We start from the raw sequence: 57,671 nt of genomic DNA, 5'->3' as shown, positions 1-57,671 counted from the left end.
GCCTCGTCGGCACTGTTGACGTCGACAGCGGCCAGCGCGCTGCCGGCCAGCGCCATCGACATGCCAAGACAGCACGCCAGCGCCAGCAAGGTTTGCTTGATCATGAACAGGCTCCTTCTCCGGTAACCGGAGTTCGGCTTCGTTGGCGATGCCCGGACGGGCATGCCGCCCCGCCGTCGCGACGGGGTAGGCCGAGAATAAGAGCGAGGGGAACAGTCGGCGCGCCGCGCAACAAATGTTGACGCGATTTGGCCGGAAAGCGCGGCGCCGGTTTGCGGCGATACGACAGGGAGGAAGCGGCCGCGGGGAGATCGGCGGCCGCGCGGGCTTCAGCGTGCGGGCTTCACTTGCCCAACTTCAGCCGCCGCGCTCGAGCAGCCAGCGGCAATAACGCGCCACGCCTTCCTCGACCGTATAGAACGGCGCGGTATAGCCGGCGCCGCGCAGGCGCGACACATCCGACTGCGTGAAGCACTGGTACTTGCCGCGCAGCGCGTCGGGGAACTTGATGTATTCGATCAGCCCTTCCTGCTCCATCTCCTCCAGCGTCAGTGGCGGCTTGCCTTCGGCGCCGCGCAGCGTGTTGACCACGGTGGTCGCGATGTCGTTGAACGGCTGCGCGCGTCCGGTGCCGAGATTGAAGATGCCGGACTTCTCGGGATGGTCCAGGAAGAACAGGTTGACCTTGACCACGTCCTCGACCGAGACGAAGTCGCGGCTGTGCCCGCCGGGGCCATAGCCGCCGTATTCGCCGAACAGCTTGACGGTGCCGTCCGCGCGGAACTGGTTGAAGTTGTGGAAGGCCACCGACGCCATGCGGCCCTTGTGGCCCTCGCGCGGACCGTAGACGTTGAAGTAGCGGAAGCCCACGATCTGCGAGTGCGCATTTGGCAGCGTGCGCCGCACCAGCTGGTCGAACAGGAACTTCGAGTAGCCGTAGACGTTCAGCGGCTTCTCGTATTCGCGGTCTTCCTTGAAGGTTTGCGAGGCGCCGTAGGTGGCCGCCGACGAGGCATAGAGAAACTGCACGCCCTGCTCCAGGCACGCTTCCATCAGCGCCTTGGAGTAGCGGTAGTTGTTCTCCATCATGTAGCGGCCGTCGGTCTCCATCGTGTCCGAACAGGCGCCCTCATGGAAGATCGCGCGGACCTTGCCGAATTCGCCGCGCGCGAAGCGGTCCAGGAAGTCGGTCTTGTCCAGGTAGTCGGCGATCTCGCAATCGACCAGGTTGTGGAACTTGTCGGCGCGGGTCAGGTTGTCGACCGCGATGACGTTGTTCTCGCCGCGCTCGTTCAGCCCCTTGACGAGGTTGCTGCCGACGAAACCGGCGGCGCCGGTGACGATGATGGTCATGGTGAATCCAGCAGTGATAGGAGGCGCGTCAGCCTTGCGCCGCGCCGAACAATTCGGGATAGCTGACCACGGCCGTGCCCAGCTTGCCGACCACGATGCCGCCGGCGCGATTGGCATGCTGCACCGCTTCCTTCAGCGGAATGCCGGCGCCCAGCATGGTGGCCAGCGTCGCGATCACGGTATCGCCGGCGCCCGACACGTCGTAGACCTCGCGCGCCTGCGCGGAGACGTGCAGCACTTCGGCCTCGGTGTACAGCGTCATGCCTTCCTCGGAGCGCGTCAGCAGCAGCGCTTCCAGTTGCAGCGCGCGGCGCAGGTTCTGCGCGCGGATGGTCAGGTCGGCCTCGGTCTTCCAGGCGCCGACCACATGGCGCATCTCCGCGCGGTTCGGCGTGATCAGCGTGGCGCCGCGATAGCGCGAGTAGTCGTCGCCCTTGGGGTCGACCAGCACCATCTTGCCGGCGGCGCGGCCGCCTTCGACCATGCGCGACACATGGGTCAGGCCGCCCTTGCCGTAGTCGGACAGCACCAGCACCTGGTAGTCGCCGATCAGTGCCTGGAAACGGTCCTGCACCGACAGCAGCACCTCGTGCGCCGGCGGATTCTCGAAGTCCACGCGCAGCAGCTGCTGCTGGTGCGCGACCACGCGCAGCTTGATGGTGGTATTGACGCTGCGGTCTCGGTAGAGAAACGGCTGGACGTGTTCCGCGGTCAGCAGGTTCTCCAGCATGCTGCCGGGTTCGTCGTCGCCGACCACGCCGAGCATGCCGACCGACGCGCCCAGCGCGGCGGCGTTGCGCGCCACGTTGGCGGCGCCGCCCAGGCGTTCCTCGCTGCGCTTGACCTGCACCACCGGGACCGGGGCCTCCGGCGAAATCCGTTCGACATCGCCGAACCAGTAGCGGTCCAGCATCATGTCGCCCACCACCAGGATGCGCGATTGCTGGATCTGTTCGCGAGAGATCGGGTTCCTGTTCATGAGCTTCCTTTTGGCCGGCGCGCCGCTCGGCGGCCGCACCGGCATGTTGCGTCAGGCCGCCGCCGCGGGCCGGCCGATCGCGTGATATTCGATACCGGCCTCCTGCATCGCGGCCGGTTCATACAGATTGCGCCCGTCGAACACGACCGGCGTCTTCAGCCGCCGCCGGATCTGCGCGAAGTCCGGGCTGCGGAACACCTTCCATTCGGTGACGATCGCCAGCGCGTCGGCGCCGTCCAGCGTCTCCATCTGCGCGTCGCAGAAGGTCACGCGGTCGAAGCCGCCCTCGATCCCGGCCAGGTCCTGCGCCAGCGCGCGCCGCGCCTCCTGCATCGCGACCGGATCGTGCACCCGCAGCGACGCGCCGCGCGAGACCAGATCGCGCGCCAGCACTCGCGACGGCGCCTCGCGCATGTCGTCGGTATTCGGCTTGAACGCCAGGCCCCAGATCGCGAAGGTGCGCCCGCTCAGGTCCTCGCCGAAGCGCCGCACGACCTTGTCGCCGAGCACGCGCTTCTGCGCGTCGTTGACCGCCTCGACCGCCTCCAGCACGCGCATCGGCTTGCCGCTCGCGGCCGCCGTGCGCATCAGCGCCTGCACGTCCTTCGGAAAGCACGAACCGCCGTAGCCGGCACCGGCATAGAGGAAACTGTAGCCGATCCGCGGATCGGAGCCGATGCCGAGCCGCACCAGCTCGATATCCGCGCCGACCTCGTCGGCCAGGTTGGCCAGCTCGTTCATGAACGAGATCCGCGTCGCCAGCATCGAGTTGGCCGCGTACTTGGTGAACTCGGCCGAGCGCACGTCCATGTAGAAGGTGCGCTCGTGATTGCGGTTGAACGGCGCGTACAGCGCCCGCATGATCGCCTTGGCATGGCGGCCGGCGGCGTCGTTGTTGCAGCCGAGCACGATGCGATCGGGGCGCATGAAGTCCTCGACCGCGGCGCCCTCCTTCAGGAATTCGGGATTGGAGACCACCGAGAACTGCAGGTCCTCGAGCCCGCGCTTGGCCAGTTCCTCGCGGATCGCCGCCGCCACGCGGTCGCCGGTGCCGACCGGCACGGTCGACTTGTCGACCACGATCTTGAAGCCCGTCATGTGCCGGCCGATATTGCGCGCGGCCGCCAGCACGTATTGCAGGTCGGCCGAGCCGTCCTCGTCGGGCGGCGTGCCGACCGCGATGAACTGCACGTCGGCATGGTCGACCGCGGCGGCGACGTCGGTGGAGAACACCAGCCGTCCGGCTTCGCGGTTGCGCTGGATCAGGTCCTTCAGGCCGGGCTCGTAGATCGGCACGCCGCCATCGTTGAGCAGCGCGATCTTCTCTTCATCGACGTCGAGGCAGAACACATCGTTACCCAGCTCGGCGAGACAGGCGCCGGTGACCAGGCCGACATAACCGCTGCCGATGATGGTGACTTTCATGAGGACGACTCCGTGAGACGGGGCGGATCAGGCTGGACGCGGACTCAGCCGAGCGCTTCGGTGCGCCGCGGCGCGTAGGATTCCCAGCGGTTGCAGCCGGGGCACTGCCAGTAGAACAGGCGGGCGCGGAAGCCGCACTCGCGGCAGGTGTAGCGCGCCAGGTTGCGGGTGCGCAGCTGCAGCAGGTCGCGGATCGCGGCGTCTTCCTGCGTGGTGGCATCGGCGGTGGTCGCATCGGCGTTGGCGTTGGTCGCGTCCGCGGCGGGCGCGCCATTGCCTTCGGCGACGTCCGCTGTCGCGGGCGCCGGCGCGGCCAGCGCGGCACGCGCGTCGAAATAGCGGGTCAGCGCCTGCAGCGACGGCTGGCGGCGCAGCTGCTCGCGCATCAGCGCGGCGGCGGCCGCCGGGCCGGCCAGTTCCAGTTCGGTGCGATAGGCGGTATCGAGCAGTTCGGGGGCAAGACCCGTCTTCAGCAGCCCGCGCAGCCATTCGAGTGCCTTGCCCTGTTCGCCCAGGTCGCGATACGCCTTGACCACGCGATCGGCCACCAGCGGCAGGTAGCTGGCGTCCTGGCGCTCGATGCCGAGCCAGTGACCCAGCGCCGCGCCGAGATCGCCCGACGCCATGGCGACGTCGCCCAGCAGGATCGGTGCGCGCACATTCTTCGGATTCTCGCGCAGCGCCTGCTCGAGCCAGCCGATCGCCTCGTCGGCTTGCTTGCGCTGCAGCGCGTCCTGCGCCAGCTCGCAGCAGAACTGCGCGATCTGCACGCTGTAGTCCTGCTGGGTCGCACTCTGCAGCTCGCGCGCGGCGTCGATCGCCTTGCGCCATTCCTTCTCGACCTCGTACAGCTCCAGCAGCACGCGCTTGGCCGATGCGGCATAGGGACCCGACATCAGCGCGCGCAGCGCGTCCTCGGCGCGGTCCAGCAGGCCGGCGCGCAGATAGTCCTGGCCCAGTTCGTACAGCGCATGCTCGCGCTCGGTGTCGGGCAGATCGGGACGCGTGGCCAGGTTCTGGTGCACGCGGATCGCGCGCTCGGTCTCGCCGCGGCGGCGGAACAGCGCGCCCAGCGCGAAATGCAGTTCGGTGGTTTCGGGATCGAGCCGCGCGACCTCGATGAAGGCATCGATGGCCTTGTCCGGCTGCTCGTTGAGCAGGAAGTTCAGGCCCTTGAAATATGAGCGCGGCAAGGCGCCCTGCTCGCTGATCGCCTGCCGCAGGTCGAGGCGGGCCGCCATCCAGCCGAGCCCGAATACGAGCGGAAGGGCGAGCAGCCACCAGGTTTCAAAATTCATTGCTTAGACTTTCGGGCCGATTACGTTGTAAGGCGCCACGGCCTTGGAAGTCGACGCGCCGGCGCCATCGTCGACCGGCGTGCGTGCATTGCCGACCGCACGGCGCAGCCGGGCGATCTCCAGCCGCTGGCGCATCAGGCTGGGCGCCACCGAGATCAGTGCGGCCAGCGCGCCGAGCACGAAGGCGGCGAGCAGGATCAGAATCAGGGGCGCGCGCCAGACCGCATCGAAGAACAGCTGCAGCGACACATCGGCGGTATTGCGCAGGGCGAGCACGAACAGCAGCGCGAACAGGACGATACGGATAATCCAGGCGACAAGTTTCATGCGATTGACGAGGTGTCTGCGGCGGCGTGGCGGCGAAATGGCGAAGAAGGCGAAGAAGCGTCCGTGCGCGCGCCGGCTGTCGATATCCGAATGGCCAGCCGGCCGCGGGCGGCGGTTCCCCGGCATTGTAGCGGAATCGATTGGCGCACACGGCGCGATCAGGCCTGGCGATGCGGGCAATTTTCGGCGTCTCGTCGCGATACGGAAAGGTCACTCAGACCAGCCCGCCAGTGCCGCGGTTCCGTGCCTCGCCATGCGACGGGCATAAAAAAAGCGCTCCTTGCGGAGCGCTTTTCGATTTCCTCGCCGCTTCGTTGCCGAAGCCGCTGGAATTCAGGACTGCGCCAGATTCAGGCCGGAGCCTTCCTGCTGGACGCCGGTCATCGCGGTGCCTTGCGTCAACGAACCGGTCAACGAACCGGACAACGAACCGCGTTCGCCGCCCAGCGGGGCATGCCCATTGGCGGCGCCGCCGCCATTGCCGTTCAGCCCCAGCGCGGTGCCGTCGACACCGTTGCCATTGGCACCGTTGCCGCCGTTGCCGTTGACACCGTGATCGCCGTTACCGCTGCCGTTGCCGGCCGCCGGATTGCGATCGACCCGCTCACGCAACTCCTTGCCCGCCTTGAAGTGCGGTACCCGTTTCTCGGGCACCAGCACCCGCTCGCCGGACTTGGGATTGCGCCCCACGCGCGGCGGCCGGCGATTCAGGCCGAAGCTGCCGAACCCGCGGATTTCGATGCGATGGCCATCGGCCAGCGCATCGGACATCGCGTCGAGGATCGTTTTCACCGAGATGTCCGCGTCCCGCAGCAGCAACTGCGGAAAGCGGGCAGCCAGCTTTTCGACGAGCTCGGACTTGGTCATGGCATCCGCGCGTGAGTTGGACGGTCGCGATGGACGCGATTACTGGTTGTCCTGGCCCAGCTTGGCCTTCAGCAGCGCGCCCAGGTTGGTCGTGCCAGCCGTGCCGGTGTCGGCCTGGAACTTCTGCAGGGCTTCCTGCTGCTCCGCCGAGTCCTTGGCCTTGATCGACACGTTGATGTTGCGCGACTTGCGATCGATGTTGACGATCACCGCCGTCACCTGCTCGCCTTCCTTCAGCACGTTGCGGGCATCCTCGACACGGTCGGCCGAGATTTCCGAGGCGCGCAGATAGCCTTCGACGTCGTCGGCCAGCTGGACCACGGCACCCTTCGGGTCGACGGTCTTGATCGTCGCGGTGACGATCGAGCCCTTGTCATTGGCCGAGATGAAGTTGTTGAACGGATCGCCCGACAGCTGCTTGATGCCCAGCGAGATGCGTTCCTTGTCGACATCGATGCCCAGCACCACGGCCTCGACTTCGTCGCCCTTCTTGTACTTGCGCACGGCCTCTTCGCCCGACTCTTGCCAGGACAGGTCCGACAGGTGCACCAGGCCGTCGATGCCGCCCGGCAGACCGATGAACACGCCGAAGTCGGTGATCGACTTGATCTGGCCGGTCAGCTTGTCGCCCTTCTTGTGGTTGCGGCTGAAGTCGTCCCACGGATTGGCCTTGCACTGCTTCATGCCCAGGCTGATACGACGCTTGTCTTCGTCGATATCCAGCACCATGACTTCGACTTCGTCGCCCAGCTGGACAACCTTGGACGGGGCCACGTTCTTGTTGGTCCAGTCCATTTCCGACACGTGCACCAGGCCTTCGATGCCGGCTTCGATCTCGACGAACGCGCCGTAGTCGGTCAGGTTGGTGACCTTGCCGAACAGGCGGGTGCCTTGCGGGTAGCGGCGCGAGATGCCGACCCACGGATCTTCGCCCAGCTGCTTGACGCCCAGCGAGACGCGGTTCTTCTCCTGGTCGAACTTGAGGATCTTGGCGGTGATTTCCTGGCCAACCGACAGCACTTCGCTCGGATGGCGAACACGGCGCCATGCCAGGTCGGTGATGTGCAGCAGACCGTCGATGCCGCCCAGGTCGACGAACGCACCGTAGTCGGTGATGTTCTTGACGATGCCGTTGACGATGGCGCCTTCCTTCAGGGTTTCCATCAGCTTCTGGCGCTCTTCGCCCAGGGTCGCTTCCACCACGGCGCGGCGCGACAGCACCACGTTGTTGCGCTTGCGATCCAGCTTGATGACCTTGAATTCCAGGGTCTTGCCTTCGTACGGCGTGGTGTCCTTGATCGGACGGACATCGACCAGCGAACCCGGCAGGAACGCGCGGATGCCGTTGACCATCACGGTCAGGCCGCCCTTGACCTTGCCGGTCACGGTACCCGAGATGATTTCGCCGTCTTCCAGCGCCTTCTCGAGGTTCAGCCACGATGCCAGGCGCTTGGCCTTGTCGCGGGACAGGATGGTGTCGCCATAGCCGTTCTCGAGCGCGTCGATGGCCACGGAAACGTAGTCGCCGGCCTGCACTTCGAGTTCGCCCTGGTCGTTCAGGAACTCCTCCACCGGGACGAAGGCTTCAGACTTCAGGCCGGCGTTGACGACCACGAAATTGTGGTCGATGCGCACGACTTCGGCCGAAATCACCTCGCCAGCCTTCATATTGGAGCGGGCGACGGATTCCTCGAACAGTGCGGCAAAGGATTCGTTGTTTTGCAGGTCGGACATAAACGTAAGTTAGCAATCCGCAATACCGTGGCCGGCGCGACGATCACGCTCAGTCTGCCAGGGCAGCGGGGTCAGGTTGAACCATGCCGGCGGCCCGTTCCGCCTGCGGACGCGTTCGTTGTCGCGTTCGCTGCGGCCGGCTGCCGGCGCCCGATGGCGCGGCGCGGTCACCCCTGGGTCAGCGGACCCAGTTCGGCGTGCCACGCCAGCACCTGCGCCACCGCCTGATCCACCGTCATGTCGGAGGTATCGAGCAGTCGCGCATCTTCCGCGGGACGAAGCGGGGCGGCGGCACGGGAACGGTCCCGCGCGTCGCGTGCTTCCAAATCACGCAAAAGGTTTTCGATACTAGCAGAAATTCCCTTATCAATCAATTGTTTATAGCGCCTGCGGGCGCGTGCCTCGACGCTTGCGGTCAGGAACACCTTCAGGCGCGCGTCCGGGAAGATCACGGTGCCCATGTCGCGGCCGTCGGCCACCAGGCCGGGCAGCTTGCGGAAGCCCCGCTGCAGTGCCGTCAACGCATCGCGGACCGGCTGATGGACCGCCAGCGCCGAAGCCCGGTTGCCGATCGCCTCGGCGCGGATGGCCAGGCTCACCTCTTCGCCCGACAGCCAGACCCGATCCGGACCAAACTTGACATCGAGGCGACCCGCCAGGTTTGCAAGGGCCGGCACGTCGGACGCGTCGATGCCGGCGCGTTCGCTGGCCAGCGCCACCAGACGGTACAGCGCCCCGCTGTCGAGCAGATGGAAGCCCAGCGCGTCGGCGACCTTGTGCGCCACGGTTCCCTTGCCGGAGGCCGTTGGCCCGTCGATGGTGACGACTTCAGCGATAGTCATTTCTTATCAAGACAAAAGCAACGATCAATTTCTCGATCTAATTGAGAACCATTATCATTCTTCCATCGGTAGGGAGCGTCGATCGGCGGCTCCCGCAGACCAACGAGGCAATCTACCATGGCAAAAACCCTGTCGTTCGGCATCATGCACCTCGGCATCGCGTTCAGCGTGACCTATGCGCTGACCGGCAGCATTGCCATCAGCGGTGCCGTCACCTTCATCGAACCGGCCGTCAACACGGTGGCCCACTACTTCTTCGACCGTTACTGGGAGCAGCGCGAACGGCGCAAGGCAGCACAGGCGGACGCGCCGGCCGATGCCGGGCGTGACAGCGGGATGGCGATGGCGCCGGCGCAATAGGCCCGCCTGGGCCGCGCCAGCCGGCCCGGCGGCCCGGCCGCCCTGACCAGGATTCAGCGGACCACCTGGCCAAACACGTCGAAATAGTCGGGAAACGTCTTCGCCACGCAGCGCGGATCGTTGATGCGGATCGGCAAGGGCCCGAGGGTCGCCAGCGAGAAGCACATCGCCATCCGGTGGTCGTCATAGGTGTCGATGCCGTCGGCGGGCGTGCGCCACTGCGCCGGCGGCGCGATGCGCAGATAGTCCTGGCCGGCCTCGATGTCGGCGCCGAGCTTGCGCAGCTCGGCCGCCATCGCGTCGATGCGATCGGTCTCCTTGACGCGCCAGCTGCCGATATTGGTCAGCGTGGTGGAACCGTCGGCGAACAGCGCCGCCACCGCCAGCGTCATCGCCGCATCGGGAATATGGTTGCAGTCCAGCGCGATGCCCGTCAGCCGGCCGTCGTCGCGGTCCACGCCGCGCACCTCGATCCAGTTGGCGCCGGCCATCACGTTGGCGCCCATCCGGTTCAGCGCATCGGCGAACTGCACGTCGCCCTGGATGCTTGCCAGCCCCACCCCTTCGACCCGCACCGGACCGCCGCCGATGGCGCCGGCGGCCAGGAAGTACGAGGCCGACGACGCGTCGCCCTCGACGAAGATTTCACCGGGAGAGCGGTAACGCGCCCGCGCCGGCAGCACGAAGCGCGACCAGCCGTCGCGCTTGACCTCGATGCCGAAGCGCGCCAGCAGATTCAGCGTGATCTCGATATAGGGCTTCGAGATCAGCTCGCCCACCACCTCGATTTCGATGCGGCCGCCCGGCGCGTCGGCCAGCGGCAACGCCATCAGCAGCGCGGTCAGGAACTGGCTGGACACATCGCCGCGCACGCGGATCGGCCCGTCGATACGGATCTGGGACGGCTGCAGGTGCAACGGCGGATAGCCCTCGTTGCCGAGGTAGTCGATGCGCGCGCCGACCTGGCGCAGGCCGTCGACCAGATCGCCGATCGGCCGCTCGTGCATGCGCGGCACGCCCGACAACCGATAGTCGCCGCCCTGCAGCGCCAGCGCCGCGGTCAGCGGACGGATCGCGGTGCCGGCATTGCCCATGAACAGCTCGGCCGCCTTGACCGGAAACTTGCCGCCGACGCCGGTGACCAGATGATCGTCGCCGTCCTTGCGCCATGCCACGCCCAGCGTCTTCAGCGCGCCGAGCATTACGCGCGTGTCGTCGGAATCGAGCAGGTCGCGCACCCGGGTCTCGCCCTCGCTGAGCGCGGCCAGCAGCAGCACGCGGTTGGAGATGCTCTTCGAGCCGGGAAGGCGAACCGTGCCGGCGGCACGGGTGAAGGGGCCAAGCGTCAGATGTTCCATGGTCGGGCTACGGTCGGGACGGCATACGAAGGGCAACAAGGCAGCGCGGGTTGGCGGCAGGATCGGCCGACATCACGGCTCGACGTCCGCCGCGGCGGCGCGCTCGGCGCCCCACTGCAGCCGGGCCTGGCTGGCGCGGGCGAACACGCGTTCGAGCGCGTCGCCATTGCCGGCCTCGATCTGCGCCTTCAGATGGGCCAGCACCGACTGATAGGTATTGAGTTCGCGCAGCAGCGCCTCGCGATTGGCCAGGCAGATGTCGCGCCACATCTCGGGCGACGACGCGGCGATCCGCGTGAAGTCGCGAAAGCCGCCGCCCGCGCAGGCCAGCTTGAGCGCCGCGTCCTCGGCATTGGCGACCTGCGCGACCAGCGCATAGGACAGCAGATGCGGCAGGTGGCTGACCGCCGCGAACACCGCGTCGTGCTGCACGGCGGACATGATCTCGCAGACACCGCCGGCGGTCTCCCACATCGCGCGCACCGCCGCGACATCGGCCCGGCTGTTCTCCTGCAGCGGGCACAGCACGACCTTCTTGCCGTCGTAGAGATCGTCGAGAGCGGCCTCGACGCCGTTGAGCTCGCGTCCCGCGATCGGATGGGCCGGCACGAACTGCGCGACCTTGTCGCCGAGCGCGGTCTTGGCCGCCATGATCACGTCGGACTTGGTGCTGCCCGCGTCGGTGACGATGGTGCCGGGCTGCAGATGGGGCTCGAGCGCATGCAGCAGCGCGAAGGTCTGCGCCACAGGCGCGCACAGCACGATCATGCTGGCGCCCTGCGCGGCATCTTCGAGCGAGGCGGCGCGGTCGATCACGCCAAGCGCCAGCGCGCGTTCCAGCGAGGCGGGAGAACGGCCGACGCCGACCACTTCGCCGACGACACCGGCACGTTTCAGGGCTCGGGCCAGGGAACCGCCGATCAGGCCGACGCCGACGATCACGACACGGGAAAAATGCAGGGCACTCACGACAGTACGCCGAGATCGGCGGCGGAAAGGAGGAAAACCGGCATTGTAGCCGGTCGCTGCGCGCAGGCGGGCGCCGGTGGTGCCGATATGGCAGACAGGGCGCCAGCGGCGCCCTGTCGGGAGTTGGACCGCGGCGCCCCTACTGCAGCGCGCGCTCCAGCGCTGCGATAAAGGCCGCGTTCTCCTGCGGCAGCCCGATCGTCACGCGCAACCACTGCGGCAGCCCATAGCTGCCGACCGGCCGCACGATCACGCCCTGCTTGAGCAGCGCCAGATTGACACGCGCGCCCGCCTCATTGTCGTCGCCGACACGGACCAGCACGAAGTTGCCGTACGAAGGCACATATTCGAGGCCGAGCCGATCGAATGCCGCCACCAGCTGCGCCTTGCCCTCGCGATTGAGCGTCGCACTCTTGCGCAGGAAGGCCTCGTCGCCGAGCGCGGCCACCGCGGCCGCCTGCGCCAGGCTGTTGACGTTGAACGGCTGGCGGATGCGGTTCAGCAGATCGGTCAGCGCAGGCTGCGCGACCGCATAGCCGACCCGCAGCCCGGCCAGGCCATAGGCCTTCGAGAACGTGCGCGAGACCATCAGGTTCGGATACCTGCGCACCCACTGCACCGACTCGTACTGGTCCTCGGGGTCCAGGTACTCGTTGTAGGCCTCGTCGAGCACCACCACCACGTCGGCCGGCACCTTCGCCAGGAAGGCTTCGATCTGCGGGGCCGGCAGGAAGGTCCCGGTCGGATTATTCGGGTTGGCGATGAAGACCAGCCGGGTATCGGGCGCGATCGCCGCCGCCATCGCGTCGAGATCGTGGCCATAGTCGCGCGCCGGCACCTCGATCGCACGGGCGCCGATTTCCTGCGTCGCCAGCGCGTAGACCGCGAACGAGTACTGCGCGTAGACGATCGATTCGCCCGGCTTGACCAGCGCATGCGCGGCCAGCTCGAGGATGTCGTTGCTGCCGTTGCCCAGGGTCAGCCAGTCGGCCGGCACGTCGTAGCGGGCCGACAGCGCGGCCTTCAGCTCGAAGCCGTTGGAATCGGGATAGCGGCCCAGCTCGGCCACCGCGGCCGCCATCGCGGCCTTGGCCGACTCCGGCATGCCGAGCGGGTTCTCGTTGGAGGCCAGCTTGACGATGGTTGCCTCGTCGAGGCCGAATTCGCGCGCGACCTCGGCGATCGGCCGGCCCGCGACGTAAGGGGAAATCGCCCGCACATATTCCGGACCGAACTGCCTGCCCTGCTCTGCCATATCGACTCCTGATTGCCTTGCCTCGGCCCGCCGCGGGCCCGGTGTTCCACCTTGGGTTGTTCTGTCCGCAGTGCGCTGCCTGCCTGCGTGCGTGCTACTTGCTGGACGGATACGAGCCCAGCACCTTGAAGTACGCCGCGTTGGCGCGCAGCTGCTGCAGCGCGCGCTCGACCGCGGCATCGCGCTGGTGGCCCTCGATATCGACGTAGAAGTAGTACTCCCAGGCCCCGCTGCGCGCCGGCCGCGATTCGAAGCGGCACATCGACACGCCGTTGTCGGCCAGCGGCGCCAGCAGCTGGTAGACCGCGCCGGCCTTGTTCGGCACCGACAGGATCAGCGAGGTCTGGTCGCTGCCCGACGGCTCGGTCTCGTAGCGGCCGATCACCGCGAAGCGCGTGCGATTGTGCGGATCGTCCTGGATATGCGAGCGGATGATGTGCAGGTGATAGCGATTGGCCGCGGTCTCGGCGGCGATCGCCGCCACCGTCGGGTCCTCGCTGGCCATGCGGGCCGCCTCGCCGTTGCTCGACACCGCCTGCCGCTCCAGGTGCGGATAGTTGGCCGTCAGCCAGTGCTGGCACTGCGCCAGCGCCTGCGGATGGGCGCGCACCACGGTCACGCCCTTCATGTCGGGCGACGACGCCATCAGGTTGTGATGGACCTTGAGCGCGATCTCGCCGCTGATCTTCAGCGAGGTCTGCAGGAACAGATCGAGCGTGCGCGACACCGCGCCCTCGGTCGAATTCTCGACCGGCACCACGCCGTACTCGACGGTGCCGGCCTCGACCGCCCGGAACACCTCGTCGATGCTCGGGCACGGCACGCCGGCGACCTCGTGGCCGAAGTGGGCGTACAGCGCCTGCTCGGAGAAGGTGCCGGCCGGGCCGAGGAACGCGACTTCCAGCGGCTTCTCCAGGCCGCGGCAGGCGGACATCACCTCGCGCCAGATCGCCGCGACGCTGTCGCCGCGCAGCGGCCCGGGGTTGTTGCCCTGGACCTTGCGAATGACCTGCAGCTCGCGCTCCGGCCGGAACACCGGCGCGCCGAATTTCTTCTTCACCTCGCCGACGTCCAGCGCCAGCTGCGCGCGGCGGTTCAGCATCGCCAGCAGCTCGCGATCGACGGCGTCGATCTGCTCGCGCAGCGGCGCCAGTTCCACGGACAGCGCGCGCTCCTGCTCCTCGGTCGGCATGGCAGGCTGCTGGCCCTGGGCAGCGGCCGCAGCGTTTTTATCTTGGTTCGTCATGATGGAAATCCCGATTCGCCATCGATCGGCAAGCCACGCCCACGCAGGACCGTCTCGCCGCCGATGGCGCAATGGCCGCCGCTCAGGCGGCGCTGCGCTCGAACTCGCGCATATAGTCGATCAGCGCGGTGACACCCTCCAGCGGCATCGCGTTATACAGGCTGGCGCGCATGCCGCCCACCGACTTGTGGCCCTTGAGCTGGACCAGCCCGTTGGCGCGCGCGCCGGCCAGGAAGGCCTCGTTGCGGGACTCGTCGGCCAGGAAGAACGGCACATTCATGCGCGAACGGCAGCTCGGATCGATCTCGTTGCGATAGAAGGCGCTCTGGTCGAGGAAGTCGTAGAGCGCGCGCGCCTTGGCGATATTGCGCTGCTCGATGCCGTCCACGCCGCCCTGCCGCTTCAGCCATTTGAACACCAGCCCGGCGATATAGATCGCGTAGGTCGGCGGCGTGTTGTACATCGAATTGTTGTCGTTGACGATGCGCCAATTGAACGCCGACGGGCACAGCGGATGCGCGTGGCCGAGCAGGTCCTCGCGCACGATCACGATGGTGACGCCGGCCGGGCCGATATTCTTCTGCGCGCCGCCATAGACCACCTGCACGCGCGACCAGTCGACCGGCCGCGACAGGATATGGCTCGACGCGTCGGCGACCACCACGCGGCCTTGGTTCTGGCCGATATCGGGCACTTCCTGGAATTCGACGCCGACGACGGTCTCGTTGGTGCACAGGTGCACGTAGGCGGCATCGTCGGACAGCTGCCAGCTCGCCGGATCGGGGATGCGCGCGAAGCGCTGGTCCACGCTGCTGGCGGCGATATGGCTGGCGCCGTAGCGGCGGGTTTCCTGCTCGGTCTTGACCGACCAGGTGCCCGTCACGACGAAATCGGCCTTGGGCCGCTCGGGGTTCAGGCGTCCGATCAGGTTCAGCGGGACGATGGCGTTCTCGCCGATGGCCCCGCCCTGCAGGAACAGGATGCGGAATTCCTTGGGAACGCGCAGCAGCTCGCGCAGATCGGCCAGCGCCTCGTTGTGGATCCCCTCGAACTCCTTGCTGCGGTGGCTCATCTCCATCACCGAGATGCCGGTGCCGTGCCAGGAGAGCATTTCTTCTGCTGCCTGCTGGAGCACCTCGGCCGGCAGCGTCGCGGGGCCCGGGGAGAAGTTGTAGACACGTTCGGCCATGGCGCGCTGCATCATGGCGGCAAGGGCGGGATTCTGGGGATCGTTCATGAACGGAAAGAAAAATGGCTGCTTGGGATAGCCCAAGCAGCCATTATTACCTAAAGACGCATTTCGTTGGCGCCCCGGCGTCGCCGAGGTGGCGCACCGGACGCCGGCGCCCGGCTTACTTCGACGCCGCGGTGACTTCCTTCTCGGCGGCGTCGCGCATCGACTTGCCAACCTGCGGGCCGTACTTCTGCATCATCGAGCCCCAGATTTCCTGGGTCGCCTTGCCCTGGTTGGCCATGAACTTCTGGCCGGTCGGCGACTTCAGGAAGGTGGTCAGGTCGCGGATTTCCTGGGCGGTGTAGTACTTGCCGAAGGCGTCATAGTGCGCCTTGATGGCGTCGTTCTTGAACGCTTCGGTGCCGAACTGCTTGCCGGCGCCATCGACCATGCGCTGCACCGCGCCGTTCTTCTTCAGCTTCTCGACGGCGGCCTGCTTCTGCGCGTCGCTCAGCGTCTTGTTCTCGACCAGCACCTGTTCGAGCACCAGCGGCGCTTCCTGCTTGGCGCCGGCCTGCCAGTTCTCGGCCTGGCCCTTGACGGCCTGGTCGGCCTGCATCACGGACAGCAGTTCCTTGATCGCCGCGGTCTTGTCCGCGTCCTGCGCGCGCGCATGCTGCGCGACCATCAAGGCCGGAACAAAAGCAGCCAGCACAGCAATACGTCGAGTGGTGTTGAGCATTATGACTCCCTGATGAATTCGTCCGGTTTAGTCCGGTAGCGACTGGCCTAGTTCCAGCGGCCGCGCCATTGTTGCATCTGATTACGATTGAGCGCCATTGTCACCATTTGCGACATCATCGGCGCCGTTGCTGGCACCATTGTCGTCGCCGTTGGTGCCGGCATTGGTTTCGGCACCGGCGCCCTCGCCTTCCGCGTCGATCTCGCCGTTGTCGCCGCCGTCGCCGTTGTCGCCATTATCGGCATCGCTTTCGACGATGCGCTGCAGGCCCGAGAGCTTGGTGCCCTCGTCGACGTTGATCAGCGTGACGCCCTGGGTGGCGCGGCCCATCTCGCGGATTTCGGCCACCCGGGTGCGGATCAGCACGCCGCCGGTGGTGATCAGCATGATCTCGTGCTCCGGCGCGACCAGCGCGGCGGCCACCACGCGGCCATTACGCTCGCTGGTCTGGATCGCGATCATGCCCTTGGTGCCGCGGCCATGCCGAGTGTATTCCGTGATCGGCGTGCGCTTGCCGTAGCCGTTCTCCGTCGCGGTCAACACGCTGCCGACCGAGCCGGCATCCTCGGCATTCTCGGCCGGCGCGACCAGCATCGCGATCACGGTCTGACCGTCGTCCAGGTTCATGCCGCGCACGCCGCGGGCCTGCCGGCCCATCGGACGCACGTCGTTCTCGTCGAAGCGCACCGCCTTGCCGGCGTCCGAGAACAACATCACGTCGTGCTGGCCGTCGGTGATCGCCGCGCCGATCAGGTAGTCGCCCTCGTCGAGGTCGACCGCGATGATGCCGGCCTTGCGCGGATTCGAGAATTCGGTCAGCGCGGTCTTCTTGACGGTGCCGCGGGCGGTCGCCATGAAGATGAAGTGCTCGGCGTCGAACTGGCGCACCGGCAGGATCACCGTGATCTTCTCGCCTTCCTGCAGCGGGAACATGTTGACGATCGGCCGGCCGCGCGAGGTGCGCGAGCCCTGCGGGACCTCATAGACCTTCAGCCAGTAGAGCCGGCCGCGGTTCGAGAAGCACAGGATGTAGTCGTGCGTGTTGGCGACGAACAGCGTATCGATCCAGTCGTCGTCCTTGGTCGCCATCGCCTGCTTGCCCCGGCCGCCACGCTTCTGCGCGCGGTATTCCGAGATCGGCTGGCTCTTCATATAGCCGCTGTGCGACAGCGTGACCACCATGTCCTGCGGGGTGATCAGGTCCTCGGTATCGAGCTCGGTCGCGTTCAGCTCGATCTGCGAACGGCGGTCGTCGCCGAATTCGGCGCGGATCGCGGTCAGTTCGTCGGTGATGATGGTGGTAATGCGCTCCGGACGGGCCAGGATGTCGAGCAGGTCGGTGATGGCGTCCATCACGTCGCGGTACTCCTGCACGATCTTGTCCTGCTCCAGGCCGGTCAGGCGCTGCAGGCGCATCTGCAGGATTTCCTGGGCCTGGGAGTCGGACAGGCGGTACAGGCCGTCGTCCTGCATGCCGAACACCGGCGGCAGGCCATCCGGACGGTAGGCCGCGCGGCCGCCCGGGGTGTCGGTCTCGGCGCGCGCCAGCATCTCGCGCACCAGCTGCGAATCCCACGATTTGGCCATCAGTTCCTGCTTGGCGATCGGCGGGGTCGGCGCGGCCTTGATGATCGCGATGAACTCGTCGATGTTGGCCAGCGCCACCGCCAGGCCCTCCAGCACATGGCCGCGCTCGCGGGCCTTGCGCAGTTCGAACACGGTGCGGCGGGTCACCACCTCGCGCCGGTGCGACAGGAAGCACTCCAGCATCTGGCGCAGGTTCAGCAGGCGCGGCTGGCCGTCCACCAGCGCCACCATGTTCATGCCGAAGGTGTCCTGCAGCTGGGTGTTCTTATATAGGTTGTTCAGAACAACCTCGGGCACCTCGTTGCGCTTGAGCTCGATCACCACGCGCATGCCGGACTTGTCCGATTCGTCGCGGATGTCCGAGATGCCTTCGATCTTCTTCTCGGTGACGAGCTCGGCGATGCGCTCCAGCAGCGTGCGCTTGTTCACCTGGTAGGGCAGCTCGTCGATGATGATTGCCTGGCGCTGGCCGCGGTCGATATCCTCGAAGTGGGTACGTGCTCGCATCACCACACGGCCGCGGCCGGTGCGGTAGCCTTCGCGCACGCCCTGGATGCCGTAGATGATGCCGGCGGTCGGGAAATCGGGCGCCGGAATCAGTTCGATCAGCTCGTCGACCGTCGCCTGCGGGTTGCGCAGCAGGTGCAGGCAGCCGTCGACCACTTCGTTCAGATTGTGCGGCGGGATATTGGTGGCCATGCCGACCGCAATACCCGACGAACCGTTGATCAGCAGATTCGGGATACGGGCCGGCAGGATTTGCGGCTCGTTTTCGGAGCCGTCGTAGTTGGGGACGAAATCGACGGTTTCCTTGTCGATGTCCAGCAGCATTTCATGCGCTATCTTGGACAACCGGATTTCCGTATAACGCATGGCCGCGGCATTGTCGCCGTCGACCGAACCGAAATTGCCCTGGCCGTCAACCAGCATATAACGCAGCGAAAAATCCTGCGCCATGCGGACGATGGTCTCGTAGACCGCGGTATCGCCGTGCGGGTGATATTTACCAATCACATCGCCGACGATACGCGCCGACTTCTTATAGGGGCGGTTCCAGTCGTTGTTCAGCTCGTGCATCGCAAACAGCACTCGCCGATGGACGGGCTTCAGGCCGTCCCGTACATCGGGAAGCGCGCGCCCGACGATCACGCTCATCGCGTAATCCAGGTACGAGCGACGCATTTCCTCTTCGAGGGAGACCGGAAGGGTTTCTTTGGCGAATTGATCCATTGCGGCGTGGCTTATGCGGTTGAAACGCCCGCAAGCGGAGGTCGGCACCGGATGATCCGGTGCTGCCGGCGCGGCGGGTAACATGGCATTCTAACATGCGCCGCACCGCCTCCCCGTGCCCCTCCCACCACCCTTCGCGCTGCCCCCGCCGATCCGCAACGATGCCTCGGAACCCAAGCGGCACAAGGGTTTGCGGGCATCGCAAGGGCCATGTTGCACAAACACCACAGGCCCCGAAGCCATGGATTGAATCGCATATATTTACTTCTTAGGAAACGAGCCTTGTGGCACAATTCCCCAGCGAAGAGCCAGACATTGTTCGAAGTGGAGCATTCGTCACCTCGAGCGAGAAGGTTATACTCCGAAGAATGTATGACTTGTTTTCGTCCATTTGCTCGCAGTAACCCTGCGGTGATCTCATCCTGAGAGGAGAAATATGAAAAAATTTGCCAAGCTCGCGCTCGTTGCAGCTACCGCAGTAATGGCCGCATCCGCTCAAGCCCAGACCGCGTCGGTCCCCTACGAAAAGAAGGCCGTCAACGACAACTGGGGTAACGGTACGAGCGAGTACGTGTGGAAGAATGGCACGAACGAGCTCTGCTGGCGCGATAGCTCCTGGACCCCGGCCACGGCCAATGCTCAGTGCGATGGCGCGCTGGCTCCGGCTGTTGCCCCGGCTCCGGCTCCGGCTCCGGTCGCTCCCCCGGTTGTCTCGAGCGAGAAGGTCACCTTCGCCGCTGACACGCTGTTCGACTTCGACAAGGCTGTCCTGAAGCCGGAAGGCCGCGCCAAGCTGGACGACCTGGTGTCGAAGCTGTCGGGCATCACTCTGGAAGTGATCATCGCCGTCGGCCACACCGACTCGTTCGGTACCGATCGCTACAACGATCGCCTGTCGATCCGCCGCGCCGAAGCCGTCAAGGCCTATCTGGTGAGCAAGGGCGTGGAAGCCAACCGCGTCTACACCGAAGGCAAGGGCGAGCGCCAGCTGAAGGTCGATCCGAAGTCGTGCAAGGGCAACCGCACCGCTCAGATCGCCTGCCAGCAGCCGAACCGCCGCGTGGAAGTCGAAGTGGTCGGTACCCGCAGCGCTCGCTGATCGGTCCCGCTCCACGGCGAAAAAGCCCAGCGCAAGCTGGGCTTTTTTTCGTCCTGCGTTTTCGTTCGGCGCCCGGTCCGTTCCTGCGGTCGCGCCGTGCTGCTCGCCCTCCTGGCTTGGCACCCTGCCTCGCCTCACTCGTTCACTGGGTCAGCAATTTCCTCCCGGCTCGCCTCAGGGGACGCATTTTGTTAGAGTTGCCCCAATTCCTAATGTCCCGCGCCGCCAGGCGCGCGCCAGATTCATGACGCCGACTTCCCCCGTGATTCACCCCACCGTCGAAACCCACCAGATTGCGCGCAATGCCGACCTGAAGGAGATCGACAAGTTCAGCGAAATGGCCCACCGCTGGTGGGATCCGAACAGCGAATTCAAGCCGCTGCACGAGATCAACCCGCTGCGGCTGGGCTGGATCGACAGCATCGCCGACCTGCGCGGCAAGCAGGTCGTGGATATCGGTTGCGGCGGGGGCATCCTGTCCGAGAGCATGGCGCGCGCCGGCGCGACCGTGCGTGGCATCGACCTGTCGACCAAGGCGCTGAAGGTCGCCGACCTGCACAGCCTGGAATCGGGCGTGGCCGTGACCTACGAGGAGATCGCGGCCGAAGCGCTCGCCGGGCGGATGCCGGCCAGCTTCGACGTGGTCACCTGCATGGAAATGCTCGAACACGTGCCGGACCCGGCCTCGATCGTCCGCGCCTGCGCCACGCTGGTCCGCCCCGGCGGCCACGTGTTCTTCTCGACCATCAACCGCAACCTGAAGGCGTACCTGCTGGCCGTGCTCGGCGCCGAATACGTGCTCAATATGCTGCCGCGCGGCACGCACGACTACGACAAGTTCATCAAACCCGCCGAACTTGCGCGCTTCGCCCGGCAGGCGGGCCTGGACCTGATCGAGCTGCGCGGCATGGTCTACCGGCCGCTGTCCCAGGTCTACGAGCTGAGCCGCGATACCGACGTCAATTACATGATGGCCCTGCGCCGCACCGCCTGAGCATGCCGACCTTCGACGCTGTTTTCTTCGACCTGGACGGCACGCTGGCCGACACCGCCCCCGACCTGGCCGCCGCCGCCAACCGGCTGGTGGTCGAGCATGGCCGCCCGCCGGTGGACTATGCGCTGCTGCGCCCGGTCGCGTCCCATGGGGCGCGCGGCCTGATCGGCGCCGCCTTCGGCAAGACGCCCGAAGACCCCGATTTCCCGGCACTGCGCGATGCCTTCCTGAACTACTACGAGGCCGATATCGCGGTGCAGACCCGGCTGTTCGACGGCATGGAAGAGGTTCTGGCCGCACTCGAAGCCGCCGGCATCCGCTGGGGCATCGTGACCAACAAGATCGCCCGCTTCACCACCCCGCTGGTCAATGCGATTGGCCTGGCGCCGCGCGCCGCCGCCGTGGTCAGCGGCGACACCACGCCCTATCCGAAGCCCCACCCCGCCCCGCTGCTGCACGCCGCGCAGGTCAGCGGCGTCGATCCGAGCCGATGCGCCTATGTCGGCGACGACCTGCGCGACATCCAGGCCGGCAAGGCGGCCGGCATGGCCACCATCACGGCGGCCTATGGCTACTGCGGCGAGGGCGAGCCACCGGAGCGCTGGGGCGGCGATCACCTGGTGCGCCATCCCAGCGAGTTGATTCCGCTGCTCACCGCGGCCGTTCCCGCCGCCTAGGGAACCGACGCGCACGCCCGGCGTCGAAAGCGGGTACAATCCGTTTTCCTTACTGGGGCCGACCTGGTTTCGACGTGGGTTGCAAAGCAGTAGAGGGCATACCGAGGACCCGTCACCTCGTAAATCAATGGGAACGCAATAACTGCTAACGACGAACGTTACGCACTGGCAGCCTAAGGGCCGCCGTCCTCGCACTGGCTCGCTGACGGGCTAGGGTCGCAAGACCACGCGAGGTCATTTACGTCAGATAAGCCCTGCGGGTGTCACGACCTCAGGGACGAAAACCAAGTGACTCGCCGTCGTAGAGCGTGTTCGTCCGCGATGCGGCGGTTAAATCAAATGACAGAACTAAGTATGTAGAACTCTCTGTGGAGGATCTGCGGACGCGGGTTCGATTCCCGCCGGCTCCACCAGTATTCCGTCCGACGACATCCGCAAATCGATGTCCTGAAACCCGCGACAGCGCAAGCTTCGCGGGTTTTTGTTTTTCGGCTTTGCGGACCCCAACCACCCCGATCGGCGGAGCGATGGCATTATCGCGGCAATCATTCTTCACATTTCATCGAAGCAGAGCGAAACCGATGACCGCGATGACCGCCTTCCAACCCGTCCCCCTCCAATACGCCAGCCGCCTGATCAACCATGGCCCGACCGTGCTGGTCACCAGCAGCGACGGCAGCCGCCGCAACGTGATGGCCGCCGCCTGGTCGATGCCGGTCGAATTCACACCGCCGCGCATTGCGATCGTGATCGACAAGCGAACCTTCACGCGCGAGCTGGTCGCGGCCAGCGGCAGCTTTGGCATCTGCATCCCCGGCGCGGCCGCCATCGATATGACCTACGCGGTGGGCAGCGCCACGGGCCGCGACGTCGACAAGTTCGCGCAGTTCGGCATCGCAAGCATCACCGGTCCCGAGCTCGGGCTGCCGCTGATCGAAGCGGGCTGCAGCGCGTGGATGGAGTGCCGGCTGATTCCGGAGGCGCATACCGAGGATGCCTACGACACCTGCTTCGGCGAGGTCGTGGCCGCGGCCGCGGATCCGCGCGTGTTCGCCAATGGCCGGTGGAAGTTCGATGCGGGCAACGAGGCCCTGCACACGATCCATCATCTCGGCGGCGGCAACTTTGTACGCTCGTCCTCGACGATCGTCGCCAATCCCATCGGCTGACCCAGACCCCTGAGCCGAACCCAAGCTCGGTCGTGATCGCCGCCAAGCCGATCGCCAGACCCAAACCCTGCGCCGAACGCCAGCTCGATCACGATCGTCGTCAAGCCGATCGCCTGACCCAACTCCTGAACCGAACGCGAGCGGGATCGTTCAGCGCTTCTTCCCCGCCCGCAACGGCCCCCGTGGCGGGTGCGCTCCCAGCGGCCGCAACGACGACGCCGCCGCCTGCCGCACCGCGCGCGTGACGGCGTCGAGCGCCGGCGAGCGCAGCCGCCATCGGTGCCAGTACAAGGGCACGTCCAGATGCCGGCGCGGCGCAAATTCGGCGAGCGTCCCGTGCGCCAGCGGCTCGCGCACGAAGGGCTCGGGCATCATGCCCCAGCCGAGCCCACGCTGGGCAAACGCGACGAAGCCGGCGGTCGAGGGCACGTAGTGAATCGGCGGCATCGGCTGCTCGGCATCGGGCCCGATCAGCAGCGCGATGAAGCGCGCCTGCAGCGCATCCTTGCGATTGAAGGCGAGCATCGGCGTGCGCGACAGGCTGGCGGCGTTGACGCCCTTGGCAAATGCCTGCGCGATCAACAGCGGCGAAGCCACGGCGAGATAACGCATGATGCCGAGCGGTTCGACCGTGCAGCCCTGCACCGGCTCGGCGCTGGCGCTGACCGCCGCCATCACCACGCCCTCGCGCAGCAGCGTTGCCGAATGGTCCTGATCTTCGACGCGTAGATCGAACACCATCGCGGGCTCGGCCGGCAAGGCGTCGAAGCTGGCGGGAAACCAGCTGTCGAGCGAATCGGCATTGACGGCAAGCGGCACGCGCAGCGGCATCCCGCTCGTGCCCCGCAAGCCATTGCCATCGGCGTCGCCCAGTTCAGCCAGCGTCTCCGCTTCGAGCAGCGCCAGTTGCTCGGTATAGCGTGCCAGCGTGCGGCCGGCCGCGGTCGGCTGGCAGGGGCTGCCTCGTTGCAGCAGCACCTGGCCGAGCCGCTCCTCGAGCTGGCGCATGCGCTGGCTGATGGCCGAGGGCGTGACATGCAGGCGCCGGGCCGCGGCCTCGAAACTCCCTTCCTGCAGCACGGCGGCGAAGGCGGCCAGCTGGCCGTTGTCGATTTTCATCATTAGTATTTCTAATCCAGGACAAGGAAGTTTAGTTTTTCTTTTGACGGTCGCAAAGCTACGCTTGGACCCTTCCAACTTCGAACTTCCGACCCCATCCCCCCGATGAAGATCGACATGCCCCTGATGGCCGGCTTCCTCTCCAGCCTGGCGCTGATCATCCCGATCGGCGCGCAGAACGCCTTCGTGCTGCGGCTCGGCATCCGGCGCCAGCATCGCCTGCCGGTGGCCCTGCTGTGCGCCACCTCCGATGCGCTGCTGATCGGCGTCGGCATCGCCGGCCTCGGCGCGCTGCTGCACGCGCATCCCGGCTGGCTGACGCTGACGCGCTATGGCGGCGCGGCCTTCCTCGCGGTCTACGGCCTGATGGCGGCACGCCGCGCCTTGGATGCCGGCAAGGTCGAGCTGCAGGCCGCGGCCCCATTGCCGCTGGCGACCGCGCTGGCCACCTGTCTTGCCTTCACCTTCCTGAATCCGCACGTCTATCTCGATACCGTGGTGCTGCTCGGCGCGCTGGCGAGCCAGCATGGCAGCGACGGCCGCTGGATCTTCGGCCTCGGCGCCGCGCTGGCGAGCCTGTCGTGGTTCCTCGCGCTGGCCTACGGCGCCGGACTGCTGGCGCCGCTGTTCCGCCGGCCGATGGCATGGCGCTGCCTCGACGGCGCCATCGCGGCGGTGATGATGGGCTTGGCGTTGACGCTGGTGCTGGGCTAGCGAGGGCGACCACAAGACCGGCAAAGGCGCTTCCCCGCTTTCAATGCGGCCGAATTCTGCGTTGCACAAATTTGTGCGATGTAACACGGAACTCACTTTCGCCGCGACTGGACGAAGAGTTGTTCCGCCGTACGGCACCGCGATCGCAATGCACTGATGCAGTGCACTACGACATCGACTCGCCCGCAGTTCACGCTGGCGCAGTGCACGAGGTCCCCGGCGGCCGTCACCATGCCAACCGTCCGCCAGCAGGGAGCCACCATGGAAGTCGCCAAACGCCTGATGCTAGAGAACCGCGCCTGGGCCACCGAAGTGTTGTCACGCGATCCCGACCGCTTCAAGCGTCTGGCGGTGCGCCAGGCGCCGGACGTGCTGTGGATCGGCTGCTCGGACAGCCGCGTGCCTGCGGAGCTGATCACCAATGCCGAGCCCGGCGATCTGTTCGTGCACCGGAACATCGCCAACCTGGTGTGCGAGGACGACCCCAATCTGATGAGCGTGCTGCAGTACGCCCTCGAGGTGCTGCGCGTGGGCAACGTCATCGTCTGCGGGCATCAGGGCTGCGGCGGCGTGCGTGCGTCGCTGGCGCGCGTGCCGGAGCTGCCCCACGTCGATGCGCGGCTGGACAAGATCCGGCAGGTCTATCGCGCGCATTGCGGCGAACTCGATCGCCTCGACAACGACGACGCGCGCACCGCGCGGCTGGTCGAACTCAATGCGATCGCGCAGGTGCGCAAGCTGGCCGGGATGCCGCTGGTGCGCAAGGTGTGGGACAGCGGCCGCGCGCTGCGCCTGCATGCGTGGATCTACTCGCTGGAAACGGGCCTGCTGGAAGAGCGGCTGTGCCTCGATGGCACCGACGCCGACGCGTCGCCGGAACCGCTGGCGGCCTGACACATTGGCGCGCTGACGCCGCCCCCAAATACAGAGCACACGGGGTCTACGAAACGCTGCAGCAACTCGCTGTTGCCGCGGCGGCATCGTCGTCCCACCGTCGTCGTCGCGAACGCCGGACCCGGCGGCTGACATCGAGCCGCTCGGCCCGCGTTCGCGGCGGCGATGAGCCACCCTTTCGTCCAACCCTCCATCGCATCGACCCCTATGAACACGGCGCCCCCTACCCCGACCGTCTCCATCCCGTCCTTGCGCGACGCCTATCTGCGCCACCTCGGCCGCGACATTCCCGCCGGCGTGGTGGTATTTCTCGTTGCCCTGCCGCTGTGCCTGGGCATCGCGCTGGCCTCCGGCGCTCCGTTGTTGTCCGGCCTGCTGGCCGGCGTGATCGGCGGCGTGGTGGTCGCCATGCTGAGCGGCTCGCAGTTGAGCGTCAGCGGCCCCGCGGCCGGCCTCGTCGTGATCGTCGTCGGCGCAATCTCGACGCTCGGCGGCTTCTCCGCCTTCCTGGTCGCGGTGATGCTGGCCGGCGCGCTGCAGATCGTCTTCGCGTGGCTGCGCGCCGGCGATATCGCGGCGCTGGTACCGTCGGCCGTGATCAAGGGCATGCTGGCCGCGATCGGCTTGCTGCTGATCATCAAGCAACTGCCGGTCGCGCTCGGCCTGCCCTCGTCGGCGCCGCTGGACAGCCGGCTGGTCGACGAGGCGGGCCTGGCGGAGGCCGCTCAGCAGGCGCTCGGCATGGTGTCGGGCAGCAACCTGACGGTGGCGGCAGTGGCGCTGGCGATCCTGGTGCTTTGGGATACCGATTTCATCCGGCAGCGTCGCACGCTGCGGGCTTTGCCGGCACCGCTGCTGGCGGTGCTGTGGGGTGTGCTGTACCAGCGCTTCGCCCTGCATGCGAGCCCCGATGCCGCGCTGGCTCCCGACCATCTGGTGCAGCTGCCGGCCATCGATGGTCCGGCGTCTCTGCTGGCCGAACTGGCGCGCCCCGACTTCTCGGCGCTGGCCAATCCCGATCTGTATGTGGTCGCGCTGACGCTGGCGATCGTCGCAAGCCTGGAGACGCTGTTGAGCCTGGAGGCGGTGGACAAGCTCGATCCGATGCGCCGCGTGGCGCCGCCCAACCGGGAGCTGTACGCGCAGGGCGTCGGCAATATGGTCGCCGGTCTGGTCGGCGCGCTGCCGCTGACCGCGGTGATCGTGCGCAGCTCGGCCAATATCAGCGCGGGCGGCCGCACCAAGGTGTCGGCGGTCGTGCATGGCGTGCTGCTGCTGGCCAGCGTGCTGTTCCTGTCCGACCTGCTGCGCTGGATTCCGCTGGCGGCGCTGTCCGCCATCCTGCTGCACGTGGGCTACAAGCTGGCCAAGCCCGCGCTGTTCGTCGAGGCCTGGCGCAAGGGCCCGGCGCAGGCGCTGCCCTTCGTCGTCACGATCGCGGCCATCCTGGCCACCGACCTGCTGTTCGGCATCGCCATCGGCATGGCGGTGGGGATCGCCTTCACGCTGCGCCATCACGCGCGGAGCGCGATCTCGCTGACGCGCTACGAGGACTGCTATCTGCTTCGCCTGCACAAGGACGTGTCGTTCTTCCACAAGGCGCAGCTGCGGCGCCATCTGGCGAAGGTGGAAGCCGGCGGGAAACTGATCATCGATGCAACCCGTTGCGAGCGCATCGACCACGATATCGAAGAGACACTGACCGACTTCCAGCGTGCGGCGCGGGTCGCCGGCATCGATGTCACGCTGCGCACGCCGGGGCCGGCGTCGCGCCTGCCGGCGGCATTGGCCGCCGCCGGCTCGTAGCGGCCGCCCGCGTCGCGACGCGGGCGGCGAGCGGGCGGGCGGCCGGTCAATCAACCACCGGCAAATCAACCGGCCATCAACCGGCGATTAACCGGCCATCAACCCGCCCGTCAAGCGGGCATCAATCGGCCTTGACCGGCTCGATCGACATCTCCTTGAGCTTTAGCTCGACCGCCTTGCCCTTGCGCGCGCGCTTGCCGACGTACGGCAGCAGGTTCGCGCCGGCCAGCTTCTGCGACGACGCCTTGCCGCCTCGGCCCTGCCCGGACACCATCAGTCCGGGGGCGCCCACCGCGGCGACCTGCTGCAGCGTTTCCTTGGGCTCCAGCTCCATCAGGATCACGCCGCGTCCGCCGCCGGACAGCACCTTGATCTCGTCCAGCGCGATCAGCAGCAGGCGGCCGTTGCCGGACAGGCAGGCCACGTGCGTCGCCTCGTCGCCGATCGGCGCGGGCGCCAGCGGCGCGTCGCCATCGTCGAGCGTCAGGAAGGACTTGCCGCCCTTCTGCCGGCTGATCATGTCGCCGATCTTGCTCTGGAAGCCGTTGCCGCCGCGCGTGGCAATCAGCATGCGCTGGTCGGCCGTGCCGGCGAACGTATGCGCGATCTGCGTGCCCGCCTGCAGCTCGACCAGCGTGGTCAGCGGCACGCCGTCGCCGCGGCCGCCGGGCAGGCCCGCGACCGGCACCGAGTAGACGCGGCCATTGGTACCGAACGCCAGCAGCACGTCGATGGTGCGGCATTCGAAGGTGCCGTACAGCGCGTCGCCCGCCTTGAAGGCGAACTGCTGCGGATCGTGGCCATGGCCCTGGCGCGTGCGCACCCAGCCCTTCTGCGAGACCACCACGGTGACCGGTTCGTCGATCACGCGCACCTCGGCGGCGGCGCGGCGCTCCTCCTGGATCAGCGTGCGGCGCGGGTCCTTGTCGGCCGGGCTGTATTGCCTGGCGTCGGCCTCGATCTCCTTGATGATGCGACGGCGCATCATCGTCTCCGACTTCAGCAGCACGTCCAGGTCGGCCTGCTCTTCGCGCAGGTCCTTCAGCTCCTGCTCGATGCGGATCGATTCGAGCCGCGCCAACTGGCGCAGCCGGATTTCGAGGATGTCCTCGGCCTGGCGCTCGGACAGGCCGAACGCCTGCATCAGCGCCGGCTTGGGCTCGTCGCCCTCGCGGATGATGCGGATCACCTCGTCGATATTGAGCAGCACCAGCATCCGGCCTTCGAGGATATGGATGCGGTCCTCGACCTTGGCGAGCCGATGCCGGCTGCGGCGGGTCACGGTCTCGAAGCGGAAGGCGATCCATTCGCGCAGGATCTCGATCAGGCCCTTCTGCCGCGGACGCCCGTCGGTACCGATCATCACCAGGTTGATCGGCGCGCCCGACTCCAGGCTGGTATGCGCGAGCAGCGTCTGCGCGAATTCCTGCTGGTCGATGTTCTTGCTCTTGGGCTCGAACACCAGCCGCACCGGTGCGTCCTTGCCGGATTCGTCGCGCACCGCGTCGAGCACGCCCAGCATGGTCTGCTTGAGCTGCAGCTGCTCCGGCGTCAGCGACTTCTTGCCGGCGCGCACCTTCGGATTGGTCAGCTCCTCGATTTCCTCGAGCACCTTCTGCGCCGAGGTGCCGGGCGGCAGCTCGTTGACCACCAGCTGCCACTGGCCGCGCGCCATGTCCTCGATGATCCAGCGCGCGCGCACCTTCAGGCTGCCGCGGCCGCTCTCGTAGATCTGCGCGATATCGGCCGGCGAAGAGATGATCTGGCCGCCGCCGGGATAGTCGGGGCCCGGCATCAGCGCCAGCAGCTCGGCCAGCGTGATGTTCGGATTGCGGATCATCGCCACCGTGGCCGCCGCGACCTCGCGCAGGTTGTGCGGCGGGATTTCGGTGGCCATGCCGACCGCGATGCCGGACGCGCCGTTGAGCAGCACGAACGGCAGCCGCGCGGGCAGCAGCCTGGGCTCTTCCATCGAGCCGTCGTAGTTCGGCGCGAAGTCGACGGTGCCCTGGTCGATCTCGTCGAGCAGCAGCCGCGCGATCGGCGTCAGCCGCGCCTCGGTGTAGCGCATCGCCGCCGCGCCGTCGCCGTCGCGCGAGCCGAAGTTGCCCTGGCCGTCGATCAGCGGATAGCGCAGAGAGAAGTCCTGCGCCAGCCGCACCAGCGCGTCGTAGGCCGACTGGTCGCCGTGCGGGTGGAATTTGCCGAGCACGTCGCCGACTACGCGCGCCGACTTGACCGGCTTGGCGTCGGCGCGCAGCCCCATCTCGTGCATCGCGAACAGGATGCGGCGCTGTACCGGCTTCTGGCCGTCGGCCACTTCAGGCAGCGCGCGGCCCTTGACCACGCTGATCGCGTAGTCGAGATAGGCCCGTTCGGCGTAATGGGCGAGCGTCAGCGAATCGGCCGGCTCGTCGGGTTGAAACGTAATGTCTTGTTGTTCCATGGATGCTCAATACCTGCCGTCGGCGGCCGTCAGATGTCGGCCACGACTTCGTTGCCGCGTTCCTCGAGCCAGTTGCGCCGCTGCGCGGCCTCGCCCTTGCCCATCAGCATGTTCATCACGCCGACCGTCTTCGGCAGGTCGTATTCGCCCAGCGCCACCGGCAGCAGCCGGCGCGTGTCGGGGTTCATCGTGGTCTCCCACAGCTGCTCGGCGCTCATCTCGCCCAGGCCCTTGAAGCGCGAGATCTGCCACGCGCCTTCCTTGACGCCGTCCTTGATCAGCTTGTCCTGGATCGCCTCGAGCTCGCCGTCGTCGAGCGCGTACAGCTTCTGCGCGGGCTTCTTGCCGCGCGCCGGCGCGTCGACGCGATACAGCGGCGGGCGCGCGACATAGACGTTGCCCTGCTCGATCAGCTTGGGGAAATGGCGGAAGAACAGCGTCAGCAGCAGCACCTGGATATGCGCGCCGTCGACGTCGGCATCGGACAGGATGCAGATCTTGCCGTAGCGCAGGTTCGACAGGTCGGGCTCGTCGTCGGGGCCGTGCGGGTCCACGCCGATCGCCACCGCGATGTCGTGCACCTCGTTGTTGGCGAACAGGCGGTCGCGCTCGGTCTCCCAGGTGTTCAGCACCTTGCCGCGCAGCGGCAGGATCGCCTGGAATTCCTTGTCGCGGCCCATCTTGGCCGAGCCGCCGGCGGAGTCGCCCTCGACCAGGAACAGCTCGTTGCGCGACACGTCGGTCGATTCGCAGTCGGTCAGCTTGCCGGGCAGCACGGCCACGCCGGAGCCCTTCTTCTTCTCGACCTTCTGCGCGGCGCGCGTACGCGCCTGGGCCTGGCGAATCACCAGCTCGGCCAGCTTCTTGCCGTAGTCGACATGGTGGTTCAGCCACAGCTCCAGCGCCGGGCGGCTGAAGGTCGAGACCAGCCGCACCGCGTCGCGGCTGTTCAGCCGTTCCTTGATCTGGCCCTGGAACTGCGGGTCCAGCACCTTGGCCGACAGCACGAACGAGGCGCGCGCGAACACGTCCTCGGACATCAGCTTGACGCCCTTGGGCAGCAGCGCGTGCATCTCGATAAAGCTCTTGACGGCCTGGAACAGGCCCTCGCGCAGGCCGGACTCGTGCGTACCGCCGGCCGGCGTGGGAATCAGGTTCACATAGGATTCGCGCACCGGCGCGCCTTCCTCGGTCCAGGCCACCACCCACGAGGCGCCCTCGCCCTCGGCGAAGCCTTCCTCGCCGGCATTGGCGTCGGGATCGGCGAAATGCTCGCCCTCGAACATCGGGATCACCAGCTCGGCGCCGCTGCCTTGCGCCAGCGCCTCGATCAGATAGCCCTTCAGGCCCTGGTCGTACTGCCAGGTCTGCACGGTCGGCTCCTGGCCGCCGCTCTTCTCGATGACCAGCGTGACCTTGACCCCGGGCAGCAGCACCGCCTTGCTGCGCAGCAGCCGCTGCAGCTCGGCCAGCGGAATCGTCGCCGAATCGAAGTACTTGGCGTCGGGCCACACCTGCACGCGCGTGCCGTTCTTCTTCTCGCCGCGCTCGATCTTGCGCGTGGTCAGCGGCGTGGTCACGTCGCCGCCGGAGAAGGTCAGCGTGGAGAAATTGCCGTCGCGCCAGACCGACACGTCCAGCCGCGTCGACAGCGCATTGGTCACCGACACGCCGACGCCGTGCAGGCCGCCCGAGAACGCGTAGGCGCCGCCCTTGCCCTTGTCGAACTTGCCGCCCGCGTGCAGCCGCGTGAAGACGATCTCGACGACCGGCACCTTTTCCTCGGGGTGGATGCCGACCGGAATGCCGCGGCCGTCGTCCTCGACGCTGACGCTGCCGTCGCGATGCAGGGTGACGACGATCTCGCTGCCGAAGCCGCCCAGCGCCTCGTCGGAGGCGTTGTCGATGACCTCCTGCACGATGTGCAGCGGGTTATCGGTGCGGGTGTACATGCCGGGTCGTTGCTTGACCGGCTCCAGTCCTTTCAGGACGCGGATGGAAGATTCGCTGTACTGACTGGGTTTGCTCGCCATGGAGTCGTTACGAAAGTGGGAATCGCGGCCGTCGGACATCCGCATCGGGAGGGCCGGCCAGGCCGGGCAGCCTGCATTGTAATGGAACGCCGGGGCCGCCAATCCCGTATCAAGCGGGGAATTCTGCCCGTTCCAGCGCGGCCGGCGTGCCTGCTTGCGGCCGCGGCGGACCCTCGCCCGCGCGTCCACCGCGTCACCCCGCCGGCATAAAACCCTGGCCGGCCGGGTGAATTTCGCGACGGCCGACGCGCGTTTTCGATGCGGAGTACACTCGCCAGCACGATTGCCCGGCAGGGCAAGTCGACGGCGACGACCAAGACAACAAGCACAACAAGCACAACAACGACAACAGCAATACCCTCCGAACCGAGCCCGACAATGCCAAGAAAAGAACTCTCCCTGACCACCGTGCTGATCTGCGGCGGCCTGCTCGTCACGCTGTCGATGGGCATCCGCCACGGCTTCGGCCTGTTCAACCTGCCGATCACGCAGGCGCACGGCTGGAGCCGCGAAACCTTCGCCTTCGCGCTGGCGCTGCAGAACCTGATGTGGGGCGTGGCGCAGCCCTTCGCCGGCGCGCTGGCCGACAAGTTCGGCTCGGTCAGGGTGATGCTGGTCGGCGTGGCGCTCTATGTCGCCGGGCTGGTGGTGATGGCGCTCGCCTCGAGCGGCACGGCCTTCGCCTCGGGCGCCGGCATCATGATCGGCATCGCGCAGGCGGGCACCACCTACAGCGTGGTCTACGGCGTGATCGGCCGCGTCGCCAGCCCCGAGAAGCGGGTCTGGGCGATGGGCATCGCCGCCGCGGCCGGCTCGTTCGGCCAGTTCCTGATGATCCCCGTCGAGCAGGGCCTGATCTCGGCCATCGGCTGGCAGAACGCGCTGTTCGTGCTGGCGGTGATGGCCTGCATGATGCTGCCGCTGGTCGTCGCGCTGCGCGAGCCGCAGCAGGGCGGCGGCACCTCGGGCTTCCAGCAGACCATCGGCCAGGCGGTGAAGGAAGCGTTCGGCAACCGCAATTTCCAGCTGCTGACGCTGGGCTACTTCGTCTGCGGCTTCCAGGTGGTCTTCATCGGCGTGCACCTGGCGCCGTACCTGAAGGACCGCGGCTTCACCGATCCCAAGGTCGCCACGGTGGCGCTGGCACTGATCGGCCTGTTCAATGTGTTCGGCACCTATACCGCCGGCGCGCTGGGCCAGCGCATGCCCAAGCGCTATCTGCTGTCGTTCATTTATCTGAGCCGCTCGATCGTGATCGCCGCCTATCTGCTGCTGCCGCTGTCGGCGTTCAGCACCTGGGTATTCGCCGCGATCATGGGCGCGCTGTGGCTGTCGACCGTGCCGCTGACCAACGGCATCATCGCGCAGGTGTTCGGCGTGCAGTATCTGTCGATGCTGTCGGGCGTGGTGTTCTTCTCGCACCAGATCGGCAGCTTCCTGGGGGCGTGGCTGGGCGGCTATCTGTACGACCGCACCGGCGCCTACGACATCGTCTGGGGCATCGCAATCGCGCTCGGCGTGGTGGCCGCCCTGGTCAACCTGCCGATCCGCGAGCAGGCGCTGGTGCGCCCGCGGGCGGCGGCCGCCTGATCATGACGACCCGCGCGCTGCGGATCATGGGCGCCGCCACGCTGGCGGCAGCGCTGGTGCTCGGCTTTGTCGGCTATCTGCAGCCGGGGTTCATGGTCGACCTGACCAATATGGTGCTGGCGTGGTGCGGGTAGGCAATCGAGGCGCCGATTACCGTCTCGCCACTGTTCCGCAAGCGTGAGAGATCAGCGGAGACGGCGTTCCCTTGGGTCCTGCCCTAGCCTTCTCCGCGGCTCTTCGCCTCCAGCACTTCCCAGCGTTCCAGCGCTTCCAGCAGCTCCATCTCGATCTCGTCGAAGCGCGCCGCCAGTTGCGTGGCGCGCGGCGGATCGCTGGCGTACAGCGAGCCGTCCTCGAGCTGTCCGCCGATGGTCTTCTGCTCGGCCTCCAGCGCGGCGATGCGCTCCGGCAGCGCGTCCAGTTCGCGCTGCTCCTTGTACGACAGCTTGACGGTCCGATTGGCGCCCCGCGCGTCGCGGCCCGCGGTCTTGACGGCTTCGTCGCCGCCGGCGGCCTTGCCGGTGTCAGCGCCCTTGCGTTCGGCGCCCTTTTGGGTCGGTGCAGGCGCCTGCGCGGCCGCGCCGCGCTCGGACTGCCGGACCCAGTCCGAATAGCCGCCGACATATTCGCGCCAGCGGCCCTCGCCCTCCCAGGCGATCGTCGACGTCACCACGTTGTCGAGGAAGGCGCGGTCGTGCGACACCAGGAACACGGTGCCGCCGTAGTCCTGCAGCAGTTCCTCCAGCAGCTCAAGCGTCTCGATATCGAGGTCGTTGGTCGGCTCGTCGAGCACCAGCACATTGGCCGGCCGCGCGAACAGCCGTGCCAGCAGCAGGCGGTTGCGCTCGCCGCCGGACAGCGACTTGACCGGCGAACGAGCACGCTCCGGCGCGAACAGGAAATCGCCCAGATAGCTCATCACGTGCTTGCGCTGGCCGTTGACCTCGACCCAGTCGCTGCCGGGGCTGATGGTGTCGGCCAGCGACGTCTCCAGATCCAGCTGCGTGCGCATCTGGTCGAAGTAGGCGACCTGCAGGTTGCTGCCGTTCCTGACCACGCCGGCGTCGGGCGCCAGTTCGCCCAGGATCAGCCGCAGCAGCGTGGTCTTGCCCGCACCGTTGGGGCCGATCAGGCCGACCTTGTCGCCGCGCATGATGGTGCCGGTGAAGTCGCGCACCACGGTGCGGTCGCCGAAGGACTTGGTCACGTCGATCAGTTCGGCGACGATCTTGCCCGAGCGCTCCGCCTGCGAGACCTCGAGCTTCACATTGCCCTGCACCTCGCGCCGCGCCGCGCGTTCCGCGCGCATCGTCACCAGCCGCTGGATGCGCGCGACGCTGCGCGTGCGGCGCGCCTCGACGCCCTTGCGGATCCAGACCTCTTCCTGCGCCAGCAGCTTGTCGAACTTGGCCTGCTCGACCTGCTCGGCGGCCAGCATCTCGGCCTTGCGCGTCTGGTAGGCGGCGAAATTGCCAGGGAAGGACACCAGCTTGCCGCGATCGAGCTCGACGATGCGCGTGGCGACGCGATCGAGGAAGGCACGATCGTGGGTGATCAGCAGCACGCTGCCGCGAAAGCCCAGAAGCAGATCCTCGAGCCAGCGGATCGCTTCAACGTCCAGGTGGTTGGTCGGCTCATCGAGCAGCAGGATGTCGGGCTCGGCCACCAGCGCCTGCGCCAGCGCCACGCGCTTGCGCGTGCCGCCGGACAGCGCGTCGACGCGCGCCACCGGATCGAGCCCGAGACGCGCGAGCGTCGTCTCGACGCGCGTGCGCAGTTGCCAGGCATCGGCCGCGTCGAGCTCCGACTGCAGCCGATGCAGTTCGGCCAGCGTGGCCTCGTCGTGATGTTCGGCCAGCCGGTTGGCGGCATGTTCGTAGGCGACCAGCAGATCGTGCGCGGCGCCCATGCCCTGCGCGACCGCATCGAACACCGTGATGTCCGCCGCGAACTCCGGTTCCTGCGGCACATAGGCGGTGGTGATGCCCTGCTGGCGCGCGATCAGCCCGTCGTCGGGCGCGGCCAGGCCGGCCACGATCTTCAGCAGCGAGGACTTGCCCGAGCCGTTGCGGCCGATCAGGCCGACACGTTCGCCGGCCTCCAGCGAAAAGTCGGCGTGGTCGAGCAGCGCCACGTGGCCAAAGGCAAGCTGGGCATCGGAAATGGAGAACAGGGCCATGACTGCGAAGGAAGAGCGAAGGAAGAGGCGCGGGATGAAGGGTCGCGAGCGCCGAGGCGGGCACGAAGACGCGGCGTCAGCGTGGCACGGCGCGCATACGGCCGGATCGGCGGCGAGCCGGCATTGTAGAGCATGGCGCCGCGACGGCGCGGTCCCTCGCCGACGGACGACCAGTGCGGACGTCCAACGCGGACGTCCAACGCGGACGGCCAGCGCGGACGGCTAGCGCGGCATCGCCGGCAGCCGCAAGCGGGCCTGGGCGCCGCCCTCCGGCCGGTTGCCCAGCGTCAGCTCGCCACGGTGGAGCAGCGCCACCTCGCGGGCGAAGCACAGGCCCAGCCCGGTGCCCTTGTCGCGGCCGCCGGGCCGCGGCAGCGAGTAGAAGCGCTCGAACACCCGCGGCAGCGCGTAGTCCGGGATGCCGGGACCGCTGTCGGCGACCGTCACGGCGAGCACGTCGCCGTGTTGGCCGTGGCCGCCATGGTCGCCGTGGCCGCCGCGCTCGCGGCGCAAACCCAGCGCGACGGTACTGCCTGCCGGCGCGAAGTCGACCGCGTTCTCGACCAGATTGGCGAGCGCCTGCCGCAGCAGGAACGGATCGCCGAGGACTTCGGCGGACCCGGCATCGGCCTCCACATGCGGCGACAGCACGACGCCGCGCTGCCGCGCGCGCGGCTCCAGCTCGGCCGCCAGTTCCGCCACCAGCGGCGCCAGCGCGACCGGCCGCGGCGCCTCCAGCTGCTGGCGCTGCTCGACCTCGGCCAGCGCCAGCAGCTTGGCGACCATCTCGGCCAGGCGCCGCGCCTGGCTGTCGATATTGCCGACGAAGCGGGCACGGTCGGCAGCCGGCATGTCCTCGCGCAGCAGTTCCGCCGCGCCGCGGATCGCCGCCAGCGGGCTCTTCATTTCGTGCGTCAGCGTGTGGATGTAGTGCTCGACGTACTGCTTGTCCTCGAGCCGCAGCCGCATGGTTTCCATCGCCCGGCCCAGCTCGGCCAGCTCGCCGGCCCCGGACAGCGGCATCGCGGCGCGCTCGCCGGCCGCCACCGCGCGCGCATAGCGCCGCAGCCGGCGCAGGCCGTTCGCCAGCCACAGCGTGCAGGCCAGGCCGATCGCCGCCGCCACGCCCATCAGCAGCAGCCCGTGCAGCAGGATCCGGTGCTGGCTGCGCGCGATGACCGGCGCCATCACCGCGTTGGGCTTGGCCACCGTCAGCACGCCCAGCAGGCGCTCGCCATCGCGGATCGGCGCCGCGACGTACATCACCGTGCTGCCGTCGTCGTCGGGATCGCTGCGCGTGCTGCGCGCGCCGTACTTGCCGCGCAGCGTCAGGTAGACGTCGTTCCAGCGCGAATAGTCCTGGCCGACCGCGGTGCCGGCCGAATCGAAGCGCACGATGCCGTCGGTGTCGGTGACATAGACGCGATAGCCGATTTCGCGCTTGCGCAGGCCCCACAGTTCGGCATCCAGCGGCGCGTCGCGCAGGCCGGTCAGCTGGCGCGCAAACGCGCCGTCGGCGATGCGGCCCTCGCGCATGTCGTCGACCGCCAGCGCGGCAAGCGCGTGCGCGGTATCGATCAGCGTGTCCTCCATCGCCTGGCGCACGCCCGGCTTGACCTCCTGCACGAACACGCGCAGCGTCAGCCAGGCCGCCAGTCCGACGATCAGGAAGAAACCCAGGAAGATGCGCAGGCCAATCCGCACGCGTGCCGGTCCCGCTCAGATCGCCAGCGAATAACCCATGCCGCGATGGGTGCGGATCGGGTCGTCGTCGCCGGCCGCGCGCAGCTTGGCGCGCAGCGTCTTGATGTGGGTGTCCACGGTGCGGTCGCTGGTGTCGAGCGCATCGTCCCAGACCAGGTCCATCAGCTGCGCGCGCGAGTAGATGCGGCCCGGATGGTCGGCCAGCAGCGCGAGCAGCCGGTATTCGTAGCGGGTCAGGTCGAGCCACTGGCCGCGGTAGGCCAGCCGGGCGCCGTCGCGATCGTGCACGAACGGCGGCGCGGTGTCCTGCGCGGCCTTCTGCGCGGGGACTGGCGCCGCGCCCTCGCTCCGTCCGCGCATGCGACGCAGGATCACGCGGACGCGCGCCGCCAGTTCGCGCGGCGAGAACGGCTTGACCACATAGTCGTCCGCGCCGATCTCCAGCCCGACCACGCGATCGATCTCCTCGTGGCGCGCGGTCAGGAAAATCACCGGCACATCGGAAAAGGTGCGCAACGTGCGGCAGACCTCGAAGCCGTTCAGGTCCGGCAGGCCCACGTCAAGGATCACCAGGTCGACCGGCTGCGCGCGCAGGCGGGCGATCGCCTCGCTGCCCAGGGCGCAATGCTCGACCTGCATGCCCTCGGTGCGCAACGCATAGAGGATCGTATCGGCAATGGCGGACTCGTCGTCGACCACGAGAATCGACGGAACGGGCGTGGCGTTGGCTTGCATGGCGGGCTTGCAGGCGGCTGCGGCGGAATGGGGGACGGAAAGCGGGTCCGTCATTCTAGTCGAGCGCGCCGAGGGCGGCCGCGCCCTGCCGCTGGCGCCGGCGGTGGAAGTAGAGGCGCTGCGCGGCCCAGCGCAGCGGCCGGGAATACAGCATCCACTCGAACAGGCGGTCGGACTGGCAGCGGTCGAACAGCCAGCGCAGCGCGCGCTTGGCGCGAAAGCGCGGGGTTGCGCGCGGCACGGACCGCTCGGGCGCCGGCCCGCCCTCGCGCAGATGCGCGGCGATGGCCGTGCCGATCGTCTCGCCGTGCTCCCACGCCGAATGGATGCCACCCGCGGTGACCGGCGACACCACACCGGCCGCATCGCCGGCCAGCAGCACGCCGTCGCGGCCCAGCGGCAGCACCGGTCCGCCGCAGGGAATCAGGCCGGCGCGCGTCGAGGCCGGCACCGCGTCGTCGGGCACGTCGAGCAGATGCCGCACGCGGGCGAGAAAGCCTTCGATATCGGGCGTACGCGGACCGCGTCGACGGCGCCGCAGCGCCAGGCCCATCTGCACGCCGGTGGGCGTCTGCGCAGCCCAGCCGAGATAGCCGGGCGCAAAGCGCTTGCCGACGAAGCAGTGCAAGGCCCCCGGCTCGGGCAGGGTCAGGCCGTCGAATTCGTACTCGATGCCGTACAGGAAGTCGCGCGGGCCCGGCAGGCCAAGCCAGGCCGCCACGCGCGACTTCGCGCCGTCGGCGCCGACCAGATAGCGGGTGCGGCCGATGCCAGGAATGCGCCAGCGATCGCCGTCGCGCATCGCCTGCACGAAGGGCGTGCCGAGGTGCACCGTCACGCCATGCCGCACCAGTTCGTCGACCAGCCAGCGCATCAGTGCCGGGGTATCGGTGGTCAGGAAGTAGTAGCCGGGCGCGTCCAGCCGCAGGCTGCGCAGCGCCGGCGAATAGAGCCGGACCTGCTCGACGCGGCGGAAGCAGTGCGCCGGCGCGCGGCCCAGCCAGGTGCGCTCGGCCGCCTCCTTGACGACGATGCCGGCGGTATGGAGCTTCGCGCCCGGATCGCGCTTGCGCTCGAGCACCGCCACGCGCAGGCCGGCGCGCGCGGCCGCCAGCGCGCAGGCGGCGCCGGCAAAGCTGGCGCCGACGACGATCACGTCGTAGTCTGTCATGCTCGATGCGAGCGGGAAGACGGTGCGTGCGGAGTCCGAAGCGGAGGCGGAAGCCGGGCCGCGAGCGGAAGCAGGGTCGGAACCAACAGCGGGGTCGGAAGCGGAATTCGGGACGGACACTGCGGGACGGGATGGCATCATGCCGGGCTCCTGTTGCGTCGGTGACAGGCAGCGCAGTGTCGCGGGCGAATGTGAAGGCGGCGTGGGGTTTATGTGTGGCGGGAAGCTACCGACGTTCCGCCGGTGCCGATCGCCGGCCCATAAAAAAGAACAGCCCGCGACATAGGCGGGCTGAAGAGTCTCTCCTCGGTGCCCTGCTCCCAAGGCACGGCCTCACTGTATCGGGACGGCGGCGCTCGCTCCAGTCGGACAAATCCGTAAGGGAAAACGCCTGTAGGCCGGCGGCGGTCCCCTTCCCACGTCGACGGCGGCCCGCAGCGCCGCGTCGACGATGCCCCGCGCTCGTGCGAAGATGTCGCCCTCAACGCACTGCAGGCCCGGTCGCCAGCGCATCCTTGCATTCCGGTTGCCGTGACCAACGCCGCTGGTTGCCGATCTCCGCGACGCCGGTTGTCCACCCCGATATGCGACCGGCCGCACCGACCGAACCGAATCGCCATGCCCTCCGCCACGCTGAAACTCACCGATCTTTCCGTTTCGGCTTTCGTCGCCGGACTGGTCGCCATGCTGACCGGTTACACCAGCTCGCTGGTGCTGATGATCCAGGCCGGACAGGCCGCGCATCTGAGCGACGCGCAAATTGCCTCGTGGATCTGGGCGCTGTCGATCGGCATGGGCGTGACCACCATCGGGCTGTCGCTGCTCACGCGCGTGCCGATCGTGATCGCATGGTCCACGCCGGGCGCGGCGCTGCTGATCGCCAGCCTGCCGGGCGTGCCGTACGCCGAGGCGATCGGCGCCTTCCTGCTGGCCGCGCTGCTGATGACGGCCGCCGGCCTGACCGGCTGGTTCGACCGGCTGATGCGCGCGCTGCCGGCCAGCATCGCGGCGGCGCTGCTCGCCGGCATCCTGTTCCGCATCAGCATCGACGTCTTCGTGCAGGCGCAGCACCAGACGCTGCTGCTGTTGCCGATGTTCGCGGCCTATCTGCTGGGCAAGCGCTGGTGGCCCCGCTATGCGGTGCCCGGTGTGCTGGTGATCGGCGTGGCGCTGGCCGGCGTGCTGGGCCAACTGCATTTCGAGCAGTTCCACTTCGCGGTGGCTGCGCCGGTGTGGACCACCCCGGCGTTTTCGCTGCAGGCCTTCGTCAGCATCGCGATTCCGCTGTTCATCGTCGCGCTGGCATCGCAGAACATTCCCGGCCTTGCCGTGCTGCGAGCCGACGGCTATCACGTCAAGGCGTCGCCGCTGATCACCGTGACGGGCCTGGCCTCCGCGGTGCTGGCACCGTTCGGCTCCCACGGCATCAACCTCGCCGCGATCACTGCGGCGATCTGCACCGGCAGCGAGGCGCATCCGGACCCTGCGCGGCGCTACACCGCGGCGGTGGTCTGCGGCATCGGCTACCTGGTCGCCGGCACGCTGGCCGCCAGCATCGCGGCGCTGTTCGCCGCCTTCCCGCAGGCGCTGGTGATCGCCGTCGCCGCGTTCGCGCTGCTCGGCTCGATCGCCAGCGGCCTGACCACGGCGATGCAGAACCCCGGCGAGCGCGAGGCCGCGCTGCTGACGTTCATGATCACGGCGTCGGGCATGACGCTGGCTGGCATCGGCTCGGCGTTCTGGGGCGTGGTGGGCGGGATCGTGGCGCTGTGGGTGCTGCGGCCGCGGCAAGGCCGTTGAACGTCAAGCCCATCGTGGCACGTCACGGCTGGCCGGACGCGTAAGACAACGGCGCATCCGATCCCACCACGCCCTCTTCTTGATAGCTTTCGTCGACTCAGCACAAGCGCACGATCCCTTGGCGATTTAGCGTAGTAGCAAAAATCTTGTTCAACGTATTTTTTGCTACTACAATAACCCATGGAAATCGAGTTCGACTGCGCGAAGGACAGCAGGAACGTGTGCCAGCACGGCATATCGTTGGCCAACGCGGGGCTGATGGATTTCGACAAGGCGTTGATTGCAATAGACGACCGGAGGCAATGCGGCGAAACGCGCTACATCGCCTACGGCCCCATCGGGTCCCGCCTGCACTGCCTGGTCTTCACCATACGAGGCGACACGCTGCGGGCCATCAGTCTACGCAAGGCCAATTTCCGAGAGGTGCGAGACTATGAACAGGAAATCTAAGCTGACCCTGCCGAGCGCCGACGAGGACGCGGCGATCGCGCGTGGCATCGCGGGCGACCCAGATGCGGTCGAACTGCCTACCGAGCGAATCAAACGCATGCGGCCCGCTCGTGAAGTGTTGGCCGAAGTGCTTGGCGAAGAAAAGGCCGAGTCACTGACCAAGCGGCGCGGACGCCCTGCGCTGCCGGCTGCCGAACGCAAGGTCAGTCAAACACTGCGGCTCGACCCCGACGTTCTGCAGGCGTTCAAGGCCACCGGCGAAGGCTGGCAAACCCGTATCAACGATGCGCTGCGCGCCTATGCCAAGTCTCATCGAATGCTGCCGCGAGGATGCTGATCCCCGCATGACATTACGAGACCAATATCTGCAATCGGTCCTGGCTTGGGCAGGTGCCACGGACGCGGTGCTGGCGTTGATCCAGACCGGTTCGCTGGCACGCCAGGATGATTCCGCGGACGAGTATTCGGACCTCGATATCGAGATCATTTCGTCTGACTCGGATACCTTGGCCAAGGACGACGATTGGCTACACCGGATTGGTCCGCTGATCACGGTGTTGCGTCTCGAAGCCGGCAGCGATCAACCGTGGCCGACGCGGCTGGCGATATACCAGGGCGGCGTCAAGATCGACTTCACCGTCGCCGGCATCGAACGCCTGCGTCGAATGACCGCTCCAGACGGTCTGGACGACCTCTATGCGCGCGGCTATCACGTCCTCCTCGACAAGGCGGGGGTGGCCGCATCGCTGCCGCCTCCGCCATACCGCTTCCCTGTTGAACCTCTGCCTTCACAGCGGGAATTCCAGGCGAGTGTCGAAGAGTTCTGGTTCGAGGCATTTCATGTCCCGCGCTATCTGGCGCGTGGAGAACCATGGCTGGTCAAGCAGCGCGACTGGACGATGAAGACGCTGCTGCTGCGCATGGCGCAATGGCACGCGCAGGCGCTGCATCCGGGCCAGGTCGATGTCTGGCACAACGGCCTGCGCATGGACCAGTGGGCCCATCGCGATACGTGGCATGCCATGCAGCAGATATTCGGACGTTTCGACGCCGCGGACGCACGACGCGCCTTTGAAGCGACGGTCCGGCTGTACGGGCGCCTGGGACGAGAAGTGGCGGAGCGCGCGGGCCTGGAATATCCAGAAGCCTGCGAAGATCAGATCCAGGCGCTGAATCGGGCGGTGCTTGGGGCCGCGAACTAGCGCTTCGTCACGTCGCCCGCGAACGACTGGATCTTCCGAGTCGGGCCCGACACGATCAGCAGATCGCCGGGCAACACGCGCGTGCCCGGCGTGGCGTGCTGGAAGTCCTCGTTGGCGCGCTTGACGCCCACCACGGTGACGCCCGACTTCTCGCGCACGCCGGATTCCGCCAGCGTCTGGTTGTGGGTCGACGCCGGCGCATGGACCTTGGCGATGGCGAAGCCGTCGTCGAACTCGATGAAATCCATCATGCGCCCGGTGATCAAGTGCGCGACGCGCTCGCCCATATCGGCTTCCGGATAGACGACGTGATGCGCGCCGATGCGCTGCGCGATCTGCCCGTGCTCGGCCGACATCGCCTTGACCCAGATGTCCTTGATGTCCAGTTCGGTGAGCGCCATGATCGTCATCAGGCTGGCCGCAAGGTCCGAGCCGATGCCGACGATGGCATGGGCGAAGTCGGCCACGCCGAGCTGGCGCATCACGTTGACGTTGGTCGAATCGGCCTGCACCGCATGCGTCAGGTAGTTGCCCCAGAGCTGCACGGGCTCCGCATCCTTGTCGAGGCCCATCACGTCGTGGCCCAGACGCATCAGCGACTGCGCGACCGAGCTGCCGAAGCGGCCCAGGCCGATCACGACCACGCTGTCGCCCTTCGAGAAGGAGAACTGCTCGGTAAACAATCTAGCCAACAATTGGGTGCTCCTCTGGATAGCGGAACGGCATGCGGCGCTCGCCCAATACCAGCGATGCCGCCAGCGTGATGGTGCCCACCCGGCCGGCATACATCAGCAGGATCAGCGTCAGTTGGGCCGGCACCGGCAGATCGCCGGTGATCCCCGTGGACAGGCCAGTTGTTCCGAAGGCGGCGATGACCTCGAAGATGATCTGATCTGTCGGCACGTCGGTCGTGCGCAGCAACACCAGTGTACCGAGGGTGACCAGCGCGCTGCCGAGCACCAGCACCGTGATGGCCTGGCGCTGGGCCGAGGCGCCGAGTCTGCGGCCGTATGCCTCGCAGTCGCTTTGCCCGCGAATCTCTGCGATCACCAGCAGGACCAGGATGGCGATCGTGCCCACCTTGACACCGCCGGCGGTGCTCGCGCTGCCGCCGCCGACGAACATCAGGAAGTAGTGCAGCGCCCACGTTTCGGGCGTCAGCAGGCTGATGTCCAGGGTATTGAAGCCCGCTGTCCGTGCCGCGACCGAGGCGAAGGCCGCGGACAGCAGCTTGTCGGCGGCGGACATCGGGCCCAGCGTATTCGGATTGGTCCATTCGAACAGCAGCACCCCGACGAAGCCCATCGCCAGCAGTACCGCCGTGCCGGCAAGGGTCAGCTTGGTATGCAGGGACCAATGATGCGGGCTGCGCGCCTTGCGCCGGACATCGTGCAGCACCGGGAAACCGATGCCGCCGACCACGGTCGCCAGCATCACCGGAATCAGGATCAGCGCATCGGCGGCATAGCGCGTCAGGCTGTCCGCATGGATCGAAATGCCGGCATTGTTGAAGGCGGACACCGCATGGAACAGTCCGCTCCACACGGCATCGCCCCATGGCAGGTCATGCGCATGGCGAAGCCGCAGCGTCAGCAGCGTCGCGACGATGGCCTCGGACGCCAGCGTCACCGCCAGCACCAGCCGCGCCACGCTGGTCACGTCCCCCATGCCCAGCGAGCGCGTCTCGACCTGCGTGATCAGCCTGGTGCGCAGCCGCAGCGAGCGGTTGACCATCAGCCCCAGCAGGGTGGCTGCAGTCATCATGCCGAAGCCGCCGATCTGGAACAGCACCAGAATCACGGCCTGGCCGAAGCCGGACCAGTAGGTACCGGTGTCGACGACCACGAGGCCCGTCACACAGACGGCAGAGACCGCGGTGAACACGGCCGTCAGCCACGGCACGGGCCGCCCGTCCGCCTGGGAAATCGGCAGCACCAGCAGCAGCGTGCCGGCCGCGATCGCCAGCAGGAAGGCCAGCGCGACGACGCGTGGCGGATGCGCGATGGATTTCATTGGTCGGCCATTGGCGAATCGACGGTGCGGGTCTCGTGCATGCAGGACATCGCTCGTTGTTGTCCGTCCATATTGTCGACTCCGTGAGGGCACTTCACCACGGCGCCAGGGCCTGTTTCCGCGCTACGGCAAGAGCGCCGCCGATTCTACAGGCCCTTTCGCATCGAACCTCCATGGTCATGCTGCCCCGCCATGCAGGCAAGCACCTCGCTCACCATTGCGACCTTTTTACCGTTGCCACCGTTGCCACCGTTGCGCGCGTGGTTGTAAGCCGCATTGGCGCGGATGACAAGGCTCGTTAATCACCGTTGCAAAATCGAACAGAATGTCAGACGCCTCGCCGCTACAGTGAACCTTCCCTTGCCTGTAGGCGTTTTATGGAGGTACACGAATGAAGCAACATCTGGCGAAATCCCTGTTGATGGCTGGCGCGATGATCGCGTCGTACCCGCTGCTGGCGCAGCAGTCCCAGCCGATGCAGTCGACTCAGCCGATGCCGGCCGCGCAGACGATGCAGCCGATGCAGTCCACCCAATCCTCGCCATACGCGCCATCCGCGCCATCCGCGCCATCCGCGCAACCCACCCAATCGATCCAGTCCGCGCCCGCCGCGCAGGCAATGCCGTCGGCTCAGCCGATGCAGGCGATGCCCGCGGCAACGTCGCCGGCTCAAGCCGCCGCACCGGTTGCCGGCGACCCGTACGCGCAAGCTGCCGCCCCCGCTGCTCAGCCGGCCATGGCGCCCGCCGATCCCACCCTGGTGCGCAGCACCGACCCTGCCATCGATCCGGCCAGCATGAGCCTGCCGCCCGATGCGCTCGGCACGCGCCTGGGCCAGCGCAGTCTCTTCCTCGACGGCGCCTGATCGTCGACAGTCGTTCGTAGTGCCGGACGCCGCCGCTCGGCCATCGGAGCACGAGCGGCGTCCGGCTTCCGGCGTCGCGGGCGCAGGTGCGAAGCGCGAAGACGCGACGTGTAGGGGGCCGCCAAGCGCGGAGATGCAACGCGTGGGGACCGCCAAGCGCGGAAATCGCGAAGCGCGGCTGATGCGAAATCGAATGGGGAGAGTGGTCCCGCCGACAGGAATCGAACCTGTATCTAGCGCTTAGGAGGCGCTCGTTCTATCCATTGAACTACGGCGAGCGGATAGCCGGGCATCGCTGCGACGCCCTGGGATGCGGCCACCGCTGAACCGGTGCAACCGCGCGCGCGGCCATTGGCCGAGGCAGGGGCGGAGTATAGCAAAGTCACTTGGCGGGGGGCGTCTCGCCGGCACCCGGAAATGTGCGATTTCGCGCCCGGAGCCGCGTCGGAGGTGCGATTTCACGCGCGGAGCCGCGTCGCGGGGGCGATGTCGCGCGGCGGAGCCGCGTCGTCGAACCGACCCTCGCAGAAATGAAAAGCCCGCCAATGTCCTGGCGGGCTGGCTGCGGACGGGCCGGGCAGTCTAGGTCGACGCTGGCGGCATCGCCACAAGCCACGGTGCAGGTCCTCTTCCTCATGGTTCCGCCGATGTCGCGGCCGCCCATCCGGACCACCCGGACAGTCGGAGAAAGAAGGCGCTGGCGTGCATTGCGGAGATGCCGATGGCGAACAGCGAGGCACTCGCTGAAGACGGCCATCGGGTGGGAGGGTTGTCCGCATCCGTGCCGGCACTTGGTGTCGACACTGCGAGTATAGGGCGGGGGTTCGGGGATGCAAGAGACGTGGACTCGTGACGTGACTCGCGACCTGCCGGCGTCCGTGCCGATGTCCGCCGGAAGGCGCTTGCAGACAATATTTTCGCAGCGCAGCAATATTTTTCGACTTCTGCTAGAATGCGCCCCGTGAGTTCGCAATGCGAGCCGTGCACCCGCCGACCAGCCCCCAAGGCCAGAGGCGATGCCGCTTCCGCTCTCAAGCTCTGTCGCTCGGTTCTCCGGTCGTTTGTTTCAAGTCTTCGACCACACCCGCCGCTTGCCAGAACGCCATCTCACTTGACGCCGCCTCGTCTCCGATCCTGTTGAACAGCCTCGTCGCTGTTTGCCTGCCAGGGACCCGGCTTCCGGTCTTGCACCGGTCGCCCCCTGCCTGCCGCCGTACTGCCAGCTGAGTCTGTCGTCACGGCCTTCCGATTGGCGCCGAAGCCTTTTTAAGACTTTGCACTGCGCCCACCCTCTTGCCGATGGCAGGGGTGCCATGCATCAAGACCCTTACGACATGACCCAGCACGAATTCCGTGCGGAGCAGCCTATTGCCTCCGCCAACGATATTTCCAATACGACCGCGCCGAGCCCGCTGGACCGCCTGCAAGCGATCCTCGAGCCGCAGGACGCGCCCGAAGCCGCCGCCTCGGCGGCCGACGGTTTCGCCGCGCTCGGCCTCGATGCCGCGATCCTGCGCGCCCTGACCGAACTGAACTACACCGTGCCGACCCCGGTGCAGGCCCAGGCCATCCCGGCCTTCCTGGCGGGCCGCGACCTGCTGGTGTCGAGCCAGACCGGTTCGGGCAAGACCGCCGCCTTCATGCTGCCGGCGATCCAGCGCATTTCGGAGCGTCCGGCACCGAACCGCCCGCGCGCCGACGAGCCCATCAAGCGCATGAAGGGCAAGCGTCCCCGCCCGGCCCCGGCCCAGCCGTCGCTGCTGGTGCTGACGCCGACCCGCGAACTGGCGCTGCAGGTCACCGAAGCCGCCGCCAAGTACGGCCGCCATCTGCGCCGCATCATCTGCGCGAGCATCCTGGGCGGCATGCCCTATCCGAAGCAGCTGGCGATGCTGTCGAAGATGCCGGACATCCTGGTGGCAACGCCGGGCCGTCTGCTCGACCACATCGACGCCGGCCGCATCGACCTGTCGCAGCTCGACATGCTGGTGTTCGACGAGGCCGATCGCATGCTGGACATGGGCTTCTCCGACGACATCGACGCGATCGTCGCGGCGACGCCGGCCACGCGCCAGACGCTGATGTTCTCGGCGACGGTCGACGGCCGCATCGCGCAACTGGCCGCGCGCCAGCTGCGTGACCCGCAGCGCATCGAGATCGCGGCGGCGCGTGCCGACCAGAGCAACATCGAACAGCGCCTGCACTTCACCGACGACATGTCGCACAAGGAGCGTCTGCTCGACCATCTGCTGCGCGACGCGTCGCTGAAGCAGGCGATCGTGTTCACCGCCACCAAGCGCGACGCCGATTCGCTGGCCGAGCGGCTGTCGGACACCGGCTTTGCCGCCGGCGCGCTGCACGGCGACATGACCCAGGGCGCGCGCAATCGCACGCTGACGGCGCTGCGCCGCGGCAATCTGCGCGTGCTGGTGGCCACCGACGTGGCCGCGCGTGGTATCGACGTGCCCGACATCACCCACGTGGTGAACTTCGATCTGCCCAAGCAGGCCGAGGACTATGTGCACCGTATCGGCCGTACCGGCCGCGCGGGCCGCTCGGGCGTGGCAATCAACCTGGTCAACCACAACGACGCCTTCCAGTGGAAGCGGATCGAGCGCTTCACCAACAACCGCATCACCGCTTCGGTGATCGAGGGCCTGGAACCGCGCCGTACGCCCAAGCCGCGCGCCGGCTTCGGCGGCAAGCCGGGCGGTGCCCGTCCGGGTAACGGTGGCGGCGGCTATCGCGGCGGCGAGCGCAAGTTCGGCGGCGGCGAGTCGCGCGGTTACGGCAACGGCGGCGGCAACGGGGGCGGCTATCGCGGCGACCGCGAGCAGGCGCCCCGCAGCTTCGGCGGCGGCGAATCGCGTGGCTACGGCGGCAACACTGCCGGCGCCGCTGGCAACGGCAATCGCCCGTTCGGCGAGCGCAGCTTCGGCGACCGTCAATATGGCGACCGTCCGTTTGGCGACCGCAAGCCGGCCGAGCGCAGCTTCGGCGATCGCGACGGCAATCGTGGCGGCAATCGCGACGGTGCCCGCAGCTTCGGCGATGGCAACCGCAGCAGCTACGGCAATCGCCATGGCGGCAACGGCGGCGGCTACGGCGGCCAGCGTCAGGGCCAAGGCCAGGGCCGTTCGCGCTTCTCGCGTTAAGCCGGATCGGGGCTCGGCCCCGAGCCGAAAGAAAAGGACGTCTTCGGACGTCCTTTTTTCTTTGCGGAAGCGCCAAACAAAAACCCGCGCCGGCGTCCTCACGCTGCGCGGGTCGTGTTGCGGCGGGCCGATATGTTGGCCGCCTGTTGGTTGCAATCAGTCGCTACCGCTCGTGATCGGTGGCTTCGTTGGCGTCGGCGCCGTGGCGCGCTATTGCACGCTTATTGCCCGCTCATTGCCCCGTCACGACGCGGGCGATGGTGCCGTTGCGGGTCGAGACCAGCAGGAACTCGTTGCCGATGCCAACCCACTGGTGCCCCTTCGGTGGGCGCTCCAGCTGAAACGACTTCCAGTCGTCGATCACGTACTGACGGTCCCGATAGGCGGTCGGCAGGCGATCGCCCTTCTTCCATTGGCCCGGCGCATAGGCATACGGCGAAGCCGAAGGTCCCGGGCCGCCGGGCGCCATGCCGGGAGGCATGCCGCGCGCGTCGCGCGCCGACGGACCGCCGCGCTCGCCGGGTTGAGCGGCTGGTCCCGACGGACCGCCCATCTGGGAGCTACCCCGTTGCGAACCGCCCATCTGCGAGCCCGTCTCCGAGCCGCCCGTCTGCGGCCCGCCCATCTGCGAGCCACCCCGCTGGGACCCGGGTTGGTCCGCCGCGCCTGTGCCGTATCCGCCGGCACCGGCCGAGCCGCCACCGGAGCTGGACTGCGCCAGGCCAACCGATGAACCGAGCACGCCCGCGGCCACCAGCAAACCCATCAACATGTGGTTCCTCTTCATCGAGATCTCCTTGTTGGTTGGGACAGCGATGGCAAGTTACACCCGGGGGCGCGAGGCGGCAACGCAGCTTTGTATCTGGATATTTCGCTTGTGCGGCCTAAGAGACGCGCGGCAACAAGCCCGCGTCGGCCGTATCCGCAGCCGCTACAGGAAGCGGTCCAGCAGCTTGCGGCTGGCCTTGTCCAGCGAATCCAGGCTGCGGATCAGATAGTGGATGCCGTGGCTGTCCGAGATCAGCAGCGTGGTGCCCGCCAGCCGGCGGATGTCCTCCTCGCCGCGCAGCACCAGCCGCGTCGGGCCCCGATCGGTCTCGACCTGCCAGGTGCTCGGCGTGGCGAAGGTCGACACGCTGACGATGCGGCGGATCTCGGGCATGAACTCGCGTCCGGCCAGCTCCTCCTCGACGATCGCACGCGCGGGCGCCGGCAGGTCTTCGAGCCGTTCGATCCAGGCCAGTTCGTGGCCATCGGTGCTGACCAGCGCGATGCCGTCGTCCGGCGCGGTGATCGGGAACGCGCGCACGGCCACCACGCCTTCATGCACGCCGCCGTCCGCGGTCCTCATCACGAGACGGCCGAAGGGATTGCGCGACAGTTCGAACGGGAATGCGACCGCAGTCGTCGATTGGCTTGCTTGCATGATCGGACTTCCTTATTGCACGACGACGGCGCCGGCCGTGACATGGGGCGCGACGGTATTGACCTCGACCGGATCGTCCGGGTCGGTATCGACGTTGCGCGCCTGCGCCTGGTACAGCTTGTAGTAGGCGCCCTCGCGCGCCATCAGCTCGTCGTGCGGGCCGACCTCGACGATGCGGCCGCGGTCCATCACCACCAGCCGGTCGGCCTTGCGCAGCGTCGACAGGCGGTGCGCGATGGCGATCGTGGTGCGGCCCTGCACCAGGTTGTCGAGCGCCTTCTGGATTTCCTTCTCGGTCGCGGTATCGACCGACGAGGTCGCTTCGTCGAGGATCAGGATGCGCGGATCGATCAGCAGCGCGCGCGCGATCGAGATGCGCTGGCGCTCGCCGCCCGACAGCGCCTGCCCGCGCTCGCCGACCAGCGAGTCGTAGCCGTGCGGCAGCCGCAGGATGAACTCGTGCGCATGGGCGGCGCGCGCGGCCGCGATGATCTCGGCGCGCGTCGCATTGGGCCGCCCGTAGGCGATGTTCTCGGCGATGGTGCCGAAGAACAGGAACGGCTCCTGCAGCACCAGGCCGATATGGCGGCGATAGTCGGCCACCGCGAGCGAACGGATATCGACGCCGTCGACGCGGATCGCGCCCTCCGACACGTCGTAGAAGCGGCAGATCAGATTGACCAGCGTGCTCTTGCCCGAGCCGCTGTGGCCAACCAGGCCGATCATCTCGCCCGGACGAATCTGCAGGTCGAGCCCGCGGATCACCGCGCGGCTGCCATAGCGGAAGCCGATATCGCGCAGCTCGATGGCGCCGCGGACCTGCGGCAGTTGCGTGGGCCGCACCGGCTCGGGCACGCTCGATACGTGGTCGAGGATGTCGAAGATCCGCTTGGCGCCGGCCGCGGCCTTCTGCGTGACCGACACGATCCGGCTCATCGAGTCGAGCCGCGTGTAGAAGCGGCTGATATAGGTCAGGAAGGCGACCAGCACGCCCACCGTGATGGCATCGCGCGAGACCTGCCAGATGCCGAAGATCCAGACCACCAGCAGGCCCACTTCGGTCAGCAGCGTCACGGTCGGCGTGAACAGCGACCACACCGCATTGACGCGATCGTTGATCGCCAGGTTGTGCCGGTTCGCCTCGCGGAAGCGCTCGACCTCGCGGCGCTCCTGCGCGAAGGCCTTGACCACGCGGATGCCCGGAATGGTGTCGGCCAGCACGTTGGTGATCTCGGACCAGTTGCGGTCGATCTTCTCGAAGCCATGGCGCAGCCGGTCGCGCACCTGGTGGATCATCCACGCGATGAAGGGCAGCGGCACCAGCGTGACCAGCGCGAGCCAGGGGTTGATCGAGATCAGGATGACCGCGGTCATCACGATCATCAGCACGTCGGTGAAGAAGTCGAGCAGATGCAGCGACAGGAAGACGCAGATGCGGTCACTCTCGTTGCCGATCCGCGCCATCAGGTCGCCGGTGCGCTTGCCGCCGAAATACTCGAGCGACAGCTTCAGCAGGTGCTCGTAGGTGGTGGTGCGCAGGTCCGCGCCGATCCGCTCGGACACCCGCGCCAGCAGATAGGTGCGGGCCCAGCCCAGGCTCCAGGCGATCAGCGCCGCCCCCAGCAGGCCGCCCAGATAGAGCCGCACCAGGCCGTAGTCGATCGGCAAGCCGTTCTGGTAGGGGATCAGCACCTTGTCCATCAGCGGCATGGTCAGGTACGGCGGCACCAGCGTGGCGCCGGTGGACAGCAGCGTCAGCACGAAGCCGGCCAGCAGCTGCATCCGGTAGGGCCGCGCGAAGCGCCACAACCGCAGCAGCGCCCAGGTCGACGGCGGCGTCTCCAGTTCGCGGCTGCATTGGGGGCATTCGTCCTCGCCCGGCGGCAGCGGCGCGCGGCAGGTCGGGCAGACGCCTTCCACTTCGATGGCCTCGCGCGCGGCCGCGCCGGCGGCCAGACGATCGCGCTGGGCATTGAACGTGTCGAGCAGGCGCAGCGCGGCCGGATTGTTGCCCAGCGTGTAGTGCCAGGCGGCCAGCCGGCCGCTGCGATCCTGCAGCTCCAGCGTGCCGACGCCGGCGTGGTCGCCATGGTGCAGCGTCAGTTCGGCGCCGATCGGCCATTGCCGCCAGCCGCCCTGCCCGTTCCCCGCGTCCTGCGCGTTGTCCCTGGCCAGCACGCGGCGATCGGTGACAACCACCACGCCTTCTGTAAAATGCAGCCGCCGGTCGAGATCGACCTCCAGCCAGGCCAGCACCGTTTCAGCGGGCATGCCTGGGCGGGAGGCGAGTTCGGCCTCCAGCGAGACGCGCCAGGGGTCAGGCAGCGTGGGGGTCGATGATACGGAGGTGGCAGCAAGGGTCATGGTCGGCACAGCGGGCGTCGTTTCGTCGGGCTGCGCGAGCATGGCGCAAGCGGTCGGCCGACGGTCGAAACGACATGTCTTGATACAAATAAAAATGGCGGGCGCTGCCGGAATGCCGATATGTCGCAGACAATTCGGCGCAAGTGCGGTGCAAGCGCGGCGCAAGTATACATAAGCCACATCCGCGCGGCGGCGTCTGTCGCGGCGCACAAACGCTTTTTCGTCGGGAAGTCAACCAGGTCTACGCTGTAACGTTATTGAAAGGTTAGACTTCCGCCCCACGGGCGCATCGCCCATGCCTCAAGCTAATTCAATGAAGAAAAAGGACATTGAGATATTCGATGTCATGTCGCTGCGCGGCCCCAATATGTGGACATATGGGCCGGTGCTGGAGGCGTGGGTCGATATCGGAGAACTGGAGGAATACCCCTCCAACAAGATCCCCGGTTTCTACGAGCGCCTCTCGGCCTGGCTGCCTTCGCTGATCGAGCACCGGTGCAGCATCGGCGAACGGGGCGGCTTCCTGCAGCGGCTGAAGGAAGGCACCTGGCCCGCCCACATCATGGAGCACGTGACGCTGGAGCTGCTGAGCCTGGCCGGCATGCCCGGCGGCTTCGGCAAGGCGCGCGAGACCCCGCTGGTGGGCGTCTACAAGGTCATCGTGACGGCCTGGGATGAACGCGTGGCGCGCGCCGCGCTGTTCCTCGCGCGCGACCTGGTGATGGCCGCGATCGAGGACCGCGCCTTCGACGTCGACGCGGCGGTGGACGAACTGCGCGGCCTGATCGATCGCCACTGGCTGGGCCCGAGCACGGCCTGCATCGTCTACGCCGCCGACGACCGCCGTATCCCCGCGCTGCGCCTGTCCGACAGCAATCTGGTCCAGCTCGGCCATGGCGCACGCCAGCGCCGCATCTGGACCGCCGAGACCGACCGCACCAGCGCCATCGCCGAAAGCATTTCGCGCGACAAGGACCTGACCAAGTCGCTGCTGGAATCGTGCGGCGTGCCGGTGCCCGAGGGCCGGCTGGTGCAGAGCGCCGACGACGCCTGGGAGGCCGCCGAGGAGATCGGCGTGCCGGTGGTGGTCAAGCCCTACGACGGCAACCACGGCCGCGGCGTGTTCACCAACCTGATCAGCCGCGAGGAAGTGCAGACCGCCTATGCGGTGGCCATCGAGGAAGGCAGCGGCGTCATCGTCGAGCGCTTCGTCCCCGGCAACGAACACCGCCTGCTGGTGGTCGGCGGCCGGCTGGTGGCGGCGGCGATGGGCGAATCGGCGAGCGTGGTGGGCGACGGCAAGTCGACCATCGACGAGCTGATCGAACTGCAGATCAACTGCGACCCGCGCCGCGGCAACACCGAGGATCATCCGCTGAACCGCGTGCGGCTCGATTCGGCCGCCCGTCTCGAACTGAAGCGCCAGGGCTTCACCGCGGAGTCGGTGCCGCCCGAGGGCCGCCATGTGCTGATCCAGCGCAACGGCAACGTGGCGTTCGACGTCACCGACCGCGTCCACCCGAGCGTCGCCGCGCATGCCGCGCTGGCGGCGCGCGTGGTGGGCCTGGATATCGCCGGCATCGACCTGGTGGCCGAGGACATCTCGCGCCCGCTCGCCGAACAAGGCGGCGCGATCGTCGAGGTCAATGCCGGCCCCGGCCTGCTGATGCATCTGAAGCCCGCCGCCGGCACGCCGCGTCCTGTGGGCCGCGCCATCGTCGATCATCTGTTCCCGCCCGCGGCCGACGGCGACGCCCCGGCCGACGACGGCCGCATTCCCGTGGTCGGCATCACCGGCACCAACGGCAAGACCGTGGTCGCCAAGCTGGTCGCGCGCCTGCTGCAGCTGTCCGGCCGCCATACGGGCCTGGCCTGCAGCGACGGCCTGTATTTGGATCGACGACTGGTCGAAGGCGGCGATCGCGCCAACTGGGAGGCCGCCACCCGCGTGCTGAAGAACCGCGCCGTCGAGGCGGCCGTGTTCGAGAACGACAGCGGCACGATGCTGTCCGAGGGCCTGGCCTACGATCGCTGCCTGGTAGGCGTGGTGACCAATATCGATACCCCCGACCACCTCGGCCACTACTACATCGAAGACGCCGAGAAGATGTACAGCGTGTTGCGCACGCAGGTCGACGTCGTGCTCAAGCACGGCGCCGCGGTGCTCAACGCGCGCGATCCGCTGGTGGTCGAGATGGCCGAGCTGTGCGACGGCGACGTGATCTTCTTCGGCGCCAGCGCCGAGCTGCCCGCGATCGCCCAGCACCGCGCCGCCGGCAAGCGCGCGGTGTACGTGCGCGACGGCCGCATCGTGCTGGCCACCGGCAACAGCGAGCTGCCGCTGGCCGACGTCGCGGCGATTCCGCTGACCTATGCGGGCCGCGTCGGCTTCCAGATCGAGAACGTGCTGGCGGCGGTTGCCGCGGCGTGGGCGCTGGGCATCTCGCACGAGCTGATCCGCGCCGGCGTGATGACCTTCGATGTGGGCCAGCTCGACGTGCCGGGCCGCTTCACGCTGTTCGAGCGCAACGGCGCCACGGTGATCGTCGACGACGCGCACAACGCGCCGGCGCTCGAGGCACTGGCCAAGGCGCTGGACCGCTTCCCGTCCGAACGCCGGCTGGCCGTGTTCGGCGCCGGCGTCGACCGCCGCGACGCCGACCTGATCGAGCAGGGCAAGGCGCTCGGCGCCGCCTTCGATCGCGTGTTCCTGTGCGAAGACCGCAGCGTCACGCGCAAGCTGCCCGACAGCGAGGCGCGCGCGTTGCTGAAGAAGGGACTGTACGAAGGCCGCCGCGTCAACAAGATCATCGACCAGGGCAGCCGGCGCGAGGCCGTCGAGGCCGCGCTGTCGCAGCTGGTGGCGGGCGATCTGCTGGTGCTGCAGGCCGACGAGGCCGACATCAGCACCACGCTGGACCAGGTCCACCATTGGCTGGGCCAGCCGGCCCGGCGCGGTTGACCGGCCGGCATCGATGGTCAGAGGCAAGGCGCCGAGGCTCCGACACTCTGAAGCGCTGAAGGATAGAACGGTCGCCTGCCGCGGGGTCGCGCCCCGCCCGGCCGGCGGCCGACCGATAGGAAACTGATTGATGGAAGTCTCACGCATCCGCGCGCTGCGCGGTCCGAACCTGTGGTGCCGCCACACCGCGATCGAAGCGATCGTCGCGTGCCCCGACGAAGCCGGCACGATCGAGGACCTGCCGGGTTTCGAGGAGCGCCTGCGCGCCCGCTTCCCCGACATCGGCCCGCTGCGCCCCGACGATGCGCACGGCGATGCCTCGCTGGCCCATGCGCTCGAATGCGCGACGCTGCGGCTGCAGGCCGCCGCCGGTTGCCCGGTGACCTTCAGCCGTACCTCGCCCACCGTCGAGCCCGGCACCTATCAGGTGGTGGTGCAGTACAGCGAGGAAGAGGTCGGACGCCTCGCGCTCGATCTCGCCCAGCAGCTGTGCCGCGCCGCGCGCGACGACACGCCGTTCGATCTGGACGGCGCGCTGGCCCGCCTGCGCGAGCTCGACGAGGACGTGCGCCTCGGACCGAGCACCGGCTCCATCGTCCATGCCGCGATCGCGCGCGGCATCCCCTATCGCCGCCTCACGCAGGGCAGCATGGTGCAGTTCGGCTGGGGTAGCCGCCAGCGGCGCATCCAGGCCGCGGAAACCGACATGACCAGCGCGGTCGCGGAATCGATCGCGCAGGACAAGGAGCTGACCAAGAGCCTGCTGCATGCGGCCGGCGTGCCGGTGCCGCAGGGCCGCTCGGTGTGCAGCGCCGAGGAAGCCTGGCAAGTCGCGCAGGAGATCGACGCGCCGGTGGTGGTCAAGCCGCGCGACGGCAACCAGGGCAAGGGCGTGGCCGTGCGCATCCGCACGCGCGAGGAAGTGATGGCGGCCTATGAGGTCGCGGCCGAGATCAGCAGCGACGTGATCGTCGAACGCTATATCCCGGGGCACGATTTCCGTCTGCTGGTGGTCGGCAATCAGCTGGTCGCCGCGGCCCGGCGCGATCCGCCCCAGGTCATCGGCGATGGCGTGCATACCGTGCGCCAGCTGGTCGACGAGGTCAATCGCGATCCGCGCCGCGGCGAGGGCCACGCGACCTCGCTGACCAAGATCCGCTTCGACGATATCGCGCTGGCCACGCTCGCCAAGCAGGGCCTCACCGCGGAATCGGTGCCGCCCAAGGGCACGCGCGTGATCCTGCGCAACAACGCCAACCTGTCGACCGGCGGCACCGCCACCGATGTCACCGACGACGTGCATCCCGAGATGGCGGCGCGCGCGGTGGCCGCGGCGCAGATGGTCGGCCTCGACATCTGCGGCGTCGATGCGGTCTGCGAGACCGTGCTAAAGCCCTTCGAGGAACAGGCCGGCGGCATCGTCGAGGTCAATGCCGCGCCGGGCCTGCGCATGCATCTGCAGCCGTCCTACGGCAAGGGCCGCGCGGTCGGCGAGGCGATCATCTCGACGATGTTCGCCGACGGCGACGACGGCCGCATTCCGGTGGTCGCGGTGTCGGGCACCAACGGCAAGACCACCACGGTCCGGCTGATCACCCATCTGCTGACCGGCAGCGGCCTGCGCATGGGCATGACCGGCACCGACGGCGTCTACATCAACGGCCAGCGCATCGACACCGGCGACTGCAGCGGCCCGCGCAGCGCGCGCAACGTGCTGATGCACCCCGACGTCGACGCGGCCGTGTTCGAGACCGCGCGCGGCGGCCTGCTGCGCGAGGGGCTGGCGTTCGACCGCTGCGATGTCGCGGTGGTGACCAATGTCGGCGAAGGCGACCACCTCGGGCTGTCCTATATCAGCACGGTCGAAGACCTGGCAGTGCTCAAGAGCGTGATCGTGCAGAACGTCTCGCCGCAGGGCATGGCCGTGCTCAACGCCGCCGATCCGATGGTCGCGCGCATGGCCGACGCCTGCCCCGGCGCGGTGACCTTCTTCGCCCGCGATGCCGAGCACCCGGTGCTGGCCACGCATCGCGCGCAGGGCAAGCGCGTGGTGTTCACCGACGGCGGCGATCTGGTCGCCGCCGAGGGCGACACGCAGGTACGCATCGCGCTGAAGGACATCCCGCTGACGCGCGGCGGCAGCATCGGCTTCCAGGTCGAGAACGCGATGTCGGCGACCGCGGCCGCGTGGGCGCTGGGCATCGACTGGTCGGTGATCCGCCGCGGCCTGGCGACCTTCGTCAGCGACGCCGCCAGCGCGCCGGGCCGCTTCAATCTGTTCGACTACCGCGGCGCCACGCTGATCGCCGACTACGGCCACAACCCGGACGCGATCCAGGCGCTGTGCAACGCGATCGA

General features: G+C 67.7%; 46 protein-coding genes, 1 tRNA gene and 1 other RNA gene (2 of these 48 only partly in view). 19 read left to right on the top strand and 29 right to left on the bottom strand.

The features are described 5' to 3' along the window. The 9 genes from KZ686_RS07840 to cmk all read right to left on the bottom strand — a co-directional run. A protein-coding gene (locus tag KZ686_RS07840; protein WP_149317894.1) for a ComEA family DNA-binding protein crosses the window boundary here: on the bottom strand, positions 1-104 show its 5' portion. Its footprint begins 283 nt before the window's first position; the window shows 104 of its 387 coding nt (coding positions 1-104); its start codon is at positions 102-104; the stop codon falls past the left edge of the window. Positions 105-357: 253 nt separating this feature from the next. Continuing rightward, positions 358-1,353 carry an ADP-glyceromanno-heptose 6-epimerase gene (rfaD, locus tag KZ686_RS07835; protein ID WP_149317893.1) on the bottom strand — a complete coding sequence of 332 codons (996 nt, stop codon included), beginning with the start codon at positions 1,351-1,353 and terminating at the stop codon, positions 358-360. A 28-nt stretch (positions 1,354-1,381) separates the two neighbouring features. After that, the gene (gene rfaE1 / locus KZ686_RS07830; RefSeq protein ID WP_149317892.1) at positions 1,382-2,332 is read right to left on the bottom strand and encodes a D-glycero-beta-D-manno-heptose-7-phosphate kinase; all 951 of its coding nucleotides are present in this window, start codon (positions 2,330-2,332) and stop codon (positions 1,382-1,384) included. Between the two features lie 51 nt (positions 2,333-2,383). Next, complete coding sequence (locus KZ686_RS07825; RefSeq protein ID WP_226108267.1) at positions 2,384-3,757, bottom strand: UDP-glucose dehydrogenase family protein; 1,374 nt, start codon at positions 3,755-3,757, stop codon at positions 2,384-2,386. A gap of 44 nt (positions 3,758-3,801) precedes the next feature. Continuing rightward, positions 3,802-5,055 carry a lipopolysaccharide assembly protein LapB gene (gene lapB, locus KZ686_RS07820; protein WP_265633382.1) on the bottom strand — a complete coding sequence of 418 codons (1,254 nt, stop codon included), beginning with the start codon at positions 5,053-5,055 and terminating at the stop codon, positions 3,802-3,804. Positions 5,056-5,058: 3 nt separating this feature from the next. Further along, positions 5,059-5,382, bottom strand: coding sequence for a LapA family protein (locus KZ686_RS07815; RefSeq protein ID WP_149317889.1), 324 nt, complete (start codon positions 5,380-5,382; stop codon positions 5,059-5,061). Positions 5,383-5,715: 333 nt separating this feature from the next. After that, entirely contained in the window at positions 5,716-6,249 is a 534-nt protein-coding gene (locus KZ686_RS25500; RefSeq protein WP_149317888.1) for an integration host factor subunit beta, read from the bottom strand. Positions 6,250-6,288: 39 nt separating this feature from the next. Beyond that, the gene (rpsA, locus tag KZ686_RS07805) at positions 6,289-7,983 is read right to left on the bottom strand and encodes a 30S ribosomal protein S1 (protein ID WP_149317887.1); all 1,695 of its coding nucleotides are present in this window, start codon (positions 7,981-7,983) and stop codon (positions 6,289-6,291) included. Positions 7,984-8,150: 167 nt separating this feature from the next. Next, positions 8,151-8,825 (bottom strand): (d)CMP kinase, encoded by a 675-nt coding sequence (gene cmk / locus KZ686_RS07800; RefSeq protein WP_149317886.1) that lies wholly within the window; start codon positions 8,823-8,825, stop codon positions 8,151-8,153. Between the two features lie 117 nt (positions 8,826-8,942). On the opposite strand from cmk, the gene KZ686_RS07795 reads away from it, so the two are divergent. After that, positions 8,943-9,185: a DUF2061 domain-containing protein gene (locus KZ686_RS07795; RefSeq protein WP_149317885.1), complete on the top strand. Its 243-nt coding sequence runs from the start codon at positions 8,943-8,945 to the stop codon at positions 9,183-9,185. A gap of 53 nt (positions 9,186-9,238) precedes the next feature. On the opposite strand, the gene aroA is transcribed toward KZ686_RS07795, so the two are convergent. From aroA to gyrA, 7 genes are all read right to left on the bottom strand, one after another. Beyond that, positions 9,239-10,543 (bottom strand): 3-phosphoshikimate 1-carboxyvinyltransferase, encoded by a 1,305-nt coding sequence (gene aroA / locus KZ686_RS07790; protein ID WP_265633380.1) that lies wholly within the window; start codon positions 10,541-10,543, stop codon positions 9,239-9,241. A 72-nt stretch (positions 10,544-10,615) separates the two neighbouring features. Next, on the bottom strand, positions 10,616-11,512 hold the full coding sequence (locus tag KZ686_RS07785) for a prephenate dehydrogenase (RefSeq protein ID WP_226108268.1): 897 nt from the start codon (positions 11,510-11,512) through the stop codon (positions 10,616-10,618). Between the two features lie 139 nt (positions 11,513-11,651). Then, positions 11,652-12,767 (bottom strand): histidinol-phosphate transaminase, encoded by a 1,116-nt coding sequence (gene hisC, locus KZ686_RS07780; RefSeq protein ID WP_265633379.1) that lies wholly within the window; start codon positions 12,765-12,767, stop codon positions 11,652-11,654. 94 nt (positions 12,768-12,861) lie between these two features. Next, the gene (gene pheA / locus KZ686_RS07775) at positions 12,862-14,013 is read right to left on the bottom strand and encodes a prephenate dehydratase (RefSeq protein ID WP_149317881.1); all 1,152 of its coding nucleotides are present in this window, start codon (positions 14,011-14,013) and stop codon (positions 12,862-12,864) included. Between the two features lie 82 nt (positions 14,014-14,095). Then, the gene (gene serC, locus KZ686_RS07770; protein WP_265633378.1) at positions 14,096-15,250 is read right to left on the bottom strand and encodes a 3-phosphoserine/phosphohydroxythreonine transaminase; all 1,155 of its coding nucleotides are present in this window, start codon (positions 15,248-15,250) and stop codon (positions 14,096-14,098) included. A gap of 115 nt (positions 15,251-15,365) precedes the next feature. After that, positions 15,366-15,929, bottom strand: a complete 564-nt coding sequence (locus tag KZ686_RS07765; protein WP_265633377.1) for a DUF2059 domain-containing protein — start codon at positions 15,927-15,929, stop codon at positions 15,366-15,368. An 81-nt stretch (positions 15,930-16,010) separates the two neighbouring features. Beyond that, complete coding sequence (gene gyrA / locus KZ686_RS07760) at positions 16,011-18,746, bottom strand: DNA gyrase subunit A (RefSeq protein WP_265633376.1); 2,736 nt, start codon at positions 18,744-18,746, stop codon at positions 16,011-16,013. Between the two features lie 436 nt (positions 18,747-19,182). Here gyrA and ompA point away from each other — a divergent pair, with 436 nt between their 5' ends. From ompA to KZ686_RS07735, 5 genes are all read left to right on the top strand, one after another. Continuing rightward, complete coding sequence (gene ompA, locus KZ686_RS07755) at positions 19,183-19,845, top strand: outer membrane protein OmpA (RefSeq protein WP_265633375.1); 663 nt, start codon at positions 19,183-19,185, stop codon at positions 19,843-19,845. A 244-nt stretch (positions 19,846-20,089) separates the two neighbouring features. Beyond that, on the top strand, positions 20,090-20,839 hold the full coding sequence (gene ubiG, locus KZ686_RS07750) for a bifunctional 2-polyprenyl-6-hydroxyphenol methylase/3-demethylubiquinol 3-O-methyltransferase UbiG (protein WP_265633374.1): 750 nt from the start codon (positions 20,090-20,092) through the stop codon (positions 20,837-20,839). A gap of 2 nt (positions 20,840-20,841) precedes the next feature. Next, positions 20,842-21,516 (top strand): phosphoglycolate phosphatase, encoded by a 675-nt coding sequence (gene gph, locus KZ686_RS07745; RefSeq protein ID WP_150084155.1) that lies wholly within the window; start codon positions 20,842-20,844, stop codon positions 21,514-21,516. Positions 21,517-21,570: 54 nt separating this feature from the next. Next, positions 21,571-21,929: a transfer-messenger RNA gene (ssrA, locus tag KZ686_RS07740) on the top strand. 177 nt (positions 21,930-22,106) lie between these two features. Then, positions 22,107-22,685: a flavin reductase family protein gene (locus KZ686_RS07735; RefSeq protein WP_265633436.1), complete on the top strand. Its 579-nt coding sequence runs from the start codon at positions 22,107-22,109 to the stop codon at positions 22,683-22,685. Between the two features lie 150 nt (positions 22,686-22,835). Here KZ686_RS07735 and KZ686_RS07730 read toward each other — a convergent pair whose 3' ends face one another. Further along, entirely contained in the window at positions 22,836-23,807 is a 972-nt protein-coding gene (locus KZ686_RS07730; RefSeq protein ID WP_322784920.1) for a LysR family transcriptional regulator ArgP, read from the bottom strand. Positions 23,808-23,921: 114 nt separating this feature from the next. On the opposite strand from KZ686_RS07730, the gene KZ686_RS07725 reads away from it, so the two are divergent. From KZ686_RS07725 to KZ686_RS07715, 3 genes are all read left to right on the top strand, one after another. Beyond that, complete coding sequence (locus tag KZ686_RS07725; protein ID WP_187829160.1) at positions 23,922-24,518, top strand: LysE/ArgO family amino acid transporter; 597 nt, start codon at positions 23,922-23,924, stop codon at positions 24,516-24,518. A 261-nt stretch (positions 24,519-24,779) separates the two neighbouring features. Continuing rightward, complete coding sequence (locus tag KZ686_RS07720; RefSeq protein ID WP_149317874.1) at positions 24,780-25,412, top strand: carbonic anhydrase; 633 nt, start codon at positions 24,780-24,782, stop codon at positions 25,410-25,412. Between the two features lie 207 nt (positions 25,413-25,619). Next, complete coding sequence (locus KZ686_RS07715) at positions 25,620-27,218, top strand: SulP family inorganic anion transporter (RefSeq protein ID WP_265633373.1); 1,599 nt, start codon at positions 25,620-25,622, stop codon at positions 27,216-27,218. 121 nt (positions 27,219-27,339) lie between these two features. Here KZ686_RS07715 and parC read toward each other — a convergent pair whose 3' ends face one another. Together parC and KZ686_RS07705 are read right to left on the bottom strand one after the other, a co-directional pair. Continuing rightward, on the bottom strand, positions 27,340-29,664 hold the full coding sequence (gene parC / locus KZ686_RS07710; protein ID WP_265633372.1) for a DNA topoisomerase IV subunit A: 2,325 nt from the start codon (positions 29,662-29,664) through the stop codon (positions 27,340-27,342). A gap of 29 nt (positions 29,665-29,693) precedes the next feature. After that, entirely contained in the window at positions 29,694-31,697 is a 2,004-nt protein-coding gene (locus KZ686_RS07705) for a DNA topoisomerase IV subunit B (RefSeq protein WP_149317872.1), read from the bottom strand. Between the two features lie 378 nt (positions 31,698-32,075). Here KZ686_RS07705 and KZ686_RS07700 point away from each other — a divergent pair, with 378 nt between their 5' ends. After that, entirely contained in the window at positions 32,076-33,287 is a 1,212-nt protein-coding gene (locus KZ686_RS07700; protein ID WP_149317871.1) for an MFS transporter, read from the top strand. A 2-nt stretch (positions 33,288-33,289) separates the two neighbouring features. Next, a complete protein-coding gene (locus KZ686_RS07695; RefSeq protein WP_255650847.1) occupies positions 33,290-33,421 on the top strand; it encodes a hypothetical protein in 132 nt (43 codons plus the stop codon). 83 nt (positions 33,422-33,504) lie between these two features. Here the strand turns inward: KZ686_RS07695 and KZ686_RS07690 are convergent, their stop codons facing one another. The 4 genes from KZ686_RS07690 to KZ686_RS07675 all read right to left on the bottom strand — a co-directional run bounded on the left by KZ686_RS07690 (position 33,505) and on the right by KZ686_RS07675 (position 39,076). After that, entirely contained in the window at positions 33,505-35,466 is a 1,962-nt protein-coding gene (locus KZ686_RS07690) for an ATP-binding cassette domain-containing protein (protein ID WP_265633371.1), read from the bottom strand. Positions 35,467-35,688: 222 nt separating this feature from the next. Further along, on the bottom strand, positions 35,689-37,170 hold the full coding sequence (gene creC / locus KZ686_RS07685) for a two-component system sensor histidine kinase CreC (protein WP_226108276.1): 1,482 nt from the start codon (positions 37,168-37,170) through the stop codon (positions 35,689-35,691). A gap of 15 nt (positions 37,171-37,185) precedes the next feature. Then, positions 37,186-37,905, bottom strand: coding sequence for a two-component system response regulator CreB (creB, locus tag KZ686_RS07680; protein ID WP_265633370.1), 720 nt, complete (start codon positions 37,903-37,905; stop codon positions 37,186-37,188). Positions 37,906-37,960: 55 nt separating this feature from the next. Further along, positions 37,961-39,076, bottom strand: a complete 1,116-nt coding sequence (locus tag KZ686_RS07675) for an NAD(P)/FAD-dependent oxidoreductase (protein ID WP_265633369.1) — start codon at positions 39,074-39,076, stop codon at positions 37,961-37,963. A 618-nt stretch (positions 39,077-39,694) separates the two neighbouring features. Between KZ686_RS07675 and KZ686_RS07670 the strand changes: the two genes are divergently transcribed. The 4 genes from KZ686_RS07670 to KZ686_RS07655 all read left to right on the top strand — a co-directional run bounded on the left by KZ686_RS07670 (position 39,695) and on the right by KZ686_RS07655 (position 42,528). After that, complete coding sequence (locus KZ686_RS07670; protein WP_150084189.1) at positions 39,695-40,876, top strand: benzoate/H(+) symporter BenE family transporter; 1,182 nt, start codon at positions 39,695-39,697, stop codon at positions 40,874-40,876. 180 nt (positions 40,877-41,056) lie between these two features. Then, positions 41,057-41,326 carry a BrnT family toxin gene (locus KZ686_RS07665; RefSeq protein WP_226108280.1) on the top strand — a complete coding sequence of 90 codons (270 nt, stop codon included), beginning with the start codon at positions 41,057-41,059 and terminating at the stop codon, positions 41,324-41,326. Further along, positions 41,310-41,663, top strand: coding sequence for a BrnA antitoxin family protein (locus tag KZ686_RS07660; RefSeq protein ID WP_187829159.1), 354 nt, complete (start codon positions 41,310-41,312; stop codon positions 41,661-41,663). Before KZ686_RS07665 ends, KZ686_RS07660 begins: the two co-directional genes overlap by 17 nt. A 7-nt stretch (positions 41,664-41,670) precedes the next feature. After that, positions 41,671-42,528: an aminoglycoside 6-adenylyltransferase gene (locus KZ686_RS07655; RefSeq protein ID WP_226108282.1), complete on the top strand. Its 858-nt coding sequence runs from the start codon at positions 41,671-41,673 to the stop codon at positions 42,526-42,528. On the opposite strand, the gene KZ686_RS07650 is transcribed toward KZ686_RS07655, so the two are convergent. Continuing rightward, positions 42,525-43,220, bottom strand: coding sequence for a potassium channel family protein (locus tag KZ686_RS07650; protein ID WP_226108284.1), 696 nt, complete (start codon positions 43,218-43,220; stop codon positions 42,525-42,527). The two genes, KZ686_RS07655 and KZ686_RS07650, sit on opposite strands and share 4 nt — an antisense overlap. Further along, positions 43,213-44,541, bottom strand: a complete 1,329-nt coding sequence (locus KZ686_RS07645; RefSeq protein WP_149317864.1) for a TrkH family potassium uptake protein — start codon at positions 44,539-44,541, stop codon at positions 43,213-43,215. Before KZ686_RS07645 ends, KZ686_RS07650 begins: the two co-directional genes overlap by 8 nt. A 391-nt stretch (positions 44,542-44,932) precedes the next feature. Here KZ686_RS07645 and KZ686_RS07640 point away from each other — a divergent pair, with 391 nt between their 5' ends. Next, positions 44,933-45,406 (top strand): hypothetical protein, encoded by a 474-nt coding sequence (locus tag KZ686_RS07640; RefSeq protein ID WP_265633368.1) that lies wholly within the window; start codon positions 44,933-44,935, stop codon positions 45,404-45,406. A gap of 203 nt (positions 45,407-45,609) precedes the next feature. On the opposite strand, the gene KZ686_RS07635 is transcribed toward KZ686_RS07640, so the two are convergent. Next, positions 45,610-45,684: transfer RNA gene (locus tag KZ686_RS07635), tRNA-Arg, on the bottom strand. A 1,056-nt stretch (positions 45,685-46,740) separates the two neighbouring features. Here KZ686_RS07635 and KZ686_RS07630 point away from each other — a divergent pair. Then, positions 46,741-48,561 (top strand): DEAD/DEAH box helicase, encoded by a 1,821-nt coding sequence (locus KZ686_RS07630; RefSeq protein WP_150084503.1) that lies wholly within the window; start codon positions 46,741-46,743, stop codon positions 48,559-48,561. Between the two features lie 232 nt (positions 48,562-48,793). Here the strand turns inward: KZ686_RS07630 and KZ686_RS07625 are convergent, their stop codons facing one another. The 3 genes from KZ686_RS07625 to KZ686_RS07615 all read right to left on the bottom strand — a co-directional run bounded on the left by KZ686_RS07625 (position 48,794) and on the right by KZ686_RS07615 (position 52,351). Continuing rightward, positions 48,794-49,348: an RcnB family protein gene (locus tag KZ686_RS07625; protein WP_223819772.1), complete on the bottom strand. Its 555-nt coding sequence runs from the start codon at positions 49,346-49,348 to the stop codon at positions 48,794-48,796. A 144-nt stretch (positions 49,349-49,492) separates the two neighbouring features. Next, the gene (locus KZ686_RS07620; protein WP_265633367.1) at positions 49,493-49,987 is read right to left on the bottom strand and encodes a cyanophycin metabolism-associated DUF1854 family protein; all 495 of its coding nucleotides are present in this window, start codon (positions 49,985-49,987) and stop codon (positions 49,493-49,495) included. 12 nt (positions 49,988-49,999) lie between these two features. Then, the gene (locus KZ686_RS07615; protein ID WP_265633366.1) at positions 50,000-52,351 is read right to left on the bottom strand and encodes a cyanophycin metabolism-associated ABC transporter; all 2,352 of its coding nucleotides are present in this window, start codon (positions 52,349-52,351) and stop codon (positions 50,000-50,002) included. A 313-nt stretch (positions 52,352-52,664) separates the two neighbouring features. Here KZ686_RS07615 and cphA (KZ686_RS07610) point away from each other — a divergent pair, with 313 nt between their 5' ends. Continuing rightward, the gene (gene cphA, locus KZ686_RS07610; protein ID WP_265633365.1) at positions 52,665-55,313 is read left to right on the top strand and encodes a cyanophycin synthetase; all 2,649 of its coding nucleotides are present in this window, start codon (positions 52,665-52,667) and stop codon (positions 55,311-55,313) included. Between the two features lie 130 nt (positions 55,314-55,443). Further along, positions 55,444-57,671, top strand: the 5' portion of a protein-coding gene (gene cphA, locus KZ686_RS07605; RefSeq protein WP_265633364.1) for a cyanophycin synthetase. The gene runs 346 nt beyond the window's last position; only the first 2,228 of its 2,574 coding nucleotides appear in the window; its start codon is at positions 55,444-55,446; its stop codon lies beyond the right edge, outside the window.

It is taken from the genome of Cupriavidus cauae (assembly GCF_026210475.1).
GTDB lineage: Bacteria > Pseudomonadota > Gammaproteobacteria > Burkholderiales > Burkholderiaceae > Cupriavidus > Cupriavidus cauae.
This window is presented reverse-complemented; position numbering and strand designations above follow the sequence as displayed.

What these genes read in the sequence shown, in the direction of transcription:
- KZ686_RS07645 (WP_149317864.1), bottom strand. Translation starts at nt 44,541, where the DNA reads ATGAAATCCATCGCGCATCCGCCACGCGTCGTCGCGCTGGCCTTCCTG.
- KZ686_RS07705 (WP_149317872.1), bottom strand. Translation starts at nt 31,697, where the DNA reads ATGGCGAGCAAACCCAGTCAGTACAGCGAATCTTCCATCCGCGTCCTG.
- creB (WP_265633370.1), bottom strand. Translation starts at nt 37,905, where the DNA reads ATGCAAGCCAACGCCACGCCCGTTCCGTCGATTCTCGTGGTCGACGAC.
- rfaE1 (WP_149317892.1), bottom strand. Translation starts at nt 2,332, where the DNA reads ATGAACAGGAACCCGATCTCTCGCGAACAGATCCAGCAATCGCGCATC.
- KZ686_RS07765 (WP_265633377.1), bottom strand. Translation starts at nt 15,929, where the DNA reads ATGCTCAACACCACTCGACGTATTGCTGTGCTGGCTGCTTTTGTTCCG.
- KZ686_RS07730 (WP_322784920.1), bottom strand. Translation starts at nt 23,807, where the DNA reads ATGATGAAAATCGACAACGGCCAGCTGGCCGCCTTCGCCGCCGTGCTG.
- KZ686_RS07695 (WP_255650847.1), top strand. Translation starts at nt 33,290, where the DNA reads ATGACGACCCGCGCGCTGCGGATCATGGGCGCCGCCACGCTGGCGGCA.
- gyrA (WP_265633376.1), bottom strand. Translation starts at nt 18,746, where the DNA reads ATGGATCAATTCGCCAAAGAAACCCTTCCGGTCTCCCTCGAAGAGGAA.
- KZ686_RS07675 (WP_265633369.1), bottom strand. Translation starts at nt 39,076, where the DNA reads ATGACAGACTACGACGTGATCGTCGTCGGCGCCAGCTTTGCCGGCGCC.
- KZ686_RS07630 (WP_150084503.1), top strand. Translation starts at nt 46,741, where the DNA reads ATGACCCAGCACGAATTCCGTGCGGAGCAGCCTATTGCCTCCGCCAAC.
- KZ686_RS07640 (WP_265633368.1), top strand. Translation starts at nt 44,933, where the DNA reads ATGAAGCAACATCTGGCGAAATCCCTGTTGATGGCTGGCGCGATGATC.
- pheA (WP_149317881.1), bottom strand. Translation starts at nt 14,013, where the DNA reads ATGACGAACCAAGATAAAAACGCTGCGGCCGCTGCCCAGGGCCAGCAG.
- KZ686_RS07655 (WP_226108282.1), top strand. Translation starts at nt 41,671, where the DNA reads ATGACATTACGAGACCAATATCTGCAATCGGTCCTGGCTTGGGCAGGT.
- KZ686_RS07795 (WP_149317885.1), top strand. Translation starts at nt 8,943, where the DNA reads ATGGCAAAAACCCTGTCGTTCGGCATCATGCACCTCGGCATCGCGTTC.
- rpsA (WP_149317887.1), bottom strand. Translation starts at nt 7,983, where the DNA reads ATGTCCGACCTGCAAAACAACGAATCCTTTGCCGCACTGTTCGAGGAA.
- KZ686_RS07620 (WP_265633367.1), bottom strand. Translation starts at nt 49,987, where the DNA reads ATGCAAGCAAGCCAATCGACGACTGCGGTCGCATTCCCGTTCGAACTG.
- KZ686_RS07735 (WP_265633436.1), top strand. Translation starts at nt 22,107, where the DNA reads ATGACCGCCTTCCAACCCGTCCCCCTCCAATACGCCAGCCGCCTGATC.
- KZ686_RS07725 (WP_187829160.1), top strand. Translation starts at nt 23,922, where the DNA reads ATGCCCCTGATGGCCGGCTTCCTCTCCAGCCTGGCGCTGATCATCCCG.
- KZ686_RS07720 (WP_149317874.1), top strand. Translation starts at nt 24,780, where the DNA reads ATGGAAGTCGCCAAACGCCTGATGCTAGAGAACCGCGCCTGGGCCACC.
- KZ686_RS07815 (WP_149317889.1), bottom strand. Translation starts at nt 5,382, where the DNA reads ATGAAACTTGTCGCCTGGATTATCCGTATCGTCCTGTTCGCGCTGCTG.
- KZ686_RS25500 (WP_149317888.1), bottom strand. Translation starts at nt 6,249, where the DNA reads ATGACCAAGTCCGAGCTCGTCGAAAAGCTGGCTGCCCGCTTTCCGCAG.
- KZ686_RS07625 (WP_223819772.1), bottom strand. Translation starts at nt 49,348, where the DNA reads ATGAAGAGGAACCACATGTTGATGGGTTTGCTGGTGGCCGCGGGCGTG.
- KZ686_RS07665 (WP_226108280.1), top strand. Translation starts at nt 41,057, where the DNA reads ATGGAAATCGAGTTCGACTGCGCGAAGGACAGCAGGAACGTGTGCCAG.
- lapB (WP_265633382.1), bottom strand. Translation starts at nt 5,055, where the DNA reads ATGAATTTTGAAACCTGGTGGCTGCTCGCCCTTCCGCTCGTATTCGGG.
- KZ686_RS07825 (WP_226108267.1), bottom strand. Translation starts at nt 3,757, where the DNA reads ATGAAAGTCACCATCATCGGCAGCGGTTATGTCGGCCTGGTCACCGGC.
- hisC (WP_265633379.1), bottom strand. Translation starts at nt 12,767, where the DNA reads ATGGCAGAGCAGGGCAGGCAGTTCGGTCCGGAATATGTGCGGGCGATT.
- KZ686_RS07660 (WP_187829159.1), top strand. Translation starts at nt 41,310, where the DNA reads ATGAACAGGAAATCTAAGCTGACCCTGCCGAGCGCCGACGAGGACGCG.
- KZ686_RS07715 (WP_265633373.1), top strand. Translation starts at nt 25,620, where the DNA reads ATGAACACGGCGCCCCCTACCCCGACCGTCTCCATCCCGTCCTTGCGC.
- KZ686_RS07670 (WP_150084189.1), top strand. Translation starts at nt 39,695, where the DNA reads ATGCCCTCCGCCACGCTGAAACTCACCGATCTTTCCGTTTCGGCTTTC.
- cmk (WP_149317886.1), bottom strand. Translation starts at nt 8,825, where the DNA reads ATGACTATCGCTGAAGTCGTCACCATCGACGGGCCAACGGCCTCCGGC.
- parC (WP_265633372.1), bottom strand. Translation starts at nt 29,664, where the DNA reads ATGGAACAACAAGACATTACGTTTCAACCCGACGAGCCGGCCGATTCG.
- gph (WP_150084155.1), top strand. Translation starts at nt 20,842, where the DNA reads ATGCCGACCTTCGACGCTGTTTTCTTCGACCTGGACGGCACGCTGGCC.
- KZ686_RS07615 (WP_265633366.1), bottom strand. Translation starts at nt 52,351, where the DNA reads ATGACCCTTGCTGCCACCTCCGTATCATCGACCCCCACGCTGCCTGAC.
- ompA (WP_265633375.1), top strand. Translation starts at nt 19,183, where the DNA reads ATGAAAAAATTTGCCAAGCTCGCGCTCGTTGCAGCTACCGCAGTAATG.
- rfaD (WP_149317893.1), bottom strand. Translation starts at nt 1,353, where the DNA reads ATGACCATCATCGTCACCGGCGCCGCCGGTTTCGTCGGCAGCAACCTC.
- ubiG (WP_265633374.1), top strand. Translation starts at nt 20,090, where the DNA reads ATGACGCCGACTTCCCCCGTGATTCACCCCACCGTCGAAACCCACCAG.
- KZ686_RS07700 (WP_149317871.1), top strand. Translation starts at nt 32,076, where the DNA reads ATGCCAAGAAAAGAACTCTCCCTGACCACCGTGCTGATCTGCGGCGGC.
- serC (WP_265633378.1), bottom strand. Translation starts at nt 15,250, where the DNA reads ATGAACGATCCCCAGAATCCCGCCCTTGCCGCCATGATGCAGCGCGCC.
- KZ686_RS07690 (WP_265633371.1), bottom strand. Translation starts at nt 35,466, where the DNA reads ATGGCCCTGTTCTCCATTTCCGATGCCCAGCTTGCCTTTGGCCACGTG.
- cphA (WP_265633365.1), top strand. Translation starts at nt 52,665, where the DNA reads ATGAAGAAAAAGGACATTGAGATATTCGATGTCATGTCGCTGCGCGGC.
- aroA (WP_265633380.1), bottom strand. Translation starts at nt 10,543, where the DNA reads ATGGAACATCTGACGCTTGGCCCCTTCACCCGTGCCGCCGGCACGGTT.